The organism is Limobrevibacterium gyesilva (assembly GCF_025989185.1).
Lineage (GTDB): Bacteria > Pseudomonadota > Alphaproteobacteria > Acetobacterales > Acetobacteraceae > Limobrevibacterium > Limobrevibacterium gyesilva.
On sequence record NZ_JAPDNT010000011.1, the window covers coordinates 1 to 56,926 of the forward strand.

At 69.2% G+C, this 56,926-nt stretch carries 51 protein-coding genes and 1 tRNA gene (1 of these 52 cut by a window edge); 25 read left to right on the forward strand and 27 right to left on the reverse strand.

All coding sequences use genetic code 11. The features are described from left to right. A partial coding sequence (locus OL599_RS14035) for a DUF4131 domain-containing protein (RefSeq protein ID WP_264714421.1) occupies positions 1-546 on the reverse strand: 546 nt, incomplete at its 3' end. An 81-nt stretch (positions 547-627) separates the two neighbouring features. Between OL599_RS14035 and gltX the strand changes: the two genes are divergently transcribed. The 9 genes from gltX to rpmG all read left to right on the forward strand — a co-directional run bounded on the left by gltX (position 628) and on the right by rpmG (position 12,934). Further along, the gene (gene gltX / locus OL599_RS14040) at positions 628-2,025 is read left to right on the forward strand and encodes a glutamate--tRNA ligase (RefSeq protein ID WP_264714422.1); all 1,398 of its coding nucleotides are present in this window, start codon (positions 628-630) and stop codon (positions 2,023-2,025) included. A gap of 106 nt (positions 2,026-2,131) precedes the next feature. Further along, on the forward strand, positions 2,132-3,028 hold the full coding sequence (locus tag OL599_RS14045) for an aspartate carbamoyltransferase catalytic subunit (protein ID WP_408886941.1): 897 nt from the start codon (positions 2,132-2,134) through the stop codon (positions 3,026-3,028). Further along, positions 3,021-4,298, forward strand: a complete 1,278-nt coding sequence (locus OL599_RS14050) for a dihydroorotase (protein ID WP_264714424.1) — start codon at positions 3,021-3,023, stop codon at positions 4,296-4,298. The genes OL599_RS14045 and OL599_RS14050 overlap by 8 nt, the downstream gene beginning before the upstream one ends. Before the next feature lie 5 nt (positions 4,299-4,303). After that, positions 4,304-4,903 carry a glycerol-3-phosphate 1-O-acyltransferase PlsY gene (plsY, locus tag OL599_RS14055; RefSeq protein WP_264714425.1) on the forward strand — a complete coding sequence of 200 codons (600 nt, stop codon included), beginning with the start codon at positions 4,304-4,306 and terminating at the stop codon, positions 4,901-4,903. Between the two features lie 11 nt (positions 4,904-4,914). After that, positions 4,915-6,075: a DNA-processing protein DprA gene (gene dprA, locus OL599_RS14060; RefSeq protein ID WP_264714426.1), complete on the forward strand. Its 1,161-nt coding sequence runs from the start codon at positions 4,915-4,917 to the stop codon at positions 6,073-6,075. Between the two features lie 20 nt (positions 6,076-6,095). Beyond that, positions 6,096-8,864 carry a type I DNA topoisomerase gene (gene topA, locus OL599_RS14065; RefSeq protein WP_264714427.1) on the forward strand — a complete coding sequence of 923 codons (2,769 nt, stop codon included), beginning with the start codon at positions 6,096-6,098 and terminating at the stop codon, positions 8,862-8,864. Between the two features lies 1 nt (position 8,865). Beyond that, positions 8,866-11,082, forward strand: coding sequence for a ribonuclease R (gene rnr, locus OL599_RS14070; protein WP_264714428.1), 2,217 nt, complete (start codon positions 8,866-8,868; stop codon positions 11,080-11,082). After that, a complete protein-coding gene (locus OL599_RS14075) occupies positions 11,079-12,704 on the forward strand; it encodes a S41 family peptidase (RefSeq protein WP_264714429.1) in 1,626 nt (541 codons plus the stop codon). The genes rnr and OL599_RS14075 overlap by 4 nt, the downstream gene beginning before the upstream one ends. A 62-nt stretch (positions 12,705-12,766) precedes the next feature. After that, positions 12,767-12,934 (forward strand): 50S ribosomal protein L33, encoded by a 168-nt coding sequence (gene rpmG, locus OL599_RS14080; protein ID WP_264714430.1) that lies wholly within the window; start codon positions 12,767-12,769, stop codon positions 12,932-12,934. A 69-nt stretch (positions 12,935-13,003) separates the two neighbouring features. Here the strand turns inward: rpmG and OL599_RS14085 are convergent, their stop codons facing one another. Then, entirely contained in the window at positions 13,004-14,365 is a 1,362-nt protein-coding gene (locus OL599_RS14085; RefSeq protein ID WP_264714432.1) for a PleD family two-component system response regulator, read from the reverse strand. 303 nt (positions 14,366-14,668) lie between these two features. On the opposite strand from OL599_RS14085, the gene OL599_RS14090 reads away from it, so the two are divergent. Together OL599_RS14090 and OL599_RS14095 are read left to right on the forward strand one after the other, a co-directional pair. Then, entirely contained in the window at positions 14,669-15,214 is a 546-nt protein-coding gene (locus tag OL599_RS14090) for a class I SAM-dependent methyltransferase (RefSeq protein WP_264714434.1), read from the forward strand. A gap of 254 nt (positions 15,215-15,468) precedes the next feature. Further along, positions 15,469-15,606, forward strand: a complete 138-nt coding sequence (locus OL599_RS14095; protein WP_264714435.1) for a hypothetical protein — start codon at positions 15,469-15,471, stop codon at positions 15,604-15,606. On the opposite strand, the gene OL599_RS14100 is transcribed toward OL599_RS14095, so the two are convergent. Together OL599_RS14100 and OL599_RS14105 are read right to left on the reverse strand one after the other, a co-directional pair. Next, positions 15,603-16,298 carry a glutathione S-transferase family protein gene (locus OL599_RS14100; protein ID WP_264714436.1) on the reverse strand — a complete coding sequence of 232 codons (696 nt, stop codon included), beginning with the start codon at positions 16,296-16,298 and terminating at the stop codon, positions 15,603-15,605. The two genes, OL599_RS14095 and OL599_RS14100, sit on opposite strands and share 4 nt — an antisense overlap. A gap of 40 nt (positions 16,299-16,338) precedes the next feature. Continuing rightward, positions 16,339-17,523 carry a pyridoxal-phosphate-dependent aminotransferase family protein gene (locus tag OL599_RS14105; RefSeq protein ID WP_264714437.1) on the reverse strand — a complete coding sequence of 395 codons (1,185 nt, stop codon included), beginning with the start codon at positions 17,521-17,523 and terminating at the stop codon, positions 16,339-16,341. A 140-nt stretch (positions 17,524-17,663) separates the two neighbouring features. Here OL599_RS14105 and OL599_RS14110 point away from each other — a divergent pair, with 140 nt between their 5' ends. The 4 genes from OL599_RS14110 (at position 17,664) to OL599_RS14125 (ending at position 24,754) form a co-directional block, all read left to right on the forward strand. Continuing rightward, the gene (locus OL599_RS14110; RefSeq protein ID WP_264714438.1) at positions 17,664-20,543 is read left to right on the forward strand and encodes an FAD-binding and (Fe-S)-binding domain-containing protein; all 2,880 of its coding nucleotides are present in this window, start codon (positions 17,664-17,666) and stop codon (positions 20,541-20,543) included. Beyond that, a complete protein-coding gene (locus OL599_RS14115; protein ID WP_264714439.1) occupies positions 20,540-21,103 on the forward strand; it encodes a DUF924 family protein in 564 nt (187 codons plus the stop codon). The genes OL599_RS14110 and OL599_RS14115 overlap by 4 nt, the downstream gene beginning before the upstream one ends. Positions 21,104-21,120: 17 nt before the next feature. After that, positions 21,121-22,641: a thymidine phosphorylase family protein gene (locus tag OL599_RS14120; protein ID WP_264714440.1), complete on the forward strand. Its 1,521-nt coding sequence runs from the start codon at positions 21,121-21,123 to the stop codon at positions 22,639-22,641. 430 nt (positions 22,642-23,071) lie between these two features. Further along, entirely contained in the window at positions 23,072-24,754 is a 1,683-nt protein-coding gene (locus OL599_RS14125; RefSeq protein ID WP_264714441.1) for an RNA-directed DNA polymerase, read from the forward strand. Here the strand turns inward: OL599_RS14125 and OL599_RS14130 are convergent. The 6 genes from OL599_RS14130 to OL599_RS14155 all read right to left on the reverse strand — a co-directional run bounded on the left by OL599_RS14130 (position 24,745) and on the right by OL599_RS14155 (position 29,645). Continuing rightward, a complete protein-coding gene (locus OL599_RS14130) occupies positions 24,745-25,530 on the reverse strand; it encodes a hypothetical protein (protein WP_264714442.1) in 786 nt (261 codons plus the stop codon). The genes OL599_RS14125 and OL599_RS14130 overlap by 10 nt on opposite strands. Further along, positions 25,520-26,218 carry a hypothetical protein gene (locus OL599_RS14135; RefSeq protein WP_264714443.1) on the reverse strand — a complete coding sequence of 233 codons (699 nt, stop codon included), beginning with the start codon at positions 26,216-26,218 and terminating at the stop codon, positions 25,520-25,522. Before OL599_RS14135 ends, OL599_RS14130 begins: the two co-directional genes overlap by 11 nt. Then, on the reverse strand, positions 26,215-26,877 hold the full coding sequence (locus OL599_RS14140) for a recombinase family protein (RefSeq protein ID WP_264714444.1): 663 nt from the start codon (positions 26,875-26,877) through the stop codon (positions 26,215-26,217). Before OL599_RS14140 ends, OL599_RS14135 begins: the two co-directional genes overlap by 4 nt. Positions 26,878-26,981: 104 nt before the next feature. Continuing rightward, a complete protein-coding gene (locus tag OL599_RS14145) occupies positions 26,982-27,638 on the reverse strand; it encodes an HD domain-containing protein (protein ID WP_264714445.1) in 657 nt (218 codons plus the stop codon). Further along, positions 27,635-28,570 carry a 3-hydroxyacyl-CoA dehydrogenase NAD-binding domain-containing protein gene (locus OL599_RS14150; RefSeq protein ID WP_264714446.1) on the reverse strand — a complete coding sequence of 312 codons (936 nt, stop codon included), beginning with the start codon at positions 28,568-28,570 and terminating at the stop codon, positions 27,635-27,637. The genes OL599_RS14145 and OL599_RS14150 overlap by 4 nt, the downstream gene beginning before the upstream one ends. A gap of 73 nt (positions 28,571-28,643) precedes the next feature. Next, complete coding sequence (locus OL599_RS14155; protein ID WP_264714447.1) at positions 28,644-29,645, reverse strand: hypothetical protein; 1,002 nt, start codon at positions 29,643-29,645, stop codon at positions 28,644-28,646. A 188-nt stretch (positions 29,646-29,833) separates the two neighbouring features. Between OL599_RS14155 and OL599_RS14160 the strand changes: the two genes are divergently transcribed. From OL599_RS14160 to OL599_RS14180, 5 genes are all read left to right on the forward strand, one after another. Next, a complete protein-coding gene (locus OL599_RS14160; RefSeq protein ID WP_264714448.1) occupies positions 29,834-30,655 on the forward strand; it encodes an EAL domain-containing protein in 822 nt (273 codons plus the stop codon). Between the two features lie 59 nt (positions 30,656-30,714). Next, entirely contained in the window at positions 30,715-31,008 is a 294-nt protein-coding gene (locus OL599_RS14165) for a DUF3253 domain-containing protein (RefSeq protein WP_264714449.1), read from the forward strand. Beyond that, entirely contained in the window at positions 31,005-31,469 is a 465-nt protein-coding gene (locus tag OL599_RS14170; protein ID WP_264714450.1) for a DUF1499 domain-containing protein, read from the forward strand. Before OL599_RS14165 ends, OL599_RS14170 begins: the two co-directional genes overlap by 4 nt. Positions 31,470-31,487: 18 nt before the next feature. Further along, positions 31,488-33,254 carry an ABC transporter ATP-binding protein/permease gene (locus OL599_RS14175; RefSeq protein ID WP_264714451.1) on the forward strand — a complete coding sequence of 589 codons (1,767 nt, stop codon included), beginning with the start codon at positions 31,488-31,490 and terminating at the stop codon, positions 33,252-33,254. 63 nt (positions 33,255-33,317) lie between these two features. Beyond that, the gene (locus OL599_RS14180; protein ID WP_264714452.1) at positions 33,318-33,644 is read left to right on the forward strand and encodes a heavy metal-binding domain-containing protein; all 327 of its coding nucleotides are present in this window, start codon (positions 33,318-33,320) and stop codon (positions 33,642-33,644) included. A gap of 223 nt (positions 33,645-33,867) precedes the next feature. Here OL599_RS14180 and OL599_RS14185 read toward each other — a convergent pair. From OL599_RS14185 to ssb, 5 genes are all read right to left on the reverse strand, one after another. After that, a tRNA-Lys gene (locus OL599_RS14185) sits at positions 33,868-33,943 on the reverse strand. Positions 33,944-34,025: 82 nt separating this feature from the next. Further along, positions 34,026-34,532 carry a peptidylprolyl isomerase gene (locus OL599_RS14190; RefSeq protein WP_264714453.1) on the reverse strand — a complete coding sequence of 169 codons (507 nt, stop codon included), beginning with the start codon at positions 34,530-34,532 and terminating at the stop codon, positions 34,026-34,028. Positions 34,533-34,667: 135 nt separating this feature from the next. Continuing rightward, positions 34,668-35,246 carry a pantetheine-phosphate adenylyltransferase gene (coaD, locus tag OL599_RS14195; RefSeq protein WP_264714454.1) on the reverse strand — a complete coding sequence of 193 codons (579 nt, stop codon included), beginning with the start codon at positions 35,244-35,246 and terminating at the stop codon, positions 34,668-34,670. After that, entirely contained in the window at positions 35,239-38,013 is a 2,775-nt protein-coding gene (gyrA, locus tag OL599_RS14200; protein ID WP_264714523.1) for a DNA gyrase subunit A, read from the reverse strand. The genes coaD and gyrA overlap by 8 nt, the downstream gene beginning before the upstream one ends. A 121-nt stretch (positions 38,014-38,134) precedes the next feature. Then, positions 38,135-38,638, reverse strand: a complete 504-nt coding sequence (ssb, locus tag OL599_RS14205) for a single-stranded DNA-binding protein (protein ID WP_264714455.1) — start codon at positions 38,636-38,638, stop codon at positions 38,135-38,137. 172 nt (positions 38,639-38,810) lie between these two features. Here ssb and uvrA point away from each other — a divergent pair, with 172 nt between their 5' ends. The 3 genes from uvrA to OL599_RS14220 all read left to right on the forward strand — a co-directional run bounded on the left by uvrA (position 38,811) and on the right by OL599_RS14220 (position 43,390). Further along, positions 38,811-41,675 (forward strand): excinuclease ABC subunit UvrA, encoded by a 2,865-nt coding sequence (uvrA, locus tag OL599_RS14210; RefSeq protein WP_264714456.1) that lies wholly within the window; start codon positions 38,811-38,813, stop codon positions 41,673-41,675. A 288-nt stretch (positions 41,676-41,963) separates the two neighbouring features. Next, positions 41,964-42,179 (forward strand): hypothetical protein, encoded by a 216-nt coding sequence (locus OL599_RS14215; RefSeq protein WP_264714457.1) that lies wholly within the window; start codon positions 41,964-41,966, stop codon positions 42,177-42,179. A gap of 56 nt (positions 42,180-42,235) precedes the next feature. Then, positions 42,236-43,390, forward strand: a complete 1,155-nt coding sequence (locus OL599_RS14220) for an epoxide hydrolase family protein (protein ID WP_264714458.1) — start codon at positions 42,236-42,238, stop codon at positions 43,388-43,390. Positions 43,391-43,470: 80 nt separating this feature from the next. On the opposite strand, the gene OL599_RS14225 is transcribed toward OL599_RS14220, so the two are convergent. After that, positions 43,471-44,277 carry a phytoene/squalene synthase family protein gene (locus tag OL599_RS14225; protein WP_264714459.1) on the reverse strand — a complete coding sequence of 269 codons (807 nt, stop codon included), beginning with the start codon at positions 44,275-44,277 and terminating at the stop codon, positions 43,471-43,473. A gap of 114 nt (positions 44,278-44,391) precedes the next feature. Between OL599_RS14225 and OL599_RS14230 the strand changes: the two genes are divergently transcribed. Next, the gene (locus OL599_RS14230; protein WP_264714460.1) at positions 44,392-44,994 is read left to right on the forward strand and encodes a superoxide dismutase; all 603 of its coding nucleotides are present in this window, start codon (positions 44,392-44,394) and stop codon (positions 44,992-44,994) included. An 84-nt stretch (positions 44,995-45,078) separates the two neighbouring features. Here OL599_RS14230 and yajC read toward each other — a convergent pair whose 3' ends face one another. Next, positions 45,079-45,414, reverse strand: a complete 336-nt coding sequence (gene yajC, locus OL599_RS14235; protein WP_264714461.1) for a preprotein translocase subunit YajC — start codon at positions 45,412-45,414, stop codon at positions 45,079-45,081. Positions 45,415-45,499: 85 nt separating this feature from the next. Between yajC and OL599_RS14240 the strand changes: the two genes are divergently transcribed. After that, positions 45,500-46,384, forward strand: coding sequence for an ATP-binding protein (locus OL599_RS14240; RefSeq protein ID WP_264714462.1), 885 nt, complete (start codon positions 45,500-45,502; stop codon positions 46,382-46,384). A 42-nt stretch (positions 46,385-46,426) separates the two neighbouring features. On the opposite strand, the gene OL599_RS14245 is transcribed toward OL599_RS14240, so the two are convergent. The 10 genes from OL599_RS14245 to OL599_RS14290 all read right to left on the reverse strand — a co-directional run. Then, complete coding sequence (locus OL599_RS14245) at positions 46,427-47,449, reverse strand: Gfo/Idh/MocA family protein (protein WP_264714463.1); 1,023 nt, start codon at positions 47,447-47,449, stop codon at positions 46,427-46,429. Between the two features lie 34 nt (positions 47,450-47,483). Beyond that, positions 47,484-48,758, reverse strand: a complete 1,275-nt coding sequence (gene serS, locus OL599_RS14250; RefSeq protein ID WP_264714464.1) for a serine--tRNA ligase — start codon at positions 48,756-48,758, stop codon at positions 47,484-47,486. 3 nt (positions 48,759-48,761) lie between these two features. Further along, the gene (gene tatC, locus OL599_RS14255) at positions 48,762-49,502 is read right to left on the reverse strand and encodes a twin-arginine translocase subunit TatC (RefSeq protein WP_264714525.1); all 741 of its coding nucleotides are present in this window, start codon (positions 49,500-49,502) and stop codon (positions 48,762-48,764) included. Between the two features lie 60 nt (positions 49,503-49,562). Beyond that, the gene (gene tatB, locus OL599_RS14260; protein ID WP_264714465.1) at positions 49,563-50,084 is read right to left on the reverse strand and encodes a Sec-independent protein translocase protein TatB; all 522 of its coding nucleotides are present in this window, start codon (positions 50,082-50,084) and stop codon (positions 49,563-49,565) included. Positions 50,085-50,189: 105 nt separating this feature from the next. Beyond that, positions 50,190-51,032, reverse strand: a complete 843-nt coding sequence (gene scpB / locus OL599_RS14265; RefSeq protein ID WP_408886939.1) for an SMC-Scp complex subunit ScpB — start codon at positions 51,030-51,032, stop codon at positions 50,190-50,192. Further along, complete coding sequence (locus OL599_RS14270) at positions 51,025-51,879, reverse strand: segregation and condensation protein A (RefSeq protein ID WP_408886940.1); 855 nt, start codon at positions 51,877-51,879, stop codon at positions 51,025-51,027. Before OL599_RS14270 ends, scpB begins: the two co-directional genes overlap by 8 nt. Then, the gene (locus OL599_RS14275) at positions 51,872-52,600 is read right to left on the reverse strand and encodes a site-2 protease family protein (protein ID WP_264714466.1); all 729 of its coding nucleotides are present in this window, start codon (positions 52,598-52,600) and stop codon (positions 51,872-51,874) included. The genes OL599_RS14270 and OL599_RS14275 overlap by 8 nt, the downstream gene beginning before the upstream one ends. Next, positions 52,597-53,604, reverse strand: a complete 1,008-nt coding sequence (gene nagZ / locus OL599_RS14280; RefSeq protein WP_264714467.1) for a beta-N-acetylhexosaminidase — start codon at positions 53,602-53,604, stop codon at positions 52,597-52,599. Before nagZ ends, OL599_RS14275 begins: the two co-directional genes overlap by 4 nt. A gap of 46 nt (positions 53,605-53,650) precedes the next feature. Then, positions 53,651-56,713, reverse strand: a complete 3,063-nt coding sequence (locus OL599_RS14285) for a beta strand repeat-containing protein (protein WP_264714468.1) — start codon at positions 56,711-56,713, stop codon at positions 53,651-53,653. 198 nt (positions 56,714-56,911) lie between these two features. Then, positions 56,912-56,926, reverse strand: the final stretch of a protein-coding gene (locus OL599_RS14290) for an SPOR domain-containing protein (protein WP_264714469.1). Its footprint extends 789 nt past the window's final position; the window shows 15 of its 804 coding nt (coding positions 790-804); the start codon falls outside the window, past its right edge; the stop codon is at positions 56,912-56,914.

The window sequence follows — 56,926 nt, forward strand, 5'->3', positions numbered from 1 at the left end:
GGCGGGCGGCGCGGGGCGCATCAGCAGGGCTCGTACGCGCAACGTGTCGCCGGTCGCCACGGCCACCTCGTCGCCGGCGCGCAGCCGCACCCGTACCGCGCGCGGCAAGGCCGCGCCGCCGTCCAGCGACGGCTGCTCCAGCAGCACGCGCCGCCCCTGCGGCAGCTGTTCCACCATGCGCACCGTGCCGGTGACGATGGCGGCCCGCGACGGCACCTCCACCAGAGGCGGCGCGCGCGCGGTGGCGAGCTGGGCCGAGCCGAACCCGAGCGCCACCGCCGCGGCCGCCCAGCACGGCGCGCGCAGCCAGGGCCGGTACCCGGCCAGCCCGCCCAAGCCCAGGCACAGCACCAGCGCCACGGCACTGGCCCAGGCCGGCGGCTCGACCGTCAGGGTGAAATAGCCGGCCACGCCCGCCGCCATCAGCACCGGCAGCCACAGCGCGAAACGGCCACGCTCGGCCGCCGCCCAGGCGGCCACCCGCGCCGTCGCCGCCTGCGCCCGAAGCTGCCAGGCGGCGGGTGCGGTCGCGATCTGCTGCTGCATGGCCGTTACGCTACCCTGGCAGACCTCTCGCCGTCATGGTCCGTCATGCTAGAAGCCGCGCCTTCCCTGAGAGCATAGAGCATGACCGTCCGCACCCGTTTCGCCCCCAGCCCCACCGGCCTGCTGCATATCGGCGGCGCCCGGACCGCCCTGTTCAACTACCTGTTCAGCCGCCACCACGGCGGCCAGTTCCTGCTGCGCATCGAGGACACCGACCGGGAACGCAGCACCGCGCAGGCCACGCAGGTGATCCTGGACGGCCTTGCCTGGCTCGGCCTGACCCCGGACGAGCCGCCGGTCTACCAGTCCACGCGCCAGGCCCGGCACGCCGAGGTGGCGATGCAGATGCTGGAATCGGGCCACGCCTATCGCTGCTACTGCACGCCGGATGAGCTGAAGCAGATGCGCGAGCAGGCATTGGCCGAGGGCCGGCCGCCCCGCTACGACGGGCGCTGGCGCGACCGCGACCCCAAGGACGCGCCCCCCGGCGTGAAGCCCGCGATCCGCCTGAAAGCCCCGCGTGACGGCGAGACCGTGGTCGCCGACCTGGTGCAGGGCGACGTGCGCGTCGGCAACACGGAACTCGACGACATGATCATCCTGCGCAGCGACGGCACGCCGACCTACCTGCACGCGGTGGTGGTCGACGATCACGACATGGGCATCACCCATGTGGTCCGCGGCGACGACCACCTGACCAACACCTTCCGCCAGGTGCAGGTCTACGACGCAATGGGCTGGGACAAGCCGCATTTCGCCCACATCCCGCTGATCCATGGCGCCGACGGCGCCAAGCTGTCCAAGCGCCACGGCGCGGTGTCGGTGCTGGAGTTCCGCGAGGAGGGCTATCTGCCGGAGGCGCTGTGCAACTACCTGCTGCGCCTGGGCTGGGGCCATGGCGACGCCGAGATCCTGTCGCGCGAGGAGGCGATTGCGCTGTTCGACCTCGGCGGCGTCGGCCGCGCCGCCAGCCGCATGGACTACGCCAAGCTGACCCATGTGAACGGCATCTGGCTGCGCCGGGCCGATGACGACCGGCTGACCCAGGAGGTGCTGCAGCGGCTGGCCCACCGGCCGGAGCTGGCGCTGGGCACGGTCGCGGCGCACCGCATCCGCACCCTCATGCCTGGCCTGAAGGAGCGTGCGAAGACACTCGTGGACCTCGCGGATTCCGCGGCTTTCCTGGCGCACCCGCTGCCGCTGCCCATGGAGCCGAAGGCCGCCGCGCTTCTGACCGCCGAGAACCGGCTGATGCTGCGTGAGCTGGCGGCCGCCCTGGCCGGGACGGACTTCGGCCCGGAACGCATCGACGCCGCTTTGCGCGCGTTTGCCGAGACGCATGGCAGGAAGCTCGGCCAGGTGGCGCAGCCGCTGCGCGCCGCCGTCGCCGGCAGCACCGTGAGCCCGGGGATCGACATGACCCTGGCAGCGCTTGGCCGCGAAGAGGCGCTGGCCCGGATCGCTGCGGTATCGACCTGAGGGGTGCTGGCGGCGCGTCCACACCGCCGCTAAGGTCCGGCCCCGGACAGCCCCGGGACTCGGACCTTTGCACCACCGCAACCGCCATCTGCTGCAGATCGAGGGCATGCACCCGCCCCAGATCGACGCCATGCTCGACCTGGCCGAGAGCTATGTGCTGCTCAACCGGTCCGGCAAGACTCAGCGCGACCTGCTGCGCGGCCGCACCCTGATCAATTTGTTCTTCGAGGACAGCACCCGCACCCGCACCAGCTTCGAACTGGCAGGCAAGCGGCTGGGGGCGGACGTGATCAACATGTCCGTCTCCACCAGCAGCGTGAACAAGGGCGAGACGCTGCTCGACACCGCGGCCACGCTGAACGCGATGAACTGTGACCTGCTGGTGGTGCGCCACGACCAGTCCGGCGCACCCGCGCTGCTGGCACAGAAAGTGGACGCGGCGGTGATCAACGCCGGCGACGGCACCCACGAGCATCCCACCCAGGCATTGCTGGACGCGCTGACCATCCGCCGCCGCAAGGGGCGCTTGCAGGGGCTGACCATCGCCATCTGCGGCGACGTGCTGCACAGCCGCGTGGCCCGCAGCAACATCCACCTGCTGACGGCCATGGGCAGCCGGGTGCGCGTGGTCGGCCCGCCGACGCTGCTGCCGTCCAACGCCGAGAGGCTGGGCGTGGACGTGTTCCACGACATGAAATCCGGCCTGGACGGCGCCGATATCGTGATGATGCTGCGCCTGCAGCGGGAGCGGATGAACCGCAGCCTGATCCCCAGCTTTCGAGAATATTTCCGCTTCTATGGCCTTGATTCCGAAAAATTCGCCTATGCGAAGCCGGATGCCCTGGTGATGCATCCCGGCCCGATGAACCGCGGCGTGGAGATCGACAGCGCGGTGGCGGATCACCCTGAGCGCAGCGTCATCAAGGAGCAGGTGGAGATGGGCGTCGCGGTTCGCATGGCCGTGCTCGATATCCTGTCCCGGGCGAACCATCGCAATGACTGACCTCCTGTTCCGCAATGTCCGCCTGATCGACCCCGCCGCCGGCCTCGACCAGCCCGGGGAGTTGCTGGTGCGCGACGGGAAGATCGCCGATCTCGGCCCGTCGCTGGGCCAGCCGGACGGGGCCACGCTCATCGAGGGCGACGGCGCCGTGCTCTGCCCCGGCCTTGTCGACATGCGCGCCGAACTGGGCGAGCCCGGCGGCGAATACCGGGAAACCATCACATCGGCCGCCGAGGCCGCAGCGGCCGGCGGCATCACCACCCTGGCCGCACTGCCCGACACCCGCCCTACGATCGATGACCCGGCGCTGGTACGCCTGCTGCGGACCCGCGGCGAGGAGACGGGCAGCCTGACCATCCTGCCTTACGCCGCCGCCACGCGCGGCTGCCGCGGCGAGGAGATGGCCGAGATCGGCCTGCTGCACGAGGCCGGCGCGGTGGCCTTCACCGACGGCGCGCGGGCGATCGGCTCGGCGCGGATGATGCGGCTGATCCTGTCCTATGCCAGCGGCTTCGGCGCGCGCGTCGTCCAGCATCCCGAGGAGCCGAGCCTGGCCGAGGGGGGTGCCGCCACCCAGGGCGAGCTGGCGACGCGGCTGGGGCTGCCGGCGATTCCCGCCGCCGCCGAGGCGATCCTGGTGGCGCGCGATATCAGGCTGGCGCAGATGACCGGCGGCACCGTGCATTTCGCGCATGTCTCCACCGCCGAGGCGCTGGAGCTGATCCGCCGCGCCAAGGCGGACGGGCTGGCCGTCACCTGCGACACGGCGCCGCCCTATTTCGACCTGAACGAGACGGCGATCGGCAATTTCCGCACCTACGCCAAGCTGTCGCCGCCGCTGCGCCGCGAGGCCGACCGCCTCGCCGTCGCCGCGGCGCTGGCCGACGGCACCATCGACGCCATCGCCAGCGACCATCAGCCGCGCGACGCCGACGACAAGCGCCTGCCGTTCGCCCAGGCGGCGGCCGGCGGCGCCGGGCTCGCGACGTTGCTGGCGGTGACGCTGGTGCAGGTGCATGGCGGCACGCTGCCGCTGATCCAGGCGCTCGGCCTGCTGACCGTCCGCCCGGCGCGGCTGCTGGGCAGCGCGGCCGGCACCCTGGGCAAAGGCGTCGCCGCCGATCTGTGCCTGTTCCAGCCGGACCGCGCCTGGCAGGTGGAAGCCGGCGCCCTGCCCGGCAAGGCGCAGAACACGCCGTTCGATGGGCGCGCCCTGGAAGGCCGGGTCGTCGGCACCTGGAAGGCCGGACGCCGGGTGTTCGGCGCATGACGGGCATGGACCTCTCGACCTCGCTGGTGCTCGTGGCCGCCGCCGCCTACCTGATCGGCGCCATCCCGTTCGGCCTGCTGCTGACGCGCGCGGCCGGGCTGGGCGACATCCGCAAGGTGGGCTCGGGCAATATCGGCGCCACCAATGTGCTGCGGACCGGGCGCAAGGGCCTCGCCGCCGCGACGGTGCTGCTGGACGGCGCGAAAGGGGCCGCCGCCGTGCTGCTGGGCCAGGCGATCGCCGGGGTTCCCGGCGTGTTCGTGGCCGGGCTCGCCGCAGTCATCGGCCATCTGTTCCCGGTCTGGCTGCGCTTCCGCGGGGGCAAGGGGGTGGCCACCGGGTTCGGCGTGCTGATCGCCGCCAGCCCCCTGGTCGGCCTGCTGTCGGGTGCGGTCTGGATCGCCACCGCCGCCGTCACCCGCATCTCCTCGGCCAGTGCCCTGGCCGCCTTCGCCGCGGCGCCGATCCTGGCGTTTGCGCTGCATGCCCAGCAGCCCGTGCTGGGCCTCGCCTTGGCCGTGGCTGCCATGGTCTATCTGCGCCACCGCACCAACATCGAACGGTTGATCTCCGGGACCGAGCCCCGGATCGGCGCGGGGAAATAAGGCGCCGCCAAATGAGGGTCGACCCGGAACGCGACATGATCGACCGGTTGCGCCTCGCGCGCACGGACGGTGTCGGGCCGGTCGCCTATCGCCGCCTGCTGCGCCGCTTCGGCAGCGCCGCGGCCGCACTCGACGCCCTGCCCGGCCTCGCCCGCGCCGGCGGCCGGGCCACGCCGCCGGAAATCCCGCCGCCCGCTGTGGCGCTGCGCGAGATCGAGCGGGTGCGCAAGCTTGGCGCCCGGCTGCTGTTCCTGGACCGTTCAGACTACCCGCCGTTGCTGGCACTGCTGGACGACGCGCCGCCGGTGATCGCGGTGCTGGGCGACGCGTCGGCAACGGCGGCGCGATCGGTGGCGGTGGTGGGCAGCCGCAATGCGTCCGCCAATGGGCAGCGCATCGCCGAGAGCATGGCCGAGGAACTGGCCGCCGCCGGGTTGGTCGTCGTCTCCGGGCTCGCCCGCGGCATCGACGCCGCCGCCCATGCCGGCGCGCTGCACGCCGGCCGCACCGTCGCCTGCGTGGCCGGCGGCATCGATGTCGTCTACCCGTCCGAGAACGCCGCCCTGCAGGCCCGCATCGCCGCCGGCGGCGCCGTCGTCGCCGAGGCGCCGCCCGGCACCGCCCCGCAGGCGCGCCATTTCCCGCGCCGCAACCGCATCATCGCCGGCCTGTCGCTGGGCGTGGTGGTGGTGGAGGCGGCGCCCCGCTCCGGCAGCCTGATCACCGCGCGCCTCGCCGTCGAGGCCAACCGGGACGTGTTCGCAGTCCCCGGCTCGCCGCTGGATCCGCGCTGCCGCGGCTCCAACGGCCTGTTGCGCGAGGGCGCGGTGCTGGCCGAGACCGCGGCGGACGTGCTGGAACATTTGCGTGAGGGCATCTCGCGCTCGCCGCTGTTCGCCCGCGACGCGCCCCAGGGCCCGCCGCGCGGGCTTCGCGAGCCGCTCGCAGCCATCGATGAGCAGCCGGATATGGCGCCCGAAGAGCTCCTGCAGGCCCGGTCCGAGGTGCTGGGCCTGCTGGGCCCGGCACCCACAGCGGTTGACGATCTTATCCGGCGCTGCCAGTTCTCTGCGGCCGCCGTCATGTCCGTCCTGCTGGACCTGGAGATCGCGGGGCGAGTGGAGGCGTTGCCGGGCAACCGGGTTGCGCTGCTCGGAGAACCGGGGGTCTAGCCCCCACCCAATAGGATCAAATGTCGGACGTCGTTGTCGTCGAATCCCCCGCCAAGGCCAAGACAATCAACAAATATCTGGGCAGCGGTTATACCGTGCTGGCCAGCTTCGGGCATGTGCGCGACCTGCCGCCCAAGGATGGCAGCGTGCGGCCCGAACAGGATTTCGAGATGGACTGGGCCGCGGACGACCGTGGCAGCCGCCAGATCGCGGCCATCGCCAAGGCGCTGAAAGGGGCGAAAACCCTCTATCTCGCCACCGACCCGGATCGCGAGGGCGAGGCCATCTCGTGGCATGTGCGGGCCATGCTGGCTGACAGGCACGCGCTGAAGGGGGTGGATGTCCGCCGCATCACCTTCAACGAGATCACCCGCAACGCCGTCCGCTACGCCATCGCCCACCCCCGTGACCTCGATCAGCCGCTGATCGAGGCCTACATGGCCCGCCGCGCGCTGGACTACCTGGTCGGCTTCACCCTCTCGCCGGTGCTGTGGCGCAAGCTGCCGGGCAGCCGCAGCGCCGGGCGCGTGCAATCGGTGGCGCTGCGCCTGATCTGCGAGCGCGAGGCGGAGATCGAGGCGTTCCGGCCGCGCGAGTACTGGACCGTCGAGGCGCAGTTCACCACCCCCGCCGGCGCCCCGTTCACGGCGCGGCTGACGCATCTGGACGGGAAGAAGCTCGACCAGTTCGACCTCAACACCGCCGAACTGGCCAACCGCGCCAAGGCCGCCGTCGAGGCCGGCACCTTCACGGTGGCCGGCGTCGAGCGCCGCCGCGTCAAGCGCAACCCGCCGGCGCCGTTCACCACCTCCACCGTGCAGCAGGAAGCCTCGCGCAAGCTCGGCTTCGGCGCGCAGCAGACCATGCGCCTGGCGCAGGGGCTGTACGAAGGCGTGGACATCGACGGCGACACCGTCGGCCTGATCACCTACATGCGCACCGACGGCGTGCAGATGGCGCGCGAGGCGATTTCCGCCATCCGCGACCACGTGAAGGCCGAATACGGCACGCCCTACCTGCCCGGCGCCCCGCGCGAATACAGCAGCAAGGCCAAGAACGCCCAGGAGGCGCACGAGGCGATCCGTCCCACCGACGTGGCGCTGACCCCCGAGCGCGTCGCCCGCTACCTGAACCCGGACCAGCGCCGCCTCTACGAGCTGATCTGGAAGCGCGCCGTCGCCAGCCAGATGCAGTCGGCCGAGCTGGACCAGGTGACGGTGGAGATCGCCGATCCCGCGCGCCCCAAGGGCCCGCGCCTGCGCGCCACCGGCTCCATCCTCGCCTTCGACGGCTTCCTGAAGCTGTACCGCGAGGACAAGGACGACACCGCCGAGGGCGAGGCCGAGGACGAGAACCGCATGCTGCCACCGATGGCCGAGCGCGACCCGCTGCGCCGCGGCGAGGTGCTGGCCGACCAGCATTTCACCCAGCCGCCGCCGCGCTACTCGGAAGCCAGCCTGGTGAAGAAGATGGAGGAGCTGGGCATCGGCCGCCCCTCCACCTACGCCTCGATCCTGTCGGTGCTGCAGGACCGCAAATACGTGAAGCTGGACAAGCGCCGCTTCATGCCGGAGGACCGCGGCCGCCTGGTCACGGCGTTCCTGACCAGCTTCTTCGAACGCTATGTCGATACCGGCTTCACCGCCTCGCTGGAGGAGCAGCTCGACGACATCTCCGGCGGGCGGGCCGACTGGCGCGCGGTGATGCGGGCCTTCTGGGAGGAGTTCTCCCGCGCCGTCGACCAGACCAAGGACCTGAAGATCAGCGACGTGATCTCGGCACTCGACCAGGATCTCGGTCCGCACTTCTTCCCGCCGCGCGACGACGGCTCCGATCCGCGCAGCTGCCCGGCCTGCGGCAAGGGGCGGCTGGGGCTGAAGCTCGGCCGGCACGGCAGCTTCGTCGGCTGCTCGAACTACCCGAACTGCCAGTACACCCGCCGTCTCGGCATGGACGGGGGCGAGGAGGCGGGCGAGACGCTGAAGGAGGGCATGCGCGAGCTGGGCCACCATCCCGACACCGGCGAGCCCATCACCGTGCGCCGCGGCCCCTACGGCGTGTACGCCCAGCAGGGCGAGCAGGTGCCGGACAGCAAGACCAAGCCGCGCCGCACCAGCCTGCCGCGCGGCGTGGACGGCGACACGCTGACTCTGGAGCAGGCCCTGGGCCTGCTGTCGCTGCCGCGCAACGTCGGCACCCATCCGGAGACGAAAGAGCCGATCGAGGCCGGCATCGGCCGCTTCGGCCCCTATGTGAAGATGGGCGGCGTGTTCGCCTCGCTCGACAAGGACGACGACGTGCTGTCGGTCGGCCTCAACCGCGCCGTCGATGTGCTGGCCCGGAAGCTCGCAAGCGTCCGAACGCTGGGGCCGCACCCCGCCGACAAGGAGCCGGTGCTGGTGCGCAAGGGCCGGTTCGGCCCGTATGTGCAGCACGCCAACACGGTCGCCAACGTGCCGCGCGACGTGATGATGGACGACATCACCATCGCTCAGGCGGTGGCGCTGCTGGCCGAGAAGGGCAAGCAGCTGAAGCCGCGCGGCGGGCGCAAGGCTACGGCCAAGGCCGCGAAGGCCGCTCCGAAGACCGCGACCGAGACGGCGCCGAATAAGGCGGCCGCGCCGAAGAAGGCGCCGGCCAGGAAGGCGACGGCCGGCAAGGCCGCGCCGAAGAAGGCCGCGCCAACGAAGGCGGCGGCCAGGAAGCCGGCGGCGAAAAAACCCGCCGCGAAGAAGCCGGCCGCAAGAAAGTCTGCGGCCCCGGGGGCTTCCGACAAGGCAGCCGGATAGAATGCCGCGCAAGCGCCGCCCGGAAACCCCCTCCGGCGGACTGCCTGGGCGCGACGAGATTCGCCGTTTCATCCGCGACGCCCCGGGACGTGTGGGCAAGCGCGAGATCAGCCGGCATTTCGGCCTCGGCCCCGAGCATCGGGTCGCCCTGCGCGCCCTGCTGAAGGAACTGGCCGGCGACGGCCACGTGGCGCCGGCCGGCCATCGCCGCTTCGCCGCCCCGGGCCGCCTGCCCGACGCCATGGTGGTGCAAGTGACTGGCACCGACCCTGATGGTGACGCCGTGGCCCGCCCTGTGGGCTGGGAGGGCGAGGGTCCGCCGCCCACCGTCTTCATGGCGCCCGAGCCGCGCGGCCGCCCCGCCCTCGCCCCGGGCGAACGGGTGCTGGCGCGGCTGCGCCCGATCGGCGCCGGGAAATACGAAGGGCGCACGCTCAAGCGCCTGTCGGAGGCGCCCGGACGCATTCTCGGCGTGTACCGCCCCGGCCCGGGCGGCGACAGGCTGGTGCCCACCGACAAGCGGGCCAAGGCGGAATGGGTCATCCCGCCCGGCGAGGCCGACGGCGCCGAGGCCGGCGAGATCGTGCTCGCCGCCCCCCTGCCCTCCACCGGCTACGGCCTGAAACAGGCGCGCATCGTCGAGCGCCTGGGCAACATGGGCGACGCCCGCTCGGTCTCGCTGGTGGTGATCCACACCCACGACATCCCCACCGTGTTCACCGACGCCGCGTTGCAGGAGGCGCAGCGGGCGCGCGGCGTCGCCGTGCAGGGCCGCACCGACCTGCGCCAGCTCCCGCTGGTCACCATCGACGGCGAGGACGCGCGCGATTTCGACGACGCCGTGTACGCCGAGCCCGACGCCAGCGGCACCAACCCCGGCGGCTTCCGCCTGTACGTCGCCATCGCCGACGTTTCGCATTATGTCCGCCCCGGCTCGGCGCTGGACCGTGCCTCCTGGACCCGCGGCAACTCCTGCTACTTCCCCGACCGCGTCGTGCCGATGCTGCCGGAAGCCCTGTCCAATGGCTGGTGCAGCCTGCGCCCGGACGAGGACCGGGGCTGCCTGTTCGTGGAAATGACCATCGGCGCCGATGGCCGAAAGCTGGCGCACCGTTTCGGCCGCGGGCTGATGCGCAGCGCCGCGCGGCTGACCTACGAGCAGGTGCAGGCCGCCGAGGACCGCGGCGACGGCCTGGACCTGCCGCTGCCGGCACTCTACGCCGCCTTTCGTGCCCTGCTGGCCGCCCGCAACGCGCGCGGCACGCTCGACCTCGACCTGCCGGAACGCAAGGTGGTGCTGGACGACGAAGGGCGCGTCGCCGCCGTCGCCCCGCGCCCGCGCCTGGACAGCCACCGGCTGATCGAGGAGTTCATGGTGCTGGCCAATGTCTGCGCCGCCGAGGAGCTGGAGCGGCTGCGCCAGCCTTGCGTCTATCGCGTCCACGCCCCGCCCTCCGAGGAGAAGCTCGAGAACCTGCGCATGTTCCTGCGCGGCTTCGACATCAGCCTGCCGCCCGGCAACCAGATCCATCCGCGCGACCTCGACCGCGTGCTGAAGCAGGTGGCCGGGACCGAGGAGGCGATCCTGGTGAACGAGGTGGTGCTGCGCAGCCAGATGCAGGCCGCCTACGACATCGAGAACATCGGTCATTTCGGCCTCGCACTGTCCCGCTACGCGCATTTCACCAGCCCGATCCGCCGCTACGCCGATCTGCTGGTGCACCGCGCGCTCATCGCCGGCCTGCGACTCGGCGCCGGCGCGCTGGCGGAGGAGGAGGTTTCCCGCCTTCCCGACACCTGCGAGCACATCACGGCGACGGAACGGCGGGCTGCGCTGGCCGAACGCGACGCGATCGACCGCTATCTTGCGGTGTTTATGGCCGACAAGGTCGGTTCCAGCTTCGCCGCACGCATTTCCGGCGTGACCCGCTTCGGACTTTTCGTCACAGTCGCGGGCAGCGGAGCCAGCGGACTCGTGCCTGTGTCGACACTTCCCGATGATTTCTGGATGCATGACGAAGCGTCGCAGACGCTGTCCGGACGCCGCACCCGCCTGACATTCCGCCTGGCGCAGGAAGTGGAGGTACGGTTGGCCGAGGCGAGCCCCGTGACCGGGGGCCTCGTGTTCCACATCATGCAGGGCATTCCGGGCCGTCCGCCCCGCGCGGCTTCCGGCGCGCCACGCGTTCAAGTACGGGGGCGCTCGCGCCAGAGGTGAGAAAAGCCGGCCTCCTGCTGCTGCTCATCCTCGCCGTGCCGGTCAACGCCTCGCCGTTCCTGATCGACATCGCCTGGGCCGATCCGCCCACCTTGGCCCGCCCGCTGCTGAACCAGCCGCTGGTGGCGCAGGTGACCGCGACGGCGCTCGTCTTCATGGCCCCACGCACGCTGGAGGAGGTCCCAGTGCCGCAAATGGCGCTGTGGGGCCTGCGCGGTGTCGCCGCGCTCGATCCGCGGCTGCTCGCCGACCTGAAAGGCGGCGGCAAGTCCGATGGCACGCTGGTGCTCAGCGGGCCGTCCGGGCGCGTGCTGCTGTCGCGTCCGGCGCCGCCCGCGACCGACGCCACCGCCTGGGGCGAGGCCATCGCCCAGGTCATACGCGCCGCCTGGGACGCCTCCGACCAGGTGCGCCACGCCGGCACCCAGGGCATCATCCGCAGCTTCTTCGATGAGCTGTTCAACCACATGGACCCGTATTCCCGCTATTCCCCGCCCAGGGAGGCGGAAGCGGACCGGGTTCGCCGCGCCGGCCGCGCCGGCGTCGGGCTGGACGTCGCCTATCGCGGCGGCGGCTTCGTGGTGGCCGGCGTCCAGGCCGGCAGCCCCGCCGCCCAGGCCGGCATCCGGCCGGGCGAGCGCCTGCTGGCGGTGGACGGCGCGTCCACCCAGGGGGCGGATCTTCAGGCCGTCGCCGCGCTGCTGGCCGGACCCGAGCGCACGCATGTAATCCTGACCCTGCGCGGCCGCGACGACCGCACCCGCAGCGTGGAGCTGGAGCGCAGCCTGATCCCGCCGGAGACCGTGTTCGTCCAGCGCGCCGGCGACCTGCTGGTGCTGCGGATCACCGGTTTCAGCCGCAACACCGGCTCCCGCCTGGCGCAGGAGCTGATTCGCGGCGTCTCCGACCCGTCGCCGCCACGCGGGGTCGTGATCGATCTGCGCGGCAACCGCGGCGGCGTGCTGCAGCAGGCCGTGGCCGCCGCTGCCATGCTGCAGGCCGATGGCGTCGTGGCGGTGACGGCGGGGCGCGATCCCGATGCGGCGCATGTGTTCCTGGCCGACGGCAAGGACCTTGCCCGCTTCCTGCCGGTAGTGGTGCTGGTCGATGGCGGCTCGGCCAGCGCGGCGGAGATCCTTGCCGCATCGCTGGCCGACCAGCGCCGCGCGGTGGTCGTGGGCAGCGCCACGCTGGGCAAGGGGCTGGTGCAGACCATCACCGCCCTGCCCGACGGCGGCGAGCTGCTGGTGACCTGGAGCCGCGTGCTGGCGCCGCTGGGCTGGCCGCTGCAGAGCCTGGGCGTGCTGCCGCAGGTATGCACCAGCCTGGGGCAGGAGGTGCTGAACCGCCAGCTCGCCACCCTGGCCCGCGGCATCCAGCCGATGGCCGCCGCCCTCGCCCGCCATCGTGCCGCCCGCCCGCCATTGCCGCCCGCCGAGGCCCTGGAGATCCGCGCCGCCTGCCCGGCCGCCCTGGGCGGCGAGGCGGACCTGGCCGCTGCCCGCACCCTGATCGACAGCCCGGCGGCGTATGCCGCGGCCCTGCTGGCGCTGCCGCCGGGCGGCCCTGCGCGGCTGCCGGCACCGCAAAGCTTGACGCCGACGGCCCCGGTGAGCAATTAAGCCGCTCTGCCGGCTGCGCATCCGCAGCCTCATGCCTGCCTTATGCTCCCCGGGAACCAATCATGGCCAAGTCGAACACCATCCAGATCAAGCTCGTGTCCACCGCGGACACCGGGTATTTCTACGTGACCAAGAAGAACGCCCGCGCCCAGACCGGCAAGCTGGAGCTGCAGAAATACGACCCCGTCGCGCGCAAGCACGTGACGTTCAAGGAAGCCAAGATCAAGTAGGCGCCCGCCCGGGCCTCCCGGGCGGCACATTCGCCGCTTTTGCTTCGGCTTACCTTCGTCGCCGCGCCGTCAGGGCGCGGCGATTTCGCTTCGGTTTCGCCCCGCCCGTTTCGCCTGGTACAGCGCCTGGTCGGCCGCGTGCAGAAGCTGCTCGGCCGTGACCGGTTCGCCATTGCTGCACGACACGCCGATGCTCACGCTCAGCGCGTGGGCGATACCCGGCTCGGGCGCGAAAGGCAGCTCCGCGATGGCGCTGCGCAGCCGCTCTGCCGCAATGGCTGCTTCCTGCGGGCCGGTCCCCGGCATCACCACCACGAACTCCTCGCCGCCGTAGCGGGCGATCGAGTCGAACACGCGGATGCGCCGGCGCAACGCCTCGGCGATGCTGCGCAGCGCCTGGTCGCCGACGGGGTGGCCCCAGCGATCATTGACCGACTTGAAATTGTCCACGTCGATCATCATCACCGCGATCCCGTTCGGCTGCCCGGCGCCGATCAGGCTGCGCAAATGGCGCATCAGATAGCGCTGGTTGTAGAAGCCGGTCAGCGGATCGGTCAGCGCCATCTCCAGCGCATGGCCCAGGTCGGCGCGCAGCCGGTCCTGGTAGAACTTGCGGCGGATCTGGTTGCGCGCGCGGACGCGCAATTCGTTCTCGTCCACCGGGCGCACCAGCCAGTCATTGGCTCCGAGGTCGAAGCCGCGGAGGATTCGGCTCTTCTGCTCGGGATCGGCGATCAGCAGCATGGGAATGTTATGGGTCTCGTCGGCCGCGCGCAGACGCGAGGCGAGCCGAAGCGGATCCTCGGCGGTCAGCGACAGGCTTAGCACCACCAGGTCGAACGGCATTGCCGCGGTCAGTTGCAGCGCCGCGCTCTCGCTGCCGGCGCGCCCGCTCACGATGCCTTCGCGCGCTAGGGCATCCTGCGCCTGTTGCAGCCCGGACTCCCGGTCATCCACCAGCAGGGCGCGGGCGCCGGCCACCGAGGGCGGGCTGAACGTTTCGCCGGTCAGGCCCAGGGCGCGGGCGGTCTCGCCGCGCATGCGCCACTCGTCGAGCAGCCGCTTCAGCCGCACCAGCGACTTCACCCGTGCCAGCAGGGTGTCGTAGTCCACCGGCTTGGTCAGGAAATCGTCCGCCCCGACCTCCAGCCCACGCACGCGTTCGCCAGGCTCGCTGAGTGCCGTGATCATCACCACGGGGATGTGGAGGGTCTTCGGATCCTCCTTCAGGCGCCGGCAGGTCTCGTAGCCGTCGAGCTCCGGCATCATCACGTCCAGCAGGACGAGGTCCGGCTGCCAGCTTGCGGCCAGGTGGAGCGCCTGGAACCCGTCATGGGCCACCGACACCTGGTAGTACTCGGCCCCCAGCTTCGCTTCCAGCAGGCGGGTGTTGGCGGGAACATCGTCAACGATGAGGATTCGGGCGGTCATCGGCGCCTGATCATGCCTTCCAGGTATTGGTCCAGACGCAAGCCTCGCAGGCATGCCGCAGCGGCACAGCCGGCTCAGGAACACGATACCGTGTGCGGGCGTGCCGCGAAAGCACGGCGCAGCAACGGGTTTTGCGCCGCACCCGCCTTTCCCATGTGCTGGCTTTGCGCTAGCAACATCGGTGGCAGAGGCACACTATTCGCAAGCACAAGTGACAGAAATATGACAAACGCGATGAATACACGCCGGCGAAATGCAGAACCCGCGAGCATCGATAGTCGGCCGGATACATCCGATCCCTGGATGTTCTTCCGCAAATGGATCGCGAACCCGCTGCAGATGGGGTCGGTCGTGCCGTCGTCTCCGGCGCTGTGCCGCCGTGTCGTGGCCCAGTCGCGTTGCGGGGGCGACGAGGCGGTGATCGAGCTGGGCGCCGGCACCGGCGTGATCTCGCGGGCACTGCTCGAGGCCGGCCTTGAGCCCGAGCGCCTGTTCGTCGTGGAGATCGTGCCGGACATGGCCGCCCATCTGCGCCGCGTGCTGCCGGGCGCCAACGTGATCGAGGGCGACGCGCGCCGCCTGCCCGAGCTGCTGCCGTCCCGCTGGCACGGCCGTATCGGCACGGTGGTGTGCGGCATACCGCTGGTGCTGCTGCCGCTGACCCAGCAGCGCCGCTTCATCGACGCCATTGAGGCGGTGGCGCCGGGCCGGGGCTTCCTGCACTACAGCTATTGCGCCACCTCGCCGCTGCCGTGGCGCAAGCACCGGCTGACGGCGCGGCGCGAGGCCTGGACGCCCCTGAACCTCCCGCCGGCAAGTGTCTGGCGCTACACCCCGGCCGCCGCATAGCCCTCTATCGGATTCCTATGCCGCACGAGGGCGTTGCCCGTCGCATTCCTATGGGCCCTGCACGAATTCTCCAGCGCCACTTCGGCGAGGAAAATCATGCTGGAGACCCTGATCCTGACGGCCGACATCGCAGCCGCCGCCCTGTTCCTCGCCTGCGCCGACACCAGGCGGCGCAGGCGCCTGGTGCGCCTGTTCGGGCGCCGGTGACGGCCATGGCGCCGTAATCCGGAACATCCTGGAAAAGGAGGCTCATGATGGAACGGCACAACACCCCCGTGCTGCGCTGGGTGGTCATCGTGTCGGCCATCTGGATCGGCGTGGCGGTGGTGCGGGGGGTGACCTATGCCCTCACCACCGCCGCCGGATCGCCGGCGCAATTGGTGGAGCGCTAGCGTGCGGCGAACTGCGTCTTGCCGAACAGCACCTCGCGTTCGGCATCGGTCATCGAGCCACGACGCTGGTTCTCGCTGAGCACGGCGACCCCGCGCTGCACCGCCGGGCGGGCGTCGACCATGTCGAACCAGCGCTTCAGGTTCGGATACTCGGCCATGTCGATGTTGCGGCGCTCCGGGAAGCGCAGCCAGGGATAGGTGATGATGTCGGCGATCGAATACGCATCGCCGGCCAGGTACTCGACCTGCGACAGCCGCTTGTCCAGCACGCCGTGCAGGCGCCTGACTTCGTTCTGGTAGCGTTCGATCGCGTACGGGATCTTCTCCGGCGCGTAGTTGGCGAAATGGCCGAACTGGCCGAACATCGGGCCGATGCCGCCCATCTGGAACATCAGCCATTCCAGGCATTTGTAGCGCGCATGCGCATCCTTGGGGATCAGCTTGCCGGCCTTCTCCGCCAGGTAGATCAGGATCGCGCCGGACTCGAACAGGGTGATCTGCTTGCCGCCAGGTCCGTCGGGATCGACGATGGCGGGAATGCGGTGGTTCGGCGTGATGGCCAGGAACTCGGGCTTGAACTGGTCGCCCTTGCCGATGTCCACGGGAACGACCGTGTAGGGCAGCCCCAGCTCCTCCAGCGCGATGTGCACCTTGTGTCCGTTGGGGGTGGGCCAGCTATAGGCCTTGATCATCGCGCTCTCCCTCTTGCTCGCGTGCCGCCTATGTGGGGTGTCAGGCGTTTCCCGCCAGGTAGTCGATCGCCGCCTGCGCGCCGCCCGCACGGTGCGGCACACCGGCGGCGCGCAGCCCCATCTCGATGCCGCCCAGGGTTCCGATCAGCTGCAGGTCGGAGAGATCGCCGAGATGGCCGATGCGGAACACCCGGTCCTTCAACTGGCCCAGGCCGTTGCCCAGGCTCATGTTGTATTTCTCCAGGATCACCGCGCGCAGCCTGTCCGCACTATGCCCCTCCGGCACCCGCACCGCGGTGAGCGACGAGGAATAGTGGCGCGGATCGGCGCATTGCACCTCCAGCCCCCAGGCGCGCACGGCGCGGCGCGTGGCCTCGGCGTGGCGGTCGTGGCGGGCGAACACGTTCACCAGCCCCTCCTCCAGCAGCATCTTCACCGCGGCGTCGAGGCCGTAGAGCAGGTTCGTTCCGGGGGTGTAGGGAAAATATCCGGTCTCGTTCGCCGCCAGCATCGGCCGCCAGTCCCAGTAGCTGCGCGGCAGCTTCGCCGACTCCGCGGCCTTCAGGGCCTTGGCGCTGACGGCGTTGAAGCTCAGCCCGGGCGGCAGCATCAGCCCCTTCTGCGATCCCGCCACGGTCACGTCCACACCCCAGGCATCATGGCGGTAGTCGATGCTGGCGAGCGAAGAGATCGTATCGACCAGCAGCAGCGCCGGATGCCGCGCCGCGTCCATGGCCGCGCGCACCTCGTCGATGCGGCTGGTGCAGCCGGTGGAGGTCTCGTTGTGCACCACGCACACCGCCTTGATGCGGTGCGCCGTATCCTTCGCCAGCGCCGCGCCGATCGCGTCCACATCGGCGCCGCGGCGCCAGTCGGTGTCGATGAACTGCGGCACCAGTTGCAGCCGCACGGCCATCTCCTGCCAGAGGCTCGCGAACCAGCCGGTGCGGCACATCAGCACGGCGTCGCCGGGCGACAGCGTGTTGGTCAGCGCCGCCTCCCACGCGCCGGTGCCGGAGGCTGGGTAGATCACCACGGGGCCCTCGGTCTGGAACACGCGGCGCAGATTGGCCAGGATCTCCAGGCCCAGCCGGCCGAAATCGGGGCCGCGATGGTCCATGGTCGGGTTGTCCATGGCGCGCAGCACCCGGTCGGGCACGTTGGTGGGCCCGGGGATCTGCAGGAAATGGCGGCCGGGTGCACGCGACGTCTCGTAATAGGCCATGGGGTCCTCCTGTCCGGCCGGACAATGCCCCGGCCCGGACGGGCTTGCCAATGAATTGGCCTTCTCCGATCAAGCACGAGAATCAATCGGACAGGCCCGCCCCCCTTGCCTATCCTGCGGCGGCGGCGGAGAGGACACCCATGAACGTGCATGTCGATATCGGCGACTCCGGTCTCGCAGCCCGGTTGCGGCGGGAGATCGAGGGCGAGGTTCTGTTCGGCCGCGCCGACCGCGGCCGTTACGCCACCGACGCGTCGATCTACCAAATGGAGCCCATCGGCGTGATCGTGCCGCGGCGGATCGAGGACGTGATGGCCGCCCTGTCCGTCTGCCGCGAGGCCGGCGTGCCCGTGCTGCCACGCGGCGGCGGCACCAGCCAGTGCGGCCAGACCGTCAACCGCGCGCTGGTGATCGACTGCACGAAGCACCTGCGCAACGTCATCGAGGTCGACGGCAACCGCGCGCTGGTGCAGCCCGGCATCGTGCTCGGGCACCTGAATGCCGCGATCCGCCCGCGCGGCGTCTTCTTCCCCGTCGATCCCTCGACGCATGCGCGCTGCACCATCGGCGGCATGGCCGGCAACAATTCCTGCGGCTCCAAGTCCATCCGCTACGGGCTGATGGCCGACAACGTCACCGCCATCGACGCCATCCTCGCCGATGGCACGCAGCATCGTTTCGGCGCCCTGCCCGACAACCTCGGCGCCGACGTTCCTGGCAACATCGCCGCGCTGATCCAGCACTTGCGCACCCTGGGCGCCACGGAGGCCGAGGAGATCGCGGCCCGCTTCCCCACGCAGCTCCGCCGCGTCGGCGGCTACAACATCGACGTGCTGACCCCGGCCGCGCGCGCGGCCGGACGGGAGAACCTGGCTCGCCTGCTGGTGGGATCGGAAGGCACGCTGGCCTTCTCGGCGGCGATCGAACTCACGCTGCATCCGATCAAGCCGCGCAAGGTCCTGGGCATCTGCCAGTTCCCCACCTTCCGCGCGGCGATGGCGGCATCGCAGCATCTGGTGACGCTCGACCCCGAGGCGGTGGAGCTGGTGGACCGCACCATGATCGAGCTTGGCCGCGCCATCCCGATCTACCGCAACACCATCGACCGCATGCTCATCGGCGAGCCCGACAGCGTGCTGATCGTGGAGTTCCACGGCCACGAGGACGCGCCGCTGTTCGCGAAACTCGCCGAGCTCGACACGATGATGGCCGATCTCGGCCATCCCGGCGCGGTGGTGCGCGCGACCGACGCCGCCTTCCAGGCCGACATCGCCGAAGTGCGCGAGGCCGGGCTGAACATCATGATGTCCATGAAGGGCGACGGGAAGCCGGTGTCGTTCATCGAGGACTGCGCGGTGGCACTGCCGGACCTCGCCGACTACACCGAGCGCCTCAACGACGTGTTCGCGAAACACGGCACCAAGGGCACCTGGTATGCCCACGCCTCCGTCGGCTGCCTGCATGTCCGCCCGGTGCTGAACATGAAGGACCCGGCCGACGTCGCCACCATGCGCGCCGTCGCGGAAGAATGTTTCGCCCTCGTGCGTGCCTACAAGGGCAGCCATTCCGGCGAGCACGGCGACGGCATCGTGCGCAGCGAGTTCCACGCGGAGATGTTCGGCCCGCGCATCGTCCGCGCCTTCGAGCAGGTGAAGGATGCGTTCGACCCCGCCGGGCTGCTGAACCCGAACCGCATCGTGCGCGCGCCGCGCATGGACGACCGCAGCCTGTTCCGCTACCGGCCCGGCTATGCCGACGCCCCCGGCTTCACGCCGAAGCTCGACTGGTCCGCCTATCCCGGCCCGCTCGGCGGGATGCTCGGCGCGGTCGAGATGTGCAACAACAACGGCACCTGCCGGAAGTTCGACGCCGGCGTGATGTGCCCGAGCTTCCGCGCCACCGCCGACGAGGCGCATCTGACGCGCGGGCGCGCCAACACGCTGCGCCTGGCGCTGACCGGCCAGCTCGGCCCCGACGCCATGGCCGGCGCGGAGCTCGCCGAAAGCATGAAACTCTGCGTCTCCTGCAAGGCCTGCCGCCGCGAATGCCCCACCGGCGTGGACATGGCCAAGATGAAGATCGAGGTGCTGGCGGCCCAGGCCGAGCGCCACGGCGTGGCCCTGCGCGAACGCCTCGTCGCCGAACTGCCGCGCCTCGCCCCGTTCGCTTCAAGGCTGCCCGGCCTTGCCAATCTGCGCAACCGCGTCCCTGCCCTGCGCCGGCTGGGCGCGCGCATCGGCTTCGCCGCCGAGCGCAGCCTGCCGGAATGGCGCGGCGATGCCTTCCGCGACGCCGAGGCCGACGCGACGCCGGCCACGCGCGACGTGTTCCTGCTGGCCGACACCTTCAACCGCTATTTCGAGCCGGAGAATCTGCGCGCCGCCTTGCGCGTGCTGCGCGCCGCCGGCGTGCGCGCGATCCTGCCCAAGGCCGCTGGCCGCCCGCTGTGCTGCGGCCGCACCTACCTCTCCGCGGGCCTGGTCGATCGCGCCCGCGCCGAGGCCGCGCGAACCTTGCAGGCGCTGGCTGGCGACATCCCGGTGATCGGCCTGGAACCGTCCTGCCTGTTCACGCTGAAGGACGAATTCGCCTCGCTGCTGCCGGGCGCAGACTCGCGCGCGCTGGCCGACCGCGCCATGCTGCTCGGCGAATTCCTGGCGAAAGAAAAGCCCGCCTGGGCGCTGAAGCCTTTGCCGGCTACGGCACATGTGCACGGCCACTGCCACCAGAAGAGCTTCGGCGCCTTCCCCGCCGCACTCGCCGCACTCCGGCAGGTGCCGGAGCTGCAGGTGAAGCCGATCGCGTCGTCCTGCTGCGGCATGGCCGGCGCGTTCGGCTACCAGAGCGAAACGCTGGAGGTGTCGAAGGCGATGGCGGAAGCCGGCCTGCTGCCGGCGGTGCGCGCCGCCGCCGCCGACGACATCATCGTTGCCGACGGCACCAGCTGCCGCCATCAGATCCGCGACCTGTCGGGGCGCGTTGCCGTACATTCCGTCCGCATCATGGAGCGCGCCCTGTGACGACCGACGACGTGCTGGATTTCTGGTTCCAGGGCGAGCCCAACCTGTTCCGCCGCGACCCCTGGTTCACGAAGAACGAGGATTTCGACGCACAGTGCCGCACCCGTTTCGCCGTCACCGCCGAGGCCGCGCTGGACGGAACGCTGGACCCATGGGCGGACACGCCCGCCGGGACGCTGGCGCTGCTGATCGCGCTGGACCAGTTCCCGCGCAACATCCATCGCGGCACCTACATGGCCTTTGCCGGCGATGCCCATGCCCGCCGCATCGCCCGCGGCGCCGTGGCCGGCGGCGTGGATGCGCGCCTGACGCCCGTTCAGCGCGTGTTCCTCTATCTGCCCTTCGAGCATTCCGAGGACCTGGCCGACCAGGATTTGTCGGTGCGCCTGTTCGAGCAGCTGGACGGCGAGGCGCAACTGGCCGGGTGCATCGACTATGCCCACCGCCACCGCGACGTCGTCCGCCGCTTCGGCCGCTTTCCGCACCGCAATGCCGCACTTGGCCGGGCCAGTACGGCCGAGGAGGAAGCGTACCTCGCCGAACCCGGCAGCGGGTTCTAGGACAAAGGGACCGGACCGTGCCGCATGAAGGCGTCGCCCTGCGCATCCGGCGCATGCCGCTCGACACCGGGCGCGAGAACATCGCCGTGCTCCCGGCCTCCTCGCACGCGCTGCGCCCCGACCTGTTCCGCGGCTTCAGCCGGGTCGAGGTCCGCGCGCCCGGCGCCGCCCACCCCAACGGCGCGATCATCGCCTCGCTGCTGACCTCCGACCAGCCCGGCCTGCCCGGGCCGGACGAGATCGGCCTCGCCGAGCCGGCCTTCCGCCGCTTCGGCCTGCCCGAAGGGACCGAAGTGCGTGTCGCGCCGGCGATCCCGCCGGAGAGCCTCGATGCCGTGCGCCGCAAGATCGCGGGGCAGACGCTCGGCACCGACGAGATCACGGCGATCGTCCGCGACCTCGCCGCCTATCGCTACGCCGACATCGAAGTCACCGCCTTCCTCGTCGGCGCCGCCAGCTTCCTGTCCACCGAGGAACTGCTCGCCCTCACCCGCGCCATGGCCGATGCCGGCACGCGCCTCACCTGGAACCACGCGCCGATCGTGGACAAGCACTGCATCGGCGGCATCCCCGGCAACCGCACCTCGATGATCGTGGTCCCCATCGTCGCCGCGCATGGGCTGGTGATGCCGAAGACCTCCTCGCGCGCCATCACCTCGCCCGCGGGCACCGCCGACACCATGGAGGTGCTGGCGCGCGTGGACCTCACCACCGAGGAGATGCGCCGCGTCGTCGAGACCTGTTCGGGCTGCCTGGTCTGGGGCGGCCATGTCCGCCTGTCGCCGGCCGACGACGTGCTGATCGGCGTGGAGCGGCCGCTGGGCATCGACACCCGCGAGCTGATGGTCGCCTCCATCCTGTCGAAGAAGCTCGCCGCCGGCTCCACGCATCTGCTGATCGACATTCCCGTGGGCCCGCATGCCAAGGTGCATGACGGCAACGAGGCGCAGCGCCTGCGCAAGCTGTTCGAGCTGCTGGGCGACCGGCTGGGCATGGTCACCGAAGTGGCCCTGACCGACGGAAGCCAGCCGATCGGCAATGGCATCGGCCCGGTGCTGGAGGCGCGCGACGTCATGGCGGTGCTCGGCCGCGATCCCGCCGCCCCCGCCGACCTGCGCGAGAAGTCGCTGCGCCTGGCCGGCCGCATCCTGGAGAACGATCCGCAGTTGCGCGGCGGCGCCGGCTACGGCCGCGCCGTCTCCCTGCTCGACAGCGGCGCGGCACTGGCGGCCATGCAACGCATCATCGACGCCCAGGGCCCACCGCCGGCCCGCAGCGAGCTGTGCCGCCTGACCGTGGAGATCCCCGCCGACCGCGACGGCACGATCACGGCGATCGACAACCTGCGCATGAACCGGCTCGCCCGGCTGGCCGGCGCGCCGATCGCGAAAGGGGCCGGCATCGCCGTCTTCCGCAAGATCGGCGAGCGCGTGCAGCAGGGCCAGCCGCTGTACCGCATCCATGCCAGCGAGCCGTTCGAGTTCGACTTCGCGCTGTCCGCCGCCCAGGCCGATAGCGGCTACCGGATCGCGGGCTGATGCCGGCGACCCTGTCCGATGACTGCTTTGGGGGGAGCCGAGCGGACGTAGGGAGTTGGCCCTGTCGAGGTCAGGTATGCGCCCACATCAGCCATTCAGCCGACCCCGACCGTTTCTCCGATGCGGACATGCGAGCGGGATAGGCTCGTGACGGACATGGGTGGTTTTCTGCCAGTCGGCTTCCGGACAGCAATGGGCATAAGTCGACACTTAAGCACACGGCACCATATGCCCAGAAGCCGCCCGGCCAGTTCTGTCAGTGTCGGGTACCCCCTGATCTCTCGTTGGATAGACTGTGCAGGAGCCTTTAGGGGGCATTCTGCGACCACCGGCTATGGGCAATTGCGGCCGGGCAAATTGGGGTTATTGGAGCGGCAAGCAGACAGTGCGATAACCGAACGGTTGCTTACGGACGCGAAGGGGTGAGAACATGGCCAAACAAACGATGAAGGGACATGCGCGGCTCGCACTGACTCTTCGAAACCTGCTGAAATCCCATTACCTCGCGGACGACTTTCCACCGACCATTACGACTGGCAGATTTGCCGACTATTGCATGCATCATCATGCGTCATTCGAGTCATTGGAAACAATGCTGAAGCGCACGACCGTCTACGGGCGATTCTCGGCGCCGAGGACGATAACAACGCGACGAGTGCTGGCGCTCCCTCATCCTGCCAACCAGCTCGCGCTCTCTCTGATTCTTGCGAAGGAGCAAGCGGACATCCGTAAGACCATTAAGAAATCGCCATTAACTCTTTATCGAACAGTACCTTCGAGTGAACGTTCTCGAGCATTCAAGGGCCTCGATTTCCGCGCCCGCACTAAACGCGAGACAGAAATATTGGCTCGCTATCCTGTCGTCCTCATTACTGACATTGCAAATTTCTTCCACACGATATACTCGCACTCTCTACCCTGGGCCGTCCTAAAGAAAGAACGGGTAAAGGCCGCCATTGAGAAGAAGGGCGAGGAATACAATAAGTTAGAGCAGCACTGGAGTAACCGCTTGGACAAGGCGCTCCAGCGCGGGAACTCGCGAGAGACATTTGGTATACCAGTGGGACCTGACACTTCGAGAATCATTGCGGAAATACTGCTTTCTGGGGTTCATGATGATGCTTATTTCAGCTCCAGTATTAAGGATAGCTCAGGCTATCGTCTCGTAGATGACTTCTTCATCGGTTTCAAGACTGAAGACGCTGCCCGCAGGTGCCTCGATGCGCTGAGGAGAGTTCTCTGGGAGTACAATCTTCATCTAAACGAAGGCAAGACGCGCATCGTCCGCTCAAGCTTAATTTTCGGAGAGGAGTGGCGGCACGAAATGGAGAATTTCGTCGTCGAATCGGGGTCTCGATCAAGACAGCAGACTTCTATTGAGCGCTTTTTGGATGTTACTTTGCGCCTCTGCAATACAAGGCAGGATGCTCAGGCTGCGGCGTTTTTCTGTCGGCGGCTGCTCACTATCGACATAGCCTCCCAGAACCTCCCTTTGATTAGAGATTGCCTTCTGCGGATGGGACGAGATTTTACGACTTGCCTTAAATTCGTATTCCAATTCGTGATCTCAAATCTTTCGTTCTGCCAGACGTCTGGATCAAAGAAGCTCTTTGCAGCATGGATCCAGCAGATTCTGGAAACTCATTCCTCTCGCGGTCATGATCTCGAAGTTTCCTGGATGCTGATTCTCTGCGGCGTTCTTGGCATTAGGGTCGATCAAAATTTTATGGCTCTCAATGATCGGACTGTCTCACCCGTTGTTCTCTCAATGCTGGGCCTTTTGAGCGCAGATGGCCTATTGGCCGAGCGGTGGGATGACTGGCAACCAACTGACCACGGAACGGCTTCCGTAGAAAATGGACGGAACTGGCTGCCTTATTATGAGGCTGTTCGGCGAAACTGGACAACAAACACCGAAATTATTTCCCCAATAAGGGGCGATCCGCTCTTTTCAAAATTGTTGAAATGGGATGTTACCTTTCTCGACAATGTGGACTTCTTCAGTCAGACGAGCGCGAGATCCAAGCCAGCGCGGCCGCCCCGGCCATCAGGAGGCACACGTAACCTGCCCTCTAGGCTTCGACGTTTTTTATCAGGCGAGGACTATGAGTGAGAACCAATCGCCTGCTGCGTGGCGGGCGGGGTCCCCTTCCCTGCCTTGGCCTCGAAGCGCGCGATGTGATGGGTGCGTGCACCCTCGGCCATCTTCAAAGAACGCGCGATCCGCGAAGATATTGTCCCCCATGCCTCGTAGGGTGGCGGAAACGATTTCTCCAACTCGAATTTCTCTATGCACACCTGGGCAAGTTTTAGGCTCTTGTCCGCGTGATGCAGGATCATGTTGAAGATACTCACCGGGAGTTGGCCTTCGCGCTCCCACCAGCCTTTCACGAAGTCACCAAGGGCGTGCAACGAGTCATAGAAACTGACAAGCGCAACTGCTTCGTCTCCCGGCAGGTCGCGAAACTGCTGTGCATTGGGATACAGAACCGGCCAGTATGGAATGAAATCGTCCTGTAGATCGTTCGGCTTCACACCGTTTTCTGCGGATGCACAGGTGAAATTTGGGATCGCCCGTTCGTGGATATAAAGCACTCTCTCAATCGTGCGGTAAAGTTCCAGCGCAAGATATTTTCGGGCGTCATTCTGTAGCTGCTTTAACCTTGCGGCTTGAGAGCTTCTATTGTGCAGCTCAGTGATCCACGCGCCTAGCAAGGATGCACCGGCGCCGAACAGGGCGCCGGCAAGCGGCGGAAAATGGCCGACGGTGATCGCACCCACGCAGAACAGGCCAACGGAAAGCCCCATCTGCGGATTGCGTTGAACGTAGCGGAATGCGCGCTCCGCACGTTCGCGATGATGCTGGGGCACAAACCGATCAAAGGTCATGGTGCGGGTGCCGGCGGGTTAGGTGTTTCACCGACAACTCTTTTGCATCGATCTCGCTGCGCCATTCCGCAGGAAATTCCGCCTCGGGCTTGTATCCGCCGACTTGGCGAACAACCAGCATCTTGTTGCCCTCGAACGTGTCGTTCTCGATGATTTTCTCCGTGCCATAGATCGACGACGAGATTTCGCCTTGCACGTTCTTGCAGGAAAACACAACATGATAGTGGTAGTATCGAAAATTGCCGTCGTCCCGGAAAACGCCTGTGCTGCCTGACTTGTAGTAAGGTCCGTCCACGGTCAGGTCGGCCAGCCGAACGGACTTGCTCCACGATAACGAAGCGCCTGGCTCCAGCGCATCCGCTATGTGAATGTTGGCAATCTCGTGAGTCGGCTGCGGCCTGCTGCTCTGGAAGTGGTAGATGTCCAGCCTGATATCCCTTGCCAGGACAAGACCGACCTTACGAAGCGTCCCCGAGATCAGCAATTCGAGTTTGCTCTCTATGTTCCTAAACCCGACAGCGCCAAGGTTTTCATGCTCGGCCAGGTCGGCAAAATCAAAAAGCAAAACCGGCGTTCGGTCTATCCTGCGTTGCCGGCGCGAGAAAAGATAGAAGACGGATGATCCGACCGCAGCGGCAATCGCCGCGGTTATCACTGGCGGAATGATGGTCGCCAAGATATCCGTCATGGTGCTAGCCTCGACATCGTCGCCTGGCTGGCATTGTGGCTGCGCACGATGCTGCGTTGCGTCTCGCCTGCCGCTACCCGCGCCTGTGCTTCTCGCTTTCGGTGTTCGGTCAGCTTCGGCTTGTCCTTGCGCCGCATCTCGCGGGCGATAACCAGCAAGTCGATCGTGTCACGCGAGAGCCGGTCAACAACAGAAATGATAACAGCATCGCCGGGCGCAAGCATGGCGATGAGCTTGCGAAGCTGCAGGCGGTCAGCGGTTGTGCCGGTGATCTTCTCGCGCAAGATTTTCTTGCATCCCGCCGCCTTGAGTTCGGCGACGCGGGGGGCGAGGTCTTGAGCAGTGGCCGGGACTCGGGCGTAGCCGTATATCATGCATCGGATTTGGTATCTGAATTTTGCATCAGAAAAGCCCAAGAGATTCAGAACCCTAGGTTTGATGCGAATATCTTGATTTTCGTTCCGATCGGAATGTCGGCTATCGGGATCTGACGCCGCTTCGCCGGGCGTCTTACTTGGGTCGGCAGCAGCCGAAGCGCCTGCACGATGCGGCGTCCGCTTTGCCGCTTCGCGCGGCTGGAAGCGGACGGGCTGCTTCCGGCCAGCTCTGGCCATTGCCAAACGGCTGCTGAGTGTCGGGGTTGGGCCGAGAGCGGTCATCCAATTGGGCCGCTGTCACGAGGCATCGTCCGCAATGCAGGGATAGCCTGATCCTCGACATCGCCGCACGCCCGGACGCGCGGGAGGCCTGAGCGCGGGCAGCGTCAGGCCATGCCGTCGGCGCCGATCTCGGTTTCGAAGGCCGCGAGGAAATCGGCCACCACCCGCGAACGCTCCGCGGCCAGCCGCGCGCCCGTTGCGGTCTGGAAACCGTCCTGCAGCTTCAGCAGCTTGGCGCGAAAATGGTCGAGCGCGTAGGCCGCGTCATCGAGTGGCCGATCCCGCCCCGCCGGATCGGTCGGGTGATACAGCGCCGAGCCCATACGTCCGCCGGTATAGAAGCAGCGGGCGATGCCGACGCAACCGATCGCGTCCAGCCGGTCGGCGTCCTGCAACACCTTCGCCTCGATCGTTTTCGGCGCGATCCCGGCCGAGAAGCTGTGCGCGGCGATGGCGTGCGCCACGCGCCTGGTCCGGGCGACCGCCCAGCCGCGCCCGCTCAGGATGTCCGCCGCCCGCGCCGCGGCGAGGCGCGAGGCCTGGGCGCGCAGCGGCGAGCTTTTCTCCACATGAACGCAGTCATGCAGCAGCACGGCGGCCGTGAGGATCTCGCCGTCCCCGCCCTCCGCCGCGGCGATGCGGCGCGCATTGGCCCAGACGCGCAGGACATGGGCGAGGTCATGCGCGCCGTCGCTGCCCGAAGGCAGCAAGGCCAGAAGCTCCTCGGCCAGCGCCGCGTGCGGAACGAAAACGTCGTTCATGTGCGCCGGCGCAGTTCCAGCAGCGCCGTCAGGAACGCGTCGCGCCGCTGCGCCAACTCCGCCACGCTCTTGCCGTCCAGCTCCGCCCGCACGCCGGCGATGAGCTGTTGCTGCAACGCCGGCGTGACGTCGGGATTGCCGAGCGTGGCCCACCAGCCCTGCATCGCCGGCAGCAGATGGTGCATGAAATGCGCCATGCCGCCCTCGCCGCCGGCGAGGTGGAAGGTCGCGTGCGGGCCCATCAGCGCCCAGCGCAGGCCGGGCCCCTCGCTGATGGCGGCATCCACGTCGGCCACGCTGGCGACACCCTCGGCCACCAGGTGCACCGCCTCGCGCCACAACGCCGCCTGCAGCCGGTTGGCCAGATGCCCCGGCACCTCCTTGCGGATCTCGATCGGGTGCTTGCCGATGGCGCGGTAGAACCCCATGGCCGCGTCCACCGCCGCGCGCGATGCGCCCGGCCCGCCGACCACCTCGACCAGCGGCACCAGATGCGGCGGGTTGAAGGGATGGCCGATCAGGCAACGGCCGGGGAAGCGGCAGCCCTCCGACAGCCGGCTGATCAAAAGGCCCGAGGACGAGGAGGCGATCACCACCTCCTCCGGCAGCACCGCGGCGATGCGCGGCAGCAGCGCCTGCTTCACCTCGTAGCGCTCCGGCGCGCTTTCCTGCACGAACTGCGCGCCCTCTACCGCCCGCACGGGGTCGGGCTCGAAGCGCCAGCGCGCCGGGTCGGCATCCTCTGTGGCGCCCAACCGCTGCAGCACCGGCCAGGCGGAGTCGATCATGCGGCGGATCATGTCGGGGGCCCCGGGCGAAGGGTCGCTCGCCACGACTTCCAGACCCCGGCTGAGAAAATACGCGGCCCAGCTCGCGCCGATCGTGCCGGCGCCGATCACCGCCACGCGGCGGATCGGGGTGGTTTCGGACATGGCTTGCTCCTCGCAGATCGTGCCCGATGATGCGGCGGGCGCGACGCGCTGGCCAGCCCGCCACCGGGCCCCGTCACCACGCCATGACGCGGTTCGCCCGGCGGGCCGCGCGGGACTGCCGCAGCGAGTTGAACGCCTGCCACTCCGTCACCGGCATGTAGCGCGGCGCCAGGAACTGATAGGTGCGCCCGATCAGGCCCCAGGCCAGCTCGTCCATGACCGTGGGGGCGAAGTCCCATTCCTTCAGGATCGGCGACCAGGCGCGCTGGCAGCGATACAGCCAGTCGCGGTTGGAGCGGATGAAGGCCTGCTGGCTCTCGGCGTTGCGCAGCGCCGCCAGCACCTCCCCGGTCTGGGCATCGACCTCATCGAACCGCCCGCCGATCTGCTTCAGGCCGATGGCGGTAAGCCGCTGCACCTGCGTCAGCGTCTCCAGCCGTGGCATGTCGCCGCGCCAGCCGCGCCCCAGCCGCTCCAGCCGGGCGGCGACGATCTGGACGCGACGATACAGCCCGTCGCGCAGCGCCTCGATATAAGACAGCTCGTCGGCCAGTGCCTCGACCAGCCGCACCACGTCCTCGGGCGAGGGCAGGTCCAGCGAACGCGCGGCCTGGGCGAAGGCCGCCTGGACCTGCTGGCGCATCGCCGGATCCTCGTCGAGCCGCTGCAAGGCGGCGGCATCCGCGCCGGCTTCCAGCGCCTGCGGGTCCAGCCACGCCACCAGTTGCAGGCGCAGCCGGCTGGCAACGAGGCGGCGATGCCGTGCGTCCGGCTCCCAGCTCGCCTTGCCGGTGAGGACCTCGCTGGGCAGCTTGTCGCCCAGATGCAGCCCGGTCACGTAGTCCAGGCTTTCGGCGATCAGGCCGAGCATGCGCCCGTCCGGGCTGTCATCGTCGATGGCGAACTCGCGCTGCAGCGCCCGCAGCGGCACGCTGGCCTCGCGCTCGCCCAGCAGCACCACCATCACCGGGGTTCCGTCCGTGCTGGCGCGCCGGAACGTCACCTCGCCCATCGCCATGAACACATGATGCTGGAGCAGGCAGCGATCGGGGGCCGTATCGTGCGGTTGATCCATGGCATTCCACGAAATGTGACGTTTCCTGATATTCGGGTCGTTTCCTTAATAATCACCAACATGTGCGTGCCTTGTTCGCCGCCGCGCGCCATCGGCGCGCTGCTTAAGGTTCGCGTAAGGTTTGTCTCGGAAATCTGGATACAGGCACCTGCACGAGACGCCCCATGCTTGCGAGTCACCGCCACCCCATGCCGCAACCGGCCCTGCACCCGGACGAGCCGTTCCCGCCGCCGGCCTCCAGGCCCGCTCCGCACGGCGAAGCCCGGCTGCCGCGTGACCTGCAGCGCGACCTGCTCGCGGCCATCGCCAATGACGAGCTGGCGCTCCACTACCAGCCGCGCGCCACGCTGCTGGATGGAATCCCCACCGGCGCCGAGGCGGTGGTCCGGTGGCCGCATCGCCGCCGCGGCCTGGTGTCCCCGAACATGTTCCAGACCCTGGCCGACCATGCCGGCGTGGCCGCCGCCCTCGGCGGCTGGACCCTCCGCCATGCCTGCGCGGAGGCCGTAGGCTGGCCGCAGGGCAGCATTGCCGTCGCCGTCTCGGCCCGGCAGCTTCTCGACCAGGCCCTGGCCGGCCAGATCGCCGAAGCGCTCGAAATCTCGCTGCTGCCGCCCGAGCGGCTGGCGCTCGCACTGCCCGAATCCGCGCTGGCCGATACCGGGATCGACGAACTGCTCACTCTCTCGGCATTGCGCGACCTCGGTGTCGGCCTGGTGCTGGACGATTTCGGCGCCGCCATCGGCAGCCTGACGCAGCTGCGCCGCCTGCCGCTGACGGCGCTGAAGCTCGCCAGCCCCCTGGTGCGCAACCTGCCTGCCGACCGCGAGGATGCCGCCATCGTGCGCGCGGTCACGACCACCGCCCACGCCCTCGGCCTGACGGTGATCGCCGACGGCGTGGAAACCGAGCGGCAACGCGCCTTCCTCACCGCTTGCGGCTGCGACGAGGGCCAGGGCGCGCTGTTCGGCCTGCCGCAGCGCGGCGGGACCCTGCGCCGGGCCCGCTGAAACCCTGCGGCGTCGCAACCGCGCTTGCATAAGCGGCCCTGTCGCGCACATAGAGCCGCGTGAGCGAACAGACCCTGATCGAGGCGCAGATCCTCCGCCTCACCGCAGCAAGCGGCCCCGGCACGTCGATCTGCCCGTCCGACGTGGCGCGCGCGGTTTCGCCGCCGGAGGGCGATGTGTGGCGCCAGAAGCTGACCGCCGTGCGGCGCGCCGCCATCCGTCTGGCCCAGGCCGGCCGCATCGACATCCTGCGCAAGGGCAAGCCGGTCGCCGCCGATGCGCTGGCCGACGGGGTGAAGGGCGTGATCCGCCTGCGCATCCGCCCGCAAGCCGGCCCGCCGGCGCCGGAATGACGCGCCTGCTGCCCCTCCTGCTCGGCCTGCTGCTGCCCGCCTGTTCCGGCCATGGCGCCGAGGGGCTGCCGGTTCCGCCGCCGATGGACATGACCCGCATCGAGCGCCCCGCGACCCCGAACACCGCGCTCGCCGCCCCCGCCGGCTTCACGCCGGCGCCCGACATCGCCACCCGCCGCTACGACGTCCCGCCGGCGCGCCTTTACGCCGCCATCCGCGCCGTTGCCGCGGCCCAGCCGCGCACCTTCGCCCACGCGGCCTATGACGACCGGCTGCAGGCGCATTACGTTGCCCGCAGCGCCCTGCTCAACTTCCCGGACCTGATCGCCGTGCAGGTCACCCCCGAGTCCGGCCTGATCCTGTGGTCGCGCAGCGTCTACGGGCGGTCCGATTTCGGCGTGAACCGCAGACGCGTTGCAACCTGGCTGGCCGCGCTCGACGCCGCCCTGGCCGCCAACTGACAGTCGGAGAGCCCCACGATGCGCGGCCTAGGCCCGTTCCTGAGGGATGCCTGGCATCTCTCCAGACCCTACTTCTTCTCCGAGGAGAAATGGTCCGCGCGCGGCCTGCTGGCAGCGATCGTGTTCCTGAACCTCTCGCTGGTCGGGATGACAGTGATCCTGAACTTCTGGAACCGCGCCTTCTACAACGCTTTGCAGGACAAGGACTGGCAGAGCTTCATGGACCTGCTGCTGTTCTACAAGCGTACCGACACCGGCATCATGCCCGGTTTCTGCCTGATCGCTGCCGTCTACATCCTCGTCGCCGTCTACCGCACCTACCTCAACCAGTGGCTGCGCATTCGCTGGCGCCGCTGGATGACCCAGCGGTTCCTGCAGCGCTGGCTCGCCGACCGCGCCTATTACCGCATCAGCCTGACGGCGGCGGCCGGCGCCAACGGCTACGGCACCGACAACCCGGACCAGCGCATCGCCGACGACCTCAACAGCTTCGTCACCGAAACCCTGTCCCTCAGCCTCGACCTGCTGTCCAACGTGGTCACGCTGTTCAGCTTCCTGACCATCCTGTGGACGCTGTCCGGGCCGATGACCCTGCTCGGCGTCGACATCCCCGGCTACATGGTCTGGGCTGCGCTGATCTATTCCGCCATCGGCACCTGGCTCACCCACATGGTCGGCTGGCCACTGGCCGCGCTGAACTTCCGCCAGCAGCGGGTGGAGGCGGATTTCCGCTTCGCGCTGGTGCGGCTTCGCGAGAACGTCGAGGGGATCGCGCTGCATCGCGGCGAGGCCGAGGAGCAGCACGGCCTGCGCGGGCGCTTCGAGGCGGTGATCCTGAACTGGTGGGCGATCATGCTCCGCACCAAGCAGCTGAACGCGCTCGTCGCCGGCTATTCGCAGGCGGCCGTGATCTTCCCCATCGTCGTCGCCGCGCCCCGCTTCTTCTCCGGCACGATGTCGCTGGGCGGCCTCACCCAGACCGCCGACGCGTTCGGCCAGGTGCAGGGCGCGATGTCCTGGTTCGTGAACTCCTATGCCGCGCTGGCGGGGTGGCGGGCCACCGTGGATCGCCTCGTCACCTTCCACCGCTCCATCGAGGCCGCGCGCGCCGCCGCCGACCAGGGCGTGACCGCGGTTCCCGGCGAGACCTACGCGCTCGACAACGCCACGCTCGCCTTGCCCACGGGGCAGGCGCTGCTGGACCACACCTCGTTCGCGTTTGAGCCCGGGCAGTCGGTGGTGATCTCCGGGCGGTCCGGATCGGGCAAGTCCACGCTGTTCCGCGCGCTCGCAGGCATCTGGCCGTTCGGCGCTGGGCATGTGCGCCAGCCCCGGGCCAGCAGCCTGTTCCTGCCCCAGCGCCCGTACATCCCCCTCGGCACGCTGCGCCACGCCGTCGCCTACCCCGCGCCCGTCGATGCCTATTCCGACGACGAGATCCGCGCCGCCCTTGCCGACGCCCAGCTGTCCCATCTGGAGCCGCGCCTGGACGACGAGGACAACTGGCCCCAGCGCCTGTCCGGCGGCGAGCAGCAGCGCCTCGCCCTCGCCCGCGCCCTGCTGGCCAAGCCCGACTGGCTGTTCCTCGACGAGGCCACCGCCAGCCTGGACCCCGAGGCCGAGGCCGCGCTGTACGCCACGCTGCGCCGGCGCCTGCCGGGCACCACACTCATCTCGATCGCTCACCGCCCGGCCGTGGCCGCCTTCCACGACCGGCACCTGGTGTTCGACCGCCCTGCCGACGGCCCCGGCCGGCTGGTGGAGGCAGTGCGGTCGGCAGCGTAACATTCGCGTTGCCGCGGCGCCGGGCGCGGGCATAGGCTGCCTCACCCAGATGTGAGGCAAGCCATGCTCGTCGTCACCACCGAGACTGTCGCGGGCCACCGGGTCCGCGAGACCAAGGGCGATTGCTACGGCGTGGTGGTGCGCAGCCGCGGCATCGGCGGCAACATCATGGCCAGCCTGCGCAGCATCGTCGGCGGCGAGATCAAGGAATACACCGAACTGCTGGAGCAGGCCCGCGGCCACGCGATCGAACGCATGATCGCCAAGGCCACGGCGATGGGCGCCAATGCAGTCATCATGATGCGCTTCGATTCGTCGGAGATCGGCCAGACCATGAGCGAGATCGTGGCCTACGGGACCGCGGTGGTGCTGGAACCGTACGCGGGCTGAATTTCCCGCGATCTCATACCAGCGGCCATGAAGAATGACCGCTGGTACGAGTCGTTATTTTGCGCTCCGCCGCCCACCAACCCGGCGCGCGATACCAACCGCCCTTGGTTCTGTGGACAGTTACCTGATCCGGAGGACGGTAGCAGCGATGGCGACGGCGAGGTAGTTTCTGGAGAGGCGGGGCGCCGGAAGCGCCCGCCCGCCAGTAAGTCCTTGGCAGATATGGTGAGCCCGGTGGGACTCGAACCCACGGCCCCAAGATTAAAAGTCTCGTGCTCTACCATCTGAGCTACGGGCTCACGCGCGTGCCTTGAACGACACGGCGCGCGTCAGGTCAAGAGCGGGAAACGGGCGCCCGGGTCCCGGCGCCCACCCTGACGCCTATTCCTTGACGTCGGCCGCAACGCGGACGCGGACGATCTTGTCGGGGTTCGTGACCATGCCGCTGCCGCCGCTGCCGCGCTTGATGTGGTCCACGTGGTCCATGCCGCTGATCACCTGTCCCCAGATGGTGTACTGACCGTCGAGGTTCGGCGCCGGGGCGAACATGATGAAGAACTGGCTGTCCGCGCTGTTGGGGTCCTGGGTGCGCGCGGCGCCCACGGTGCCGCGCAGGAAGCGCTTCTGACGGGTGAACTCGGCCGGCAGGTTGCCCAGGCCGCTGCCGCCAGTGCCCGTGCCTGTGGGGTCGCCGCCCTGCGCCATGAAGCCCTCGATGACCCGGTGGAACACGATGCCGTCATAGAAGCCCTTGCGGGCAAGCAGCTTCACCCGCTCGACGTGCTTCGGCGCGAGGTCGGGCAGCAGCTGGATGACCACCCGGCCATCCTTCAGGTCCATGTACAGGGTGTTCTCGGGGTCGGCAGGCGCCGCGGTGGCTTCGCTCATCGTCATTCCAATAACGGGGGTTGCAACAAGGCTGGCTATCAGGGTGCGTCGGCGCATGAGGGGTTCTCCAGGAAAGGCAAGCCGGGGGAAGCAGGCCAGAGCCGGCGGGCCCCAGCCGGCAGGCCGGGTCCGCCGTCAGGCGGGACGAGCGCGGGCCGGAGCGGCGGCGGGCCGGCCGACGCGGGCCATGGTCCGTTCCAGCGTCAACGGCGAGACGAAAGACGAGATATCGCCGCCGAGAATCGCGATCTCCTTCACGAATCGCGACGAGATGAAATGCTGCCCCTCGCTGGCCGGCAGGAACACCGTCTCCACGTTGCGGTCGAGCCGGGCGTTCATCCCGGCCATCTGGAACTCGTAGTCGAAGTCCGACACCGCCCGCAACCCACGCACGATCAGCCCTGCCCCCACCTGCTGGGCCAGGGTCACCAGCAGCGTGTCGAAGGCATGCACCTCGATCGGCGTTCCGGTCCGCCGGGCGATGATGTCGCATTCTTCGCGCACGAGCTCCAGGCGCTCCTCCAGCGGGAACAGCGGGCCCTTGCCGATGTTCGTGGCGACACCGATGACAAGCCGGTCCACGATGCGCGCGGCGCGGCTGATGATGTCGATATGGCCGTTGTGGATCGGGTCGAACGTGCCGGGGTACAGGCCCGTGCGCGGCGGCTTGGCTTGCCTGGGGCCCACTGTCGCGGGCCTCGCCGTGTCAGACATCGTCACCCTCCCCGGGATCGTCGGTATTGCTGCCGGCGGGCCCTTCCTCGCCGGTTGCGGTATCGCCGTTGGCGGAACCGTTGGCGCCCTCGTCGGTTCCGTCTTCCATCACCGGGAACACACTGGTGACGCGCTCGTCGGAATCCAGCCGGAACAGGGTGACGCCCATGGAGGCGCGGCCGGTGATGCGCATCTGGTCGGCGGGCAGGCGAATCAGGCGGCCGGCGTCGGTGACCAGCATCACGTCGTCACCGGGGCGCACCGGGAAGGTGGCGGCGACCGCGGCGCCGGTGCGCGGGCTGAGCGTGATGTTGGCGATGCCCTGCCCGCCGCGGCCGGAGACGCGGTACTCGTAGGCGCTGCTGCGCTTGCCGAAGCCGGCGTCGGTGACGGTGAGCAGGAACTCCTCGGCCGCTTCCAGCTCAGCGACGCGCTCGGGCGTCAGGGCCACGTCGGCCACGACCTCCTCGGCATCGGCGTGCGTCTCGGCCTCGTCGTCGCCGTTGCTGCGGCGGCGCGCGGCGGCGAGCTTGAGATAGGCCACCCGGTCCTCGGTCGTGGCCTCCACGTGGCGCAGCACGGACATGCTGATGACCTCGTCGCGGCGCTTGCCCTCGGCCAGCTTGATGCCACGCACGCCGGAGCTGTCGCGCCCGGCGAAGACGCGCAGCGTGTCGTCGGTGATCTGGAAGCGGATGCAGCGGCCCAGGCGGGTGGCGAGCAGCACGTCGTCGCCCTCGTGGCAGGTGGCCACACCGATCAGGCGGTCGCCCTCGTCCAGCTTCATGGCGATGAGGCCGGACGCGCGGACGTTGCGGAAGTCCGACAGGCGGTTGCGCCGGACATGGCCGCTGCTGGTGGCGAAGACCAGGTGCAGGCTGTCCCACAGCGCCTCGTCGACCGGCAGCGGCAGCACGGCGGTGATGGTGTCGCTGCCGAGCTCGGGCAGCAGGTTCACCAGGGCACGCCCCTTGCCGGTGGGCCCGCCTTCCGGCAGGCGCCAGACCTTCTCGCGATAGGCCTTGCCGCCGGAGGAGAAGAACAGCACCCATTGATGCGTATGCGCATTGAAGCTGCGGGTGACGATGTCGTCGCCGCGGGTGCCGGCGGCGCTGCGGCCGCGGCCGCCGCGGTTCTGCTGGCGGAACGTCTCCAGCGGGGTGCGCTTGATGAAGCCGTCGCGGGTGATCGTCACCACCATCTGGCCGGGCTCGATCAGGCTCTCGTCGTCCTGGTCGGCGACGCCGTCGACGATGTCGGTCATGCGCGGATTGGCGATCTCGGCGCGCACTTCCAGCAGCTCGGCCCGCATGACCTCCATGCGGCGTGGGCGGCTGGCGATGATGTCCAGAAGCTCCGCGATCCTGGCGGCGACCTCGCTCATCTCGTTGTGGATCTTCTCGCGCTCCAGGCCGGTCAGGCGCTGCAGGCGGAGTTCGAGGATGCCGCGGGCCTGCTCTTCGGTCAGGCGGACGGTGTTGCCCGGGCTGACCACATTGCGCTCGTCCTCGATCAGGTCGAGCAGCGGCACCACGTCCGCGGCCGGCCAGTCGCGCGCCATCAGGGCGGCACGGGCGGAAGCGGTGTCGGGGCTGGCGCGGATCAGGCGGATCACCTCGTCGATATTGGCCACCGCGATGGCGAGGCCCACCAGCAGATGGGCGCGCTCGCGGGCCTTGGCGAGGTCGTGGCGGCTGCGGCGGAGGATCACCTCCTCGCGGAAGCGGATGAAGGTCGCCAGCGCGTCCTTCAGGCCCATCAGCCGCGGGCGGCCGCCGTCGAGGGCCAGGAAGTTCACGCCGAAGCTGGTCTGCAGCTGGGTGTAGCGGAACAGGTGGTTGAGCACGACCTCGGGGGTCGCCTCGCGCTTCAGCTCGACGACGATGCGCATGCCCGAGCGGTCGCTCTCGTCGCGCAGGTCGCTGATGCCCTCGACCTGCTTGGACCGCACGAGGTCAGCGATGCGCTCGATCAGGGTGGCCTTGTTCACCTGATAGGGGATCTCGGTGACGACGATGGCGTTGCGGTCCTTGCGGATCTCCTCGATCTCGGCGCGGGCGCGGATGACGATGCTGCCGCGCCCGGTCTCGAACGCCGAGCGGATGCCGGCGCGGCCGAGGATGAGGCCGCCGGTCGGGAAGTCCGGCCCCGGCACGATCTTCATCAGCGCGTCGAGGTCGATGGCGGGGTCGGCGATCACTGCCAGCGTGGCATCGATGATCTCGGTCGGATTATGGGTGGGAATATTGGTGGCCATGCCGACGGCGATGCCGCCGGCGCCGTTGATCAGCAGGTTCGGAAAGCTGGCCGGCAGCACCTTCGGCTCTTCGCCGCTTTCGTCGTAGTTCGGCTGGAAGTCGATGGTGTCGCGGTCGATGTCGGCCAGCATGTAGCCGGACGAGCGGGCCATGCGCACTTCGGTGTAGCGCATCGCCGCCGGCGGGTCGCCGTCCACCGAGCCGAAATTGCCCTGGCCGTCGATCAGGCGCACGCGCATGGAGAAGTCCTGGGCCATGCGGACCAGGGCGTCGTAGATCGAGGCGTCGCCATGCGGATGGTATTTGCCCATGACGTCGCCGACCACGCGGGCGGATTTGCGGTACGGCTTGTCGTGCGTGTAGCCGGCCTCCTGCATCGCATACAGGATGCGCCGGTGCACCGGCTTCAGGCCGTCGCGCGCGTCCGGCAGGGCGCGGCTGACGATCACCGACATGGCGTAGTCGAGGTAGGAGCGGCGCATCTCCTCCTCGAGCACCACCGGATGCATGTCGGACGGTGAGCCGGACCCCCGCGTGGGATCCTCGGGCGTGGTGTCGCTCAAGTCAGTCTCGATTCAGGTTGTTGGGTCGCAGTCGCCGACGGGTGCTGGCCCAAGGGGGGCCTACTCGTCAGAACGGGATCTCGTCGTCCAGGTCGCCGCCGCCTTTCGGGGCATCCCAGGACGGGTTGCCGCCGCGCGGGGCGGCGCTGCGGGCGGCCGGGGCGCGCTCGCGCTGGTAGCCGCCACCGCCGCCTTCGGACGCGCCGCCCTCGCCGCCGCTGCGGCCGTCCAGCATGGTCAGCTCGCCCTTGAAGCGCCCGATCACCACTTCGGTGGTGTATTTCTCCTGGCCGGACTGGTCGGTCCATTTGCGGGTCTGCAGGCTGCCCTCGACATAGACCTTGCTGCCCTTGCGGACATATTTCTCGACCACATCGGCGATGCGGTCGTTGAACACCACCACGCGGTGCCACTCCGTGCGCTCCTTGCGTTCGCCGGAGGCGCGGTCGTTCCAGGTCTCGCTTGTGGCCAGCGAGAAATTCACGATCTTGGTGCCGTCCTGGCTGGTCCGCACCTCGGGGTCCTTGCCGAGATTGCCGACCAGAATCACCTTGTTCACACTGCCAGCCATGACGGATCTTCCTGCTGTCTGCTCTTGTTCCTGCGGCGCAGCATAGCGCCTGCCACGAGCGGCGGCCAGATCAGCCCAGTCCCGCATCGGGACGGGCTTCCCAAGCTGCCTGTTTGGGGCCATATAGGTGGAACAACTCAAGAACACAATCCGATTCCCCGGGGTATCCTGCATGGCCGGCTCCATCCACGTGCGCGGCGCGCGCGAGCACAACCTCAAGAACGTGGATGTCGAGATTCCCCGGGACAGCCTGGTGGTGATCACCGGGCTGTCGGGGTCCGGCAAGTCCTCGCTGGCGTTCGACACCATCTATGCCGAGGGGCAGCGGCGCTATGTCGAGAGCCTGTCGGCCTATGCCCGGCAATTCCTGGAGCTGATGGGCAAGCCGGACGTCGATTCGATCGAGGGGCTGTCGCCGGCGATCTCCATCGAGCAGAAGACGACCAGCCGCAACCCGCGCTCCACCGTGGGCACGGTGACGGAAATCCACGACTACATGCGCCTGCTGTGGGCGCGCGTGGGGGTGCCCTATTCGCCCGCGACCGGCCTGCCGATCGAGGCGCAGACGGTCAGCCAGATGGTGGACCGGGTGCTGGCCATGCCCGAGGGCACGCGGCTGCTGCTGCTGGCCCCCGTGGTGCGCGACCGCAAGGGCGAGTACCGCAAGGAACTGGCCGAGCTGCAGCGGCGCGGCTTCACCCGGGTGAAGGTGGACGGGAAGCTCTACGAGATCGGCGAGGTGCCGGCGCTGAACCGCAAGGTGAAGCACGAGATCGAGGCGGTGGTCGACCGGGTGGTGGTGCGCGAGGGCATTGGCGCGCGCCTGGCCGACAGTTTCGAGACCGCCCTGGGGCTGTCCGACGGCGTGGTCTACGCCGAGAACGCCGATTCCGGCGAGCGCACCGTGTTCAGCAGCCGTTTCGCCTGCCCCGTGAGCGGCTTCACTATTGAGGAGATCGAGCCGCGGCTGTTCAGCTTCAACAGCCCGCACGGCGCCTGCCCGGCCTGCGACGGCCTGGGCACCGAGACTTTCTTCGACCCCGCTTTGGTGATCCCGGACGAACGGCGCAACCTCGCCGAGGGCGCGGTGGCGCCCTGGACCGGGGCGCAAAGCCCGTATTACGACCAGACGCTGCAGAGCCTGGCGAAGCACTTCAAGGTCAGCACCCGCACCCCCTGGCACGACCTGCCGGAGCACGTGCGCGCGGCGATCCTGCACGGCACCGGCGAGACCCCGGTCGCGTTCACCTACAAGGACGGGGTGCGGCAGTACACCGTCACCAAGCCGTTCGAGGGCGTGATCAGCAACCTGCAGCGGCGCTGGCAGGAGACGGACAGCGCCTGGGTGCGCGAGGAAATGAGCCGCTACCAGGCGGAGAAGCCCTGCTCCACCTGCCACGGCGCCCGGCTGAAGCCGGAGGCGCTGGCGGTGAAGGTGGCCGCAAGCAACATCGCCGAGGCTTCGGAGCTGTCGATCCGCCATGCGCTCACGTGGTTCCAGGGGGTGATGGACACGCTGACGCCGCAGCGCCAGGAGATCGCGCGGCGCATCCTGCGCGAGATCGTGGAGCGGCTGCAGTTCCTGGTGGATGTCGGGCTCGACTACCTGACGCTGGCACGCGGCTCGGCCACGCTGTCCGGCGGGGAGAGCCAGCGCATCCGGCTGGCCAGCCAGATCGGCTCGGGCCTGACCGGGGTGCTGTACGTGCTCGACGAACCCTCGATCGGCCTGCACCAGCGCGACAACGAGCGGCTGCTGGGCACGCTGCGGCGGCTGAAATCGCTGGGCAACACCGTGCTGGTGGTCGAGCACGACGAGGACGCGATCCGGGCGGCCGACTACCTGATCGACATGGGCCCGGCGGCCGGGATCAATGGCGGGCATGTGGTGGCCCGCGGCGCGCCCGCCGAAGTGGCGGCCAATCCGGCCTCGCTGACCGGCGACTACCTGTCCGGGCGCAAACGGATCGAGGTGCCGCCGATGCGGCGCCCGATGCAGAAGGACCGGGTGGTCCGCGTGGTCGGCGCCAAAGGCAACAACCTCAAGGACGTGACGGCGGCGTTCCCGCTGGGCACGTTCACCTGCGTCACCGGCGTGTCCGGCGGCGGCAAGTCCACGCTGGTGGTCGACACGCTGTACAAGGCGGCGAGCCGCCGGCTGATGAGCTCGGGCGAGGTGCCGGCGGCGCATGCGCGCATCGACGGGCTGGAGCTGCTGGACAAGATCATCGACATCAACCAGTCGCCGATCGGGCGCACGCCGCGCAGCAATCCCGCGACCTATACCGACCTGTTCGCGCCGATCCGGGAGTGGTTCGCCGAGCTGCCGGAAAGCCGGGCGCGCGGCTACAAGCCCGGCCGGTTCAGCTTCAACGTGAAGGGCGGGCGCTGCGAGGCGTGCCAGGGCGACGGCGTGCTGAAGATCGAGATGCACTTCCTGCCGGACGTGTTCGTGACCTGCGATACCTGCAAGGGAAAGCGCTACAACCGCGAGACGCTGGACGTGAAGTTCCGCGACAAGTCGATCGCCGAGGTGCTGGAGATGACGGTGGACGAGGCGGTGCCGTATTTCTCCGCCGCCACGCGCATCCACGACCGGCTGAAGATCCTGCAGCAGGTGGGCCTCGGCTATATCGCGCTCGGCCAGCAGGCCACCACGCTGTCCGGCGGCGAGGCGCAGCGGATCAAGCTGTCGAAGGAGCTGGCGCGGCGCGCCACCGGGCGGACGTTGTACATCCTCGACGAGCCGACGACCGGCCTGCACTTCGAGGATGTGCGCAAGCTGCTGGAAGTGCTGCACGCGCTGGTCGACCAGGGCAACACCGTGGTGGTGATCGAGCACAACCTGGAAGTAATCAAGACCGCCGACTGGATCCTGGACCTGGGGCCGGAAGGCGGCGACGGCGGCGGCCGGATCGTGGCGGAGGGCACGCCCGAGGACGTTGCGGCCAATCCGGAGGGCCATACCGGGCGGTTCCTGGCGCCGCTGCTGGCGCCGGCGCCGGCGGTGAAGCAGAAGCTGCGCCGGCGGGCTTAACTACGCACAAATTCAACATGAAAATATATACACGAATCGATATCGCATAATTTAACTTGACCACGCATTCCTATCGTCTTTTATCCTGGCGATGGTCCGACTCAGACCACGGAGACACCCAATGCCACAGCTGCACCAGGGGACGACGACACGGACGACGACACGGTATCGCGGCCGAATGCAAAGCTGCCCCGCCTGTTGCCGGATCACCGGCTGATCCGTTCCCGCATTGTCCCGAATTTCGAGTCGAGAGGCACCGGGCCTGTGCCGCCCGGTGAAGGCATCCCCATGCTCCAGTCCCATGTCATCGACGTCGACGGCGTGTTCGTCGGCGCCGCCGTGCGCCTGCACAATGGCTACCGCTTCGTCGCCGTGGACCTCCGCCTGGAGGACATCGACGGTAGCCTGTGGCCGACGCGCGAGGACGTGCAGCGCGTGGCCCGGCAGATGGTCTTGACCGGCCGCCTCCCCACCCCGGCCAAGCCGCGCACGCCGCAGGCCTGACGGTGTTCCTGCGGCCGCGGCAACGCTAGAGTGCCGCGACCGCAGGAGGCAGGCCGATGCAGGTTTCGCCGTTCGAGATCCGGATCCCGGCTGCCGAGCTGGAGGACCTGAAGGCGCGGCTGGCACGGACCCGCTGGCCGGACGAGGTGAACGACGCCGACTGGTCCTACGGCACGCGGCTCGATTTCCTGCACCGCCTGGTCGGCTACTGGCAGGACGGGTTCGACTGGCGGGCGCAGGAAGCGCGGCTCAACGCGCTGCCGCAGTTCATTGCCGATATCGACGGGCTGCCGATCCATTTCGTGCATGCGCGCGGCGCCGGCCCGCGGCCGTTCCCGCTGGTGATCACGCATGGCTGGCCCGGCTCGTTCGCGGAGATGGAAGACATCGTCCCGATGCTGGCCGACCCCGCGCAGCATGGCGCGGACGAGGCCGATGCGTTCGATGTGGTGGTCCCGTCCCTGCCCGGCTACGGCTTCTCCGGCCATTCGCAAGCGCCGGGATTCGGCCCGCCGCAGGTCGCGGAGCTGTGGGCGAAGCTCATGACCGGCCTGGGCTATGGGCGGTTCGGCGTGCAGGGCGGCGACTGGGGGGCCAGCGTGTCGAGCTGGCTTGCCGCCACACGGCCGGACCTGGTGGCAGCCATCCATCTGAACTTCACCCTCGGCGCCTTCCTGCCGGGTCCCGAAGGACCGCAGCCGCCGCTGTCGGCGGCCGAACGGACGTTCCTGGCGCAGGTTGCGGCTTGGCGCGATGCCGAAGGCGGCTACAACCACATCCAGGGCACGAAGCCGCAGACCCTGGCCTACGGCCTGAACGATTCGCCGGCAGGCCTGGCCGCGTGGATCGGCGAAAAATTCCACAGCTGGAGCGATTGCGACGGCGACATCGAGCGCGCCTTTTCGCTCGACGCGGTGCTGACCAACATTTCCATCTACTGGTTCACGCAGACGATCGCCTCGTCGGTGCGGATCTACAAGGAAAGCCGGCGCACCCCGCTCAACTTCGCAGGCGGCCTGCGCATTACGCCGCCGCTGGGATTCGCGGCGTTCCCGAAAGAGATCGTAACGCCGCCGCGCGACTATGTGGCGCGGGTGTTCGACGTGCAGCGCTGGACATCGATGCCACGCGGCGGCCATTTCGCGGCCATGGAGCAGCCGGCACTGCTGGCACAGGATATCCGGGCGTTCTTCCGGCCGTTTCGGGGGTAGGGCCCCCTCACCCCAGCCCTCTCCCGCAACGGGAGAAGGGGGCAATGCCGCCCCCTTGCGGAGGGGTCCGGCCGCGCGACTCAGGTCGAGGCAACCCCGGCCGCAGCGGCGAGCACGGCCAGACGGTCGCCCAGGCCACGTGGGGCCAGCGGTTGGCCGATGCGCCGCAGGTCGCGCCGGCCCAGCACTGCGGGCAAAGAGGCGGCGCGGACAGCGGCCGGAACGCGCCCGCGCCCGGCCGCCAGGAACCGGCGCCCCTCTTCGGCCAGGGCCTGCAACACGGGCGCCAGTCCAGGCGCATCCGGGGCGGCGATGACGGCGTGGATGGTCAGGCCATGCGCGCCCAGCACGTCTTCGGGCAGCAGGCAGCGGCCCTGCCGGGCCAGGGCGGGCACGCTGCGAAGCTGGCCGGCGACGCCATACGCCGCCCCGAGGGCACGCAGCCGGTCCAGCACCTGGGGTTCGGCGCCCAGCACCCGGCCGGCGGCCACCGCCAGCCCTCCGGCGGTGGCGGCCAGATAGGCCCGCCAGGCCGCGAGGCTGGGCACCGACGGCTCGGCCTCCGCTTCTCGCCCCTCGATCATGGTCAGCAGATCGTCGCGGTCCAGCACGCCCGCGTCGAGCGCCTCGCCGAGCGGTCCCGCGACCTCGTGGCGGCGGCGCTCGCCTTCCACCACCTCGCGCCACCATTGCAGGCGGATCAGCGCCAGCATGGGCTCGCTGGCGACTTCCCGGGCGCGCGCAAGCTCGTGGTTGAAGGCGTAGAGCAGGAACAGCGCCTCGCGCCGCGCCGGCGGGGCGAACAGGGCGGTCAGGAACCGGTCGGGATCATGGCGGCGCACCAACGTGGCAAGAGGGGAGAGTTCCGGGGAGGGCTTGGTCGGCATGGGGCGGAGGTGGCGCGGAACGGCCGGGCGTGCAAGCTTGACCTCGCCGGCCGCCGGTCATAACTGACCAGTGTCTTTGCGCCCGTGAAACTCCAACAGCCGGAGAACGCTTCCATGGCCTTTGAACTCCCCTCCCTCCCCTATTCGCACACCGCGCTGGCCGAGCGCGGCATGTGCCAGGAGACGCTGGAGCTGCATCACGGCAAGCACCATCAGGCCTATGTGACGGCGCTGAACGGCTTCGTCGAGAAGAACGCGACCCTGCAGGGCAAGTCGCTGGAAGAGATCGTGAAGCTCGCCCATGGCGATGCGTCGCTGGCGGGCGTGTTCAACAATGCCGGCCAGCATTGGAACCACATCCTGTTCTGGCAGAACATGTCGCCCACCGGCGGCGGCATTCCGGGCAAGCTGGAGGCCAAGATCGTCGCCGATTTCGGCAGCGTCGCCGCGTTCAAGGACGCGTTCAAGGCCGCGGCGACCACGCAGTTCGGCTCCGGTTGGGCCTGGCTGGTGCAGGGCAGCGACGGCAAGCTGAAATGCACGAAGACGCCGAACGGCTCCAACCCGCTGGCCACCGGCGAGGGCAAGGCGCTGCTGGGCTGCGACGTGTGGGAGCACAGCTACTACCTGGACTTCCGCAACCGCCGTCCGGACTATGTGCAGAACTGGCTCGACAAGCTGGCCAACTACGAATACGCGCTCAGCCAGCTTGGCTGAGTCCGCGGCCGCCCCGCTCTGCGGCGTTCCGGGATAGCGAAAGGGCCCCTTGGGGGCCCTTTCTCATCCAGGCGGGTCTTTCCGTCAGGCCTTGGCAGGCTTGGCGTCGTTGGCGGGCGTCGGGTTCACGACCGTGCTGATGGTCTCGCGCAGCACGGTCACCCGGACATTCGGCGCGATCTCGACCTCGATCTCGTTGTCCTTGGTCTTCTGCACCACGCCGACGATGCCGCCGCCGGTCACCACGCGGTCGCCGCGCTTCAGGGCGGCGAGCATCGACTTCATCTCCTTCTGCCGCTGCTGTTGCGGGCGGATCAGCAGGAAGTAGAAGACCGCGAAGATCAGGACCAGCGGCAGGAACTGGCCGGCGCTGCCGACGAGGCCGGAGAGGTCCTGCGCGTAGGCGGGAGAAATGAGCATCTGGGGTTTCCGGGTTGCGATGTGTCGGCCGGGACCATAGTTTCCGCCCCTCGCACGTCAAGCTTTCCGCGAAAGACCGCCCCCCATGGACCAGCACCTTCCCGACTCCGACCGACGCGCCGCCGAGGCATTGCTCGCGGCCGTCACACGCGTCGCCGAGGCGCTGGAACGGCTGGCGCCATCGCCACCGCGGAAGGTCGATCTCGGCGCCGCCGACGCCTTCGTGTGGCACCCTTCCCCCGCCCACCTGACGCCGGTGCCCGCGGTATCGCGCGTCGACATCTCGCTGCTGAGGGGGGTGGAGCGGCAGAAGGCGATCATCCTCGAGAACACGCTGCGCTTCGCCCGCGGCCTGCCGGCCAACAACGCGATGCTGTGGGGCGCGCGCGGCATGGGCAAGTCGTCGCTGGTGAAGGCCGCGCACGCCCAGGCCAATGCCGAGGTTCCCGGCAGCCTGGTGCTGATCGAGATCCACCGCGAGGACATCGCCACCCTGCCCGAACTGCTGCGGCGGTTGCGCGGCGAGACGCGGCGCTGCCTGATCTTCTGCGACGACCTGAGCTTCGAGCGCGAGGATGCCGACTACAAGGCGCTGAAATCGGTCCTGGACGGCGGCATCGAGGGCCGGCCGGACAACGTGCTGTTCTATGCCACCTCGAACCGCCGGCACCTGATGCCGCGCGACATGATCGAGAACGAGCGCAGCACCGCCATCAACCCGTCCGAGGCGACCGAAGAGAAAGTGTCGCTGTCCGACCGGTTCGGGCTGTGGATCGGCTTCCACAATTGCGACCAGGACACGTTCTTCGCAATGATCGATGGCTATGCGGCGGCGATGGCGCTACCGATCACCGCCGAGGCGCTGCGGACGGCGGCGGTGGAGTGGTCGGTGACGCGCGGCGGGCGCTCCGGGCGGGTGGCATGGCAGTTCATCCAGGACCTGGCCGGGCGGCTGGGCGTGCGGGTCTGACCTTCCGATTCCAGGCCGGGCCGCTCCCCGACCTGTTGCGACTCACGCCGGCGCTGCCTGCATCGGGACACGTTGCGCCCGAGCCTGCGCTTCCAGGGCGAGCCGGCAGACCGTGAAGACATGCGCTTGCGGCATGGCGGTTTCGGTGCGGTTGGCAACGTCGGCGGCGAAGGCGCGGAAATAGCTCAGCGGCAGTCCTTCGCAGCCGATATGCCGCGTGCCCTTGCCGTCGGCCAGGAACAGATGGTCGGTGCCCGGCCGGCCTTCGAGGTCGAGGTATTTGCGCAGCTCGATCGTGCCCTCGGTGCCCAGGATGGTCAGGCGGCCGTCGCCCCAGGCAGGCATGCCGTCGGGGGTGAACCAGTCCACGCGCAGGTAGCCGGTGGCGCGCTCGCTGCGCAGCAGGATCTCGCCGAAATCCTCGAAGCCGTCGCCCACGGCGTAGCTGCCGACGCTGGCCGCGGCGACCTCGGGCCGTTGCGAGTCCGTGAAGACGATGAACTGGTCGATCTGATGGCTGGCGATGTCCACGAGGATGCCGCCAGCGGCGTCGCGCTGCCAGAACCAGGCGGGGCGGATGGCGCGGTTCAGCCGGTGCGGCCCCAGGCCCACGGTCTGGATCACAGGCCCGATGGCGCCGTCGCGCACCAGCTTCAGCGCCATTTCCGTCGATGGCGTCAGGAAGCGCTCGGAGAAGCAGACCGAGAAGATGCGCCCGGTCTCGGCGACGACCTTCTCCACCTCGGCCAGTTGCGCGGGCGTGGTGACGCCGGGCTTGTCGGCCATGACGTCCTTGCCGCGGCGCATCGCGGCGATGGCCAGGGCGGCGCGGTCGCACGGCACGGCGGCGGTGACGATGACCTGGATGGCGGGGTCATCGAGCAGGCGGTCCTTGTCGGCGACTTCGGGAATATGCGGGAAACGCTTGCGGAAGCCTTCGAGCACGCGCGGATCGGTGGTGACCGGCCAGTAGCCGGCGCATGCCATTCCGGCTTCGGTCAGCTGCTCCGTAAGGTCGTAGACGTGGCGATGATCGAGCCCGATGACGGCGAAGCGCTGTTGCATCCCCTCCCTCCCGAACGCATCGCCGGACGCCGCGTCACGCCGCTGCGATGCGCTCCAGCCCGCCCATGTACGGCCACAGCACCGGCGGCACCAGGATCGATCCGTCCGCCTGCTGGTAGTTCTCCATCACCGCGATCAGCGCCCGGCCCACCGCCACGCCGGAGCCGTTCAGCGTGTGCACGTGGGCGACCGTCTTGCCGTCGTTGTTGCGGAAGCGTGCGTTCATGCGCCGCGCCTGGAAGTCGCGCGTGTTGGAGCAGGAGCTGATCTCCCGCCACGCCTGCTGGCCTGGCAGCCAGACCTCCAGGTCGAAGGTCTTGGCCGCGCCGAAGCCGGTGTCGCCGGCAGACAGGACCACGCGGCGATAGGGAATCTGCAGCAGCTCCAGCACCCGCTCGGCGGACTGGGTCATGCGTTCGTGCTCGGCGTCGCTGTGCTCGGGATGGGTGATCGACACCAGCTCGACCTTGCGGAACTGGTGCTGGCGCAGCATGCCGCGGGTGTCGCGGCCGGCCGAGCCGGCCTCGCTGCGGAAGCAGTCGGTCAACGCCGTCAGGCGGATCGGCAGCCGCTTCTCCACGATGATGTCGCCGGAGACGGTGTTGGTCAGCGGGATCTCGGAGGTGGCGATCAGCCAGCGGTCGTCGGTGGTGCGGAAGCTGTCCTCGGCGAACTTGGGCAGCTGGTTGGTGCCGAACATGGCGGCACCGTTCACCAGCAGCGGCACGATCGTCTCCTCGTAGCCGTGCGACTGGGTGTGCAGGTCGATCATGAACTGGCCCAGCGCCCGCTCCAGCCGCGCCAGCTTGCCGCGCAGCAGGGTGAAGCGGCTGCCGGCGATCTTCGCTGCCGTCTCGAAATCCATCATTCCCAGCGCCTCGCCCAGCTCGAAATGCTGGCGGGGCTGGAAGCCGAGGTCACGCGGCTCGCCGACCTGCTTCAGCACGACATTGGCGGACTCGTCTGGGCCGTCGGGCACGTCGGGGTCGAGGATATTGGGCAGGCTGGCCAGGATGTCGCGGATCTCGGCGTCAAGCGCGGCGACGGCCTGCTCCAGCGCCTCCATCTCGGTGCGCAGGGCAGTGGCCTCGGCTTCCAGCGTCGCGGTGTCCTCGCCCTTGCGGCGCCCCTCGCCTACCTGTTTGGCCAGGGTATTGCGGCGGGCCTGCTTGTCCTGCAGCGCGGTCTGCGCGGCGCGGCGCGCCGTATCCTTCTCCAGGATCACGGCGGATTGCGGCGGTAGGAAGCGGCGTGCCATGGCAGCGTCGAAGGCGGCGCCGTCGGCGCGGATGGTGCGGATGTCGTGCATCGGTCAGTCCTCGGCAGGCTTGGGCTCGACCATCCGCGCGGCGAGGATCGAGATTTCGTAGAGGCCGATCAGCGGGATCGCCAGGCCGCACTGGGTGATCACGTCGGGCGGGGCCAGGATGGCGGCGATGACGAACATGCCGACATAGGCGTAGCGACGGTATTTCTTCAGGCTGGCCGACGTGATGATGCCCACCTTGGCCATTAGCGACAGCGCCACCGGAAGCTGGAAGGCTATGCCGAAGGCGAAGATCAGCTTCATCACGAGGTCGAGATATTCGCCGACTCGTGCTTCCAGCTGGATCGGCACGCCGCCGCCGCCCGTGGGCGTCTCGAAGCTGAGGAAGAAGGCCCAGGCGAAGGGGAACACGAAGTAGTAGGCCAGTGCCGCGCCCAGCACGAACAGGACGGGTGTCGCAATCAGGAACGGCGCGAAGGCGCGCTTCTCGCTGCGGTACAGGCCCGGCGCGATGAACAGCCAGAGCTGCGAGGCGATCACCGGGAAGGATATGAAGGCGGCGCCGAAGAAGGCCACCTTCAGGTAGGTGAAGAAACCCTCGGTGAGCGACGTGAAGATCATCCGCCGGTCGGTACCACGGCTCTCCAGAATCTTGGCGAGCGGCTCGGCCAGGAAGGAATAGATCTCGCCCGAAAAATGGTAGCAGACGAAGAAGGCGATCAGCAGCGCCCCCATCGACCACATCAGGCGGCGGCGAAGCTCGATCAGGTGATCGAGCAGCGGCATCGGCTTGTCGTTGATCGTGTCTTCTTCTTCGGGAATGGCCACGGGAGTCCTGTCGGCTTCTCAGCTGCGGAGGGCGCCGGGGTAGTCGACCCCGGGCGGAATGAAGGCCGGCGGCTCCGGCCGGTTGGCGATCTCCGGCGGAATGAAGGCCGGCGGCTCGGGCCTCGCCGCGGCCTCGGCGGGTTGCGCAGAATCGGCGCCCTCAAGGGCGGTGATCGTGTGGGCGGGCAGTTCCGCCACCGCCGTGTCGCCGGCCGGCGCATCGGTGGCCGGCAGGGTCCAGCCCGGCTCCAGCGGGTTGCTGGCGAAGGTGCTGCGGATCGAGCCGTCGGCATCCACCGCCTTCTCGATCTCGCCCTTGATGTCGAAGTTGCGGATCTCGTTGATCTGGCTGCGGACCTCGTCGAGATTCGCCTCGCGGACCATCTCGTCCACATGGGTCTGGAACTCGCCGGCCATCCGGCGCGCCTTCTTGACCATCGCCGCGACCGTCTTCATCGCCACCGGCAGGTCTTTCGGACCGATGGCAATCAGGGCGACCACGCCGATCAGGGCGATCTCGGACCAGGCAAAGTCGAACATGCGGGCAGCGGACCCCGGGGGACGATGAACTTTGACGCGATGTACTTGGCCGCGGTTGCTAGCAGGAAATCCGCGGTTGGGGAAACCTGCGGCAAACCTCAGGCGTCACGCGTCTGCCGGGCGCGCGGTTCCCTCCTCGGCCACGCGCTCCGGGACGGTTTCGGGCACCGCCTCGGGCGCCTCCCCGCCTATCGAGGTGGGCGATGGCGGTTCCACCAGCAAGTCCTCGCGGCGCGGCAGATCGCGCAGATCGTGCAGGCCGAACTGGGCGAGGAAGGCGGGCGTGGTGGCCCACATGGTCGGGCGGCCGGGGGTTTCCTTGCGGCCCTTGGGCATGATCAGGCCGGCATCGAGCAGCGAGTCCAGCGTGGTCTGCGACAGCGAGGCGCCGCGGATCTCCTCGATCTCCGGACGGGTGACCGGCTGGTGGTAGGCGACGATGGCCAGCGTCTCCATGGCCGCGCGCGGCAGGCGGCGGGGCACCTGGATCACGCGCTTCAGCCGTGGGGCAAGGTCGGCGGCGGTGCGGAACTGCAGGCCGCCGGCGATTTCCACCAGTTCCACGCCGCGGCCGGCGTAGCGTTCGCGTAGGGCGGCGACGACCGCGTCCACGTCGGCGCCGTTGGCCAGCAGCTGGGTGAGCGCGCGCGGCGTGACCGGGGCGGCACTCGCGAACAGCAGCGCCTCCGCCAGGCGGACCTGGGAGTCGAGCTCTTCCGCGCGCGACTCCGCAGGGGTTCCGGCCGGCCGGGCTTCGGGCACGGGAATCTCCGGCGGCGGGATTTCCGGCGGCAGCTCGGGCGTCGGGATCGCCGGACCCGGAGGCTCGGGCGTGGGAAATTCAGGCGTTGGGATTGCGGGCGCCGGCACGTCCGGCGCCGGAATTTCGGGCACCGGAATCGCGGCCACCGCGGCCTCGGCGGGCGACTTGTCGGTCGGGTCAGACATCGGAGACCTCTTGTTCAGTGTCCGGGCCGGACTCGGTTTCGTCGGGCGGCAGGCCCTCGGACGCGCGCACCAGTATAGGGCCGAACGCCTCCTCCTGGCGCAGATGCACAGTACCGCCGCGCGCCATCTCCAGCCCGGCGATCAGGGTGCTGGCCAGGGCGGCGCGCCGCTCCAGCGGGCCGGCCAGGGACTCCGGCAGGAACTGGTCCAGCGCGGCCCAGTCCGGCAGGCTGCCCACCAGCGTGGCGAGCCGCGACAGCGCGTCCTTGACGCTCCACAGCGAAACCTGGGCGGGGCGGTACTGGCGATGGCGCGTGCCGCGCCGCAAGGCGGCGAGATAGGCGCGCATCAGGCTGGATACGTCCAGCGCGAGGCGGCTGCGGTCGGTTTCGGTCAGTTCCTCGGGGGCACCACGGGCGAACACGTCCTGGCCAAGCTGCGGGCGGGCGGTCATCCAGACCGCGGCGGCGCGGATCGCCTGCAGGTCGCGCAGGCGGGCGGCCAGCACCTCGGCCGCCGCCTCGCCCTCGTCGGCGGCGAGGCTGCCGCTGGGCAGCAGCAGGCGGGATTTCAGCCAGGTCAGCCAGGCCGCCATCACCAGCCAGTCGGCCGCCAGTTCCAGGCGGACGCGGCGGGCGCCCTCGATCACCGCCAGGTATTGCTCGACCAGCGACAGGATGGAGATGCGGGCGAGATCGACCTTCTGGCTGCGGGCCAGTTCCAGCAGCAGGTCGAGCGGGCCTTCGAAGCCGTCCAGATGCAGCAGCAGCGCGTCGATGACGATCGGCGCCTCCCTGGCGGCGGCCTCGGGGGCGGCGACCCCAGGGGTGGGCGCAGCCTCAGTCACCGAATGCTTCCTGCACGATCAGCACGCCCGCCTCCGGGTCGCCGGCGAGGGCGACCAGCAGGCGGAAGGCGGGGCGGGCGACGTTGATCAGCAGCTCGTTCACCGGATTGAAGCGGATGCCGAAGAACTCCTGCAGCGCCTGGGGCAGCAGGAACACGATCAGCAGGACGATCAGGATGCCGGCGCCCTCCAGCCGCGCCAGCGCGCGTGCGGGCGCCTCCGGCAGCAGGCCGACGGCGATACGCCCGCCGTCCAGCGGCGGGATGGGCAGCAGGTTGAACAGCCCCAGAACCAGGTTCGCCAGCATGAAATACAGCGCGAACACGATCAGCAGGTCGCCGGTTTCGATGGACAGCAGCGGCACGGCGTGCAGCGACAGCGCCCCGAGCCAGCCGAGGAAGAAGTTCATGGCCGGGCCCGCGGCGGCCACCACCATCATGCCCTGGCGGGGGTTGCGGAAGCGCCAGGCCGCCACCGGCACCGGCTTGGCCCAGCCGAACAGGAACGACACGTGATGCGTGGTCAGCAACTGCCCGAGCAGCAGCACGCCGGGCACCAGGATGGTGCCGACGCGGTCCACATGCGCCAGCGGGTTCAGCGACAGCCGGCCCATGCGCTTGGCGGTGTCGTCGCCCATCGCCAGCGCGGCATAGCCGTGCGCGGCCTCGTGCAGCGTGATCGCCAGCACGGCAGCCAGCAGTCCCAGGATGATCTCGGTCAAAGCCCCAATCCGTCCCGCTCGTTCAGCAATGCGCGGGGGTCTAGCGCCAAACGGCGGTGCTGCGCGAGGGCCCGCGCGGATTCCAGGCGCGCCGCCGCTTCCGGCGTCAGCGGCGGCGCGGTCCGCAGCACCGCTTCGGTACCTTCCGGGTCGCCGGGGCAATAGAGCGCGATGTCGCACCCCGCCGCCAGCGCCCGGGCGGCGCGGTCGGCGGGGGCGCCGGCCAGGGCCTGCATGGCAAGGTCGTCGGAAATCAGCACGCCGCCAAAGCCGATGCGGCCGCGGATCACCTGGCCGATGACCGCTGGCGACAGGGTGGCGGGGGTGTCGGGATCCCAGGCGCGGTAGACGATATGGGCCGTCATCATCCACGGCAGGTCGGCATTGCGGGCGAACGGCAGCAGGTCGGCGGCGAGGTCGTTGTCCATCACCACCGGCAGGTCCGTGTGGCTGTCGGCGCGGGCGCGGCCGTGGCCCGGGGCGTGCTTGCCCACCGGCTGCACGCAAGCGGCCAGCAGCCCGGCGGCGGCGGCGCGGCCGAGGCGGGCAACGTCAGCGGGCGCCTCGCCGTAGGCGCGATCGCCGATCACGTCGTGGGCCCCGGGCAGACGCAGGTCCAGCACGGGGGCGCAGGCGACGTCGAACCCGGCGGCGTGGCAATCGAGCCCGATCAGCGCCCCGGTCAGCCAGGCGGCGCGCAGGCCGGCGGCGGGGTCGGCGGCGAACAGGCGGCCGATGGCGGCGGCCGGGGGATGGACCTGCCAGTGCGGCGGGCGCAGGCGGGCAACGCGCCCGCCCTCCTGATCGATCAGCAGCACGGCGTGCGGCGGCAGGACCCGGCGCAGTGCGGCGGTCAGGGCGCGGAGTTGGGGCGGGTCCTGGATGTTGCGGGCAAACAGGATCACGCCGGCGGGGGCATGGGCGCGCAACAGGGCGGCTTCGGCCGCGGTCAGTTCCGGCCCGGCGATGCCCACGATCGCGGCCGTCATGGCGGGGTTCAGCATCGCCGGAAGCTAGGGGGCTCCGGCCGCTTCGTCCACCCGCGGCGGATCAGATGAAGTTGCCGGCGGTGAGCGTGGCGGTGTTGAGGAAGGTGATCTGGGTGCCGTCGGACAACGCGACGATGGTGTTGCCGCCGGCATGCGTGGCGTTGGCCAGCGCAATGGCGGCCTCGCCCGCCGCATAACCGGCCAGCGCGACGGAATGATGGGTGGGGTCCCAGTCGGCGATCACGTCGCTGCCGCCGCTGCGGCCGTTGATGAAGGCGAACAGCGTCAGGCCGCTGCCCCCCTGCAACGTGTCCGCGCCCTCGCCGGCCACCAGGATGGAGGTGCCGGCACCACCGATCATCAGGTCGGACCCCGTGCCGCCCAGGAATACGCCGCCGCCGGCGCCGCCGAACAACGTCGCTGCTCCGGTACCGCCCACCACGGTGGCGGCGCCGTCGCCATTGATGAAGTTCAATTGTCCGGTGCCGACAAAGGTCAGAACGCCGCCGGAACCGGCCGTGATGGTGGCTGCGCCGCCGCCGCCCACGATCGTGTCGGCGCCGTTCGAGGCGACCTGCGCGTCGCCCGCGCCCAGGAAGACGATGCTTTGGCCGGTGCCGGTCCGGACATCGGTGGGGCCGGTGCCGGCGACAAGGGTCGCCTCGCCCACCGACGCCGCGCTGCTGAGCGTCTCCGCGCCGCTGCCGCCGAAGATGACGCCGCTGGCGCCGGTGCCGAGTGCCAGAACGTCGCCCGCGCCGCCGCCGACAATCGTGGCGGCGCCGCCCGTGGCACCGACGCTGTTGCCACCGGAGGTACCTGCCAGGAACAGGCCGCCACCGCCGGTGACGGTCATGCTCCCTTCACCCGCTGCAACCGTATTCGGCCCGCCGCTGCTCAGCCCCGTGAAGTTGATGCGCGCGCCCGCCCCGTTGCCCAGGATGGTGTTCTGGCCATGACTCGACGTAACCGTCAGCGCCGCGTCGGTGGTGGCGAGCACGCTGCCGCCGGAGGCGTCGATGCTGGCAGTGCCGGCGCCGGCGAAGATCGTACTGATGCCGGCGGCGGCGTTGAAAGCCAGGTTCCCGCTGAATCCGCCCGCCTGCACATTGCCGACGGCGATGACGGTGGCGCTGCCGCTGCCGCCCAGGACGGTGTCGGTGGCGTCAGTGTCGGAGCCATGCGTGACCACGAAGTTGCTGCCGGCGCCGAGGAAGATCAGCTTGCCGCCGGCATTGCCGTCGATGATGTTGTCTCCGTCCATGGCCCAGACGGTGTCGGCGCCGTTGCCGAGCAGGAACACCTGATTTCCGGCCCCGGCAAGCGCTGCCAGCCCGTTGTCGCCGCCGCCGGCGATGACCGTGCCGGAGCCGGCCCCGGCCATGTATGTCAGCCCACCATTGCCGGCCACGACGAGTTGGCCGCTATCGGTGCCGCCGGTGACGGTCACCCGGTCGGGCGCATCCGTCGCGAAAATGGAATAGCCGGCCGGGACAGTAACGGCGCCGCCCGCGTGCAGCACGATCTCGCCGCCGCTTCCGGCCGCGAGCGCGGGGATGGTGGCGCCGGGCGTCGCCACGAACGGCACGACAGAGCCGGAGCCGACCGCCGCGTTCGTTCCGGACAGGGCCGCCTGGGCGGCCCCCCGATAGGCCGTGCTGGCGAAGGGGATCACGAATTCGCCGCCGGTCGCGCCGGTCACGCTCACCACGGCCGACACCGTGATGTTGGTTCCACCGTTGCCATCGGGGGTCAGGAAGAAGGCAGAGCCGCTGTAGTCCTGCGGATTGGGGAGCCGCAGTTGCAGCGTCACGGAACCTGCGGCGGTCGGGATGCTCAGCACTTTGAAGAAGGGGTCGAACGCGCCGAAGGCGGCCGTTGCAGAGAGGGCGGCAAGGTCGATCGTGTCGCCGGGCACGAAGCCGTTGATGACGTTCTGCGGCACGACGGTGCCGTCGATACGCAGGACGCCGTGATCTGCGGCGAAACTGATCTGCCCCGTGCCGGCCGCGGCGGCGTTGCCGAGTTCGAGGGTGCCGTAGATCATCGTGGTGCTGGCGTAGCTGTTCACGCCGTTCAGCACCACCGTGCCGCCAGCAGGCGGCAGGGCCGGCACGGGGGCGACGTACGGATCGACGAAGCCGTTCGGGCCTTGCCACTGAATGGGCCACGAGTACACCGTCGTAGCCGTTACCGACGAATCGTACGCCCCGCCGGATGTCGTCGTGGCCGTCGTCGCGTTCTCCCCCGGCACCGGCGTATCGGCGATGACACCGTCGATCACGAGAGTCTGGCCGGCTGCAGGCTTGAGTGCGAAGGACTGGTTGCCGGACAGGAAGATGCTGGAGCCCAGGGCTTGGCCGTCGCCGCCGCCGTCATGCCCACTGCCGCCGGCCACCGTGCTGCTGCCGATGGTGCCGGACTGGATGATCAGCGATCCGCCGGCATGCACGAAGATGTTGCCGCCGGCACCCAGGCCGCCGCCGCCCCCGGCGCCATTGGCACCGCTGCCACCGGAACCGGCGCCGAAGCCCCCGGCACCGCCGGTCGCACCACCACCGCCGCCGCCGCCGAAGCCGCCGCCACCGCCGATGCCGCCGCCGGCACCGCCGTCACCGAACCCGCCGCTCACACCGGTATCGCTGCCCGCGCCTGCGCCGCCGGGATTCACCGCCGCGCCGCCGTCGCCGCCGATCGCCTGGTTGTAGGCGAAAGCGACGACGCTGAGCGTCACGGTGCCCGATTGCGCGATGAACAGCGCCCCGCCAAGGCCGGCCCCACCGCCGCCGGCATCGACGCCGCTGACCCCCATGCCGCCCTTCGCGACCGCACTGGCGATGGTGATGTTCTCGATCGTTACATTGCCGGCGTACACATAAAAGCCGCGGGCGACGCCGGCCCCGTTCAGCAGGCCGCCCTGGCCGTCGATGGTCAGCGTATCGCCGGTTGCAAGGTTGATTGCCGGCAGGTTGGCGCTCAGTGACAGATAACCGGACGGATCGAGGCTGGTATCAAGCGTGATGGTGTAGGCCGTGTCCGCGACCGAGTTCGCGCCGCCGAGATTGATGTCGAGGATGGCGGCCGTCAGCTCCGCCTCGGTCGATACGGTGTAGGCGGTCTGCATCGGGCCGGCTCCGTGCGGGAGACGGCAGGAAGCCAGGGCTCGGCTCCCGTCCGATCGCCCGGTCCCGACCTAACAGGAATAAGAACGGTTGCTCAATGTTTTTTTCCTGCAACGCAGGGTTTCAGCGGACTGCGCCCGCGGGCGGGCGTGCAACATGAACCCTCCCCCTTGCCCCGCGTGGCGGGACGAGGGATCGGGTCAGAAACTGGCCAC

Coding starts and splice junctions, on each gene's coding strand:
- gltX (WP_264714422.1), top strand. CDS start 628: ATGACCGTCCGCACCCGTTTCGCCCCCAGCCCCACCGGCCTGCTGCAT.
- OL599_RS14045 (WP_408886941.1), top strand. CDS start 2,132: ATGCACCCGCCCCAGATCGACGCCATGCTCGACCTGGCCGAGAGCTAT.
- OL599_RS14050 (WP_264714424.1), top strand. CDS start 3,021: ATGACTGACCTCCTGTTCCGCAATGTCCGCCTGATCGACCCCGCCGCC.
- plsY (WP_264714425.1), top strand. CDS start 4,304: ATGGACCTCTCGACCTCGCTGGTGCTCGTGGCCGCCGCCGCCTACCTG.
- dprA (WP_264714426.1), top strand. CDS start 4,915: ATGAGGGTCGACCCGGAACGCGACATGATCGACCGGTTGCGCCTCGCG.
- topA (WP_264714427.1), top strand. CDS start 6,096: ATGTCGGACGTCGTTGTCGTCGAATCCCCCGCCAAGGCCAAGACAATC.
- rnr (WP_264714428.1), top strand. CDS start 8,866: ATGCCGCGCAAGCGCCGCCCGGAAACCCCCTCCGGCGGACTGCCTGGG.
- rpmG (WP_264714430.1), top strand. CDS start 12,767: ATGGCCAAGTCGAACACCATCCAGATCAAGCTCGTGTCCACCGCGGAC.
- OL599_RS14085 (WP_264714432.1), bottom strand. CDS start 14,365: ATGACCGCCCGAATCCTCATCGTTGACGATGTTCCCGCCAACACCCGC.
- OL599_RS14090 (WP_264714434.1), top strand. CDS start 14,669: ATGTTCTTCCGCAAATGGATCGCGAACCCGCTGCAGATGGGGTCGGTC.
- OL599_RS14095 (WP_264714435.1), top strand. CDS start 15,469: ATGGAACGGCACAACACCCCCGTGCTGCGCTGGGTGGTCATCGTGTCG.
- OL599_RS14100 (WP_264714436.1), bottom strand. CDS start 16,298: ATGATCAAGGCCTATAGCTGGCCCACCCCCAACGGACACAAGGTGCAC.
- OL599_RS14105 (WP_264714437.1), bottom strand. CDS start 17,523: ATGGCCTATTACGAGACGTCGCGTGCACCCGGCCGCCATTTCCTGCAG.
- OL599_RS14110 (WP_264714438.1), top strand. CDS start 17,664: ATGAACGTGCATGTCGATATCGGCGACTCCGGTCTCGCAGCCCGGTTG.
- OL599_RS14125 (WP_264714441.1), top strand. CDS start 23,072: ATGGCCAAACAAACGATGAAGGGACATGCGCGGCTCGCACTGACTCTT.
- OL599_RS14130 (WP_264714442.1), bottom strand. CDS start 25,530: ATGACCTTTGATCGGTTTGTGCCCCAGCATCATCGCGAACGTGCGGAG.
- OL599_RS14135 (WP_264714443.1), bottom strand. CDS start 26,218: ATGACGGATATCTTGGCGACCATCATTCCGCCAGTGATAACCGCGGCG.
- OL599_RS14140 (WP_264714444.1), bottom strand. CDS start 26,877: ATGACCGCTCTCGGCCCAACCCCGACACTCAGCAGCCGTTTGGCAATG.
- OL599_RS14145 (WP_264714445.1), bottom strand. CDS start 27,638: ATGAACGACGTTTTCGTTCCGCACGCGGCGCTGGCCGAGGAGCTTCTG.
- OL599_RS14150 (WP_264714446.1), bottom strand. CDS start 28,570: ATGTCCGAAACCACCCCGATCCGCCGCGTGGCGGTGATCGGCGCCGGC.
- OL599_RS14155 (WP_264714447.1), bottom strand. CDS start 29,645: ATGGATCAACCGCACGATACGGCCCCCGATCGCTGCCTGCTCCAGCAT.
- OL599_RS14160 (WP_264714448.1), top strand. CDS start 29,834: ATGCCGCAACCGGCCCTGCACCCGGACGAGCCGTTCCCGCCGCCGGCC.
- OL599_RS14170 (WP_264714450.1), top strand. CDS start 31,005: ATGACGCGCCTGCTGCCCCTCCTGCTCGGCCTGCTGCTGCCCGCCTGT.
- OL599_RS14175 (WP_264714451.1), top strand. CDS start 31,488: ATGCGCGGCCTAGGCCCGTTCCTGAGGGATGCCTGGCATCTCTCCAGA.
- OL599_RS14180 (WP_264714452.1), top strand. CDS start 33,318: ATGCTCGTCGTCACCACCGAGACTGTCGCGGGCCACCGGGTCCGCGAG.
- OL599_RS14190 (WP_264714453.1), bottom strand. CDS start 34,532: ATGAGCGAAGCCACCGCGGCGCCTGCCGACCCCGAGAACACCCTGTAC.
- coaD (WP_264714454.1), bottom strand. CDS start 35,246: ATGTCTGACACGGCGAGGCCCGCGACAGTGGGCCCCAGGCAAGCCAAG.
- gyrA (WP_264714523.1), bottom strand. CDS start 38,013: ATGCATCCGGTGGTGCTCGAGGAGGAGATGCGCCGCTCCTACCTCGAC.
- ssb (WP_264714455.1), bottom strand. CDS start 38,638: ATGGCTGGCAGTGTGAACAAGGTGATTCTGGTCGGCAATCTCGGCAAG.
- uvrA (WP_264714456.1), top strand. CDS start 38,811: ATGGCCGGCTCCATCCACGTGCGCGGCGCGCGCGAGCACAACCTCAAG.
- OL599_RS14215 (WP_264714457.1), top strand. CDS start 41,964: ATGCTCCAGTCCCATGTCATCGACGTCGACGGCGTGTTCGTCGGCGCC.
- OL599_RS14220 (WP_264714458.1), top strand. CDS start 42,236: ATGCAGGTTTCGCCGTTCGAGATCCGGATCCCGGCTGCCGAGCTGGAG.
- OL599_RS14225 (WP_264714459.1), bottom strand. CDS start 44,277: ATGCCGACCAAGCCCTCCCCGGAACTCTCCCCTCTTGCCACGTTGGTG.
- OL599_RS14230 (WP_264714460.1), top strand. CDS start 44,392: ATGGCCTTTGAACTCCCCTCCCTCCCCTATTCGCACACCGCGCTGGCC.
- yajC (WP_264714461.1), bottom strand. CDS start 45,414: ATGCTCATTTCTCCCGCCTACGCGCAGGACCTCTCCGGCCTCGTCGGC.
- OL599_RS14240 (WP_264714462.1), top strand. CDS start 45,500: ATGGACCAGCACCTTCCCGACTCCGACCGACGCGCCGCCGAGGCATTG.
- OL599_RS14245 (WP_264714463.1), bottom strand. CDS start 47,449: ATGCAACAGCGCTTCGCCGTCATCGGGCTCGATCATCGCCACGTCTAC.
- serS (WP_264714464.1), bottom strand. CDS start 48,758: ATGCACGACATCCGCACCATCCGCGCCGACGGCGCCGCCTTCGACGCT.
- tatC (WP_264714525.1), bottom strand. CDS start 49,502: ATGCCGCTGCTCGATCACCTGATCGAGCTTCGCCGCCGCCTGATGTGG.
- tatB (WP_264714465.1), bottom strand. CDS start 50,084: ATGTTCGACTTTGCCTGGTCCGAGATCGCCCTGATCGGCGTGGTCGCC.
- scpB (WP_408886939.1), bottom strand. CDS start 51,032: ATGTCTGACCCGACCGACAAGTCGCCCGCCGAGGCCGCGGTGGCCGCG.
- nagZ (WP_264714467.1), bottom strand. CDS start 53,604: ATGCTGAACCCCGCCATGACGGCCGCGATCGTGGGCATCGCCGGGCCG.
- OL599_RS14285 (WP_264714468.1), bottom strand. CDS start 56,713: ATGCAGACCGCCTACACCGTATCGACCGAGGCGGAGCTGACGGCCGCC.